Consider the following 56255-nt stretch of genomic DNA (forward strand, 5'->3'; position numbering starts at 1 on the left):
CAGTTGTGGTCCGATTAGCCGGTTTCTGTCACGCCGGTTGCCGGATTTGTTGCGGGACTGTTTCCCGGGCTTCCTCCGGTACACCTTTGGCCGGCACAAACCGTTTTAAAAGACGTTCGGTCAGGCCGCCGAACGAGTAGTGGGTGATAGGGCCCTTGGCATAAACGCCCCTGCCCAGTATCTCATCTGCCGTCATGAGGGCGCTCTCGACGGCCGGACCGATGCCCTCGCCGAGGTCTATGGAAGCAAGGCCGGCCGAATCTCCGATCAGGAAGCAATTGTCATTCTTGATCGCACCATCATTGGCGTAGAGGAAATAGGGGTGCCCGGTTGCTTTGAGATTGTCGGCCGTCGCTTCATCCAGCCTTCCCTCGCGAATGAGATCTGCCAGGAACCACTTGAAGTGGTCGTGGATATTGGTGCCCGATTTGCGAAAATATTTGCTCTTTCCACCGATGCCGATATTCACATAGCCATTGCCCTTGGGAACGAACCAGGCATAGCCTATCAAGCCGCGGCGACCGAAATAGAGGTTGCAGTCATCCTTGCGGGCGGGATACTCGAACTCCTTTTCGAGCGTCGCGATTTGAAGTGATTTTCTGCGCTCGTCATGGAACAGGTTGCGGCGGACCGGGCACATCGTTCCACCGGCGCCAACCAGATTCCTGCAGCTGTACGCGTTGTCGATTATGTACCGATCACCCTCGCGCCGGATTGTCTTCACACTGTGTTTTTCAACGGGCGCTTCGGACCGCTCCAGCAGAAAGGCATCCAGTTCCGTTCTGCGGATGGAATAGTTCTTCCCCTTGGTTGGAAACCAGTTGAGTCCGAAGGGAACCTTCGGAAAGTGGGACCGAATATCCAGTTCAAGCAGGGGGTGGGGATAGTTTTGCGGGGTGAGTTGCAAGTCCGCTATCGCCTTTTCGGTGATCCAGCCGGCGCAGAGCTTCAAGCGCGGAAATGTCTCCTTGTCCAGGACCAGAACATCCTGACCGTTCTTTACAAGCTGCCAGGCGCAGGTGCTGCCCGAGGGGCCGCCGCCGACAATGATCGTCTCTACGTGACGCATATTTCGATCTTGTCCATCTTTCCAGGTTCCGTGCCGGCCTTCCGGCCGGACAGTCGGCATTGGTTCGAGTATCCCTTTGTCAAGGCGATCTCTATCACAGCACCAAATTGCGGCCAAGGTCGGACCGCAGGTCCATGGCGGAGCGCTTCCCGGTAGCGTGGAAAGGGACCTGCGACAACAGGAAATTGTCGGCCGGCGGTTCTCACGGTCAACAACTCGATCTAAGTTACCACCGGCTTGGAAGGCTAACGAGGTGGCAGCCATGGACATGCGTGAAAAGCGCTCTGTAGAAAATCTGGTTCTGGCGATCGTGCGAACAGAGCTGGCGAACAGGCGCACCTTGCTGTCTTACCTGAATACCGCAATTGCCCTATTTGTCTCCGGTGCCGGTCTATTGAAACTCAGCGGCAGCAACTGGCTGGAGATGATCGGGATTGTACTGATGCCTGTTTCCGTGGTTGTTGCGGTGATTGGCGTGGTGGATTACCGCATCCTGCGCCGCAGTATCGAAGCGGAAAAGGCAAGAGCCGCCGCCGAAGAAGCCGACGTCTGACGACGCCTGCTCGCAGAACCATCGGCGGCGGCCAAAGGCGGTACGCGCCGTACCGCCTTATTCGTGCAGGGTACGGTTTTGACGGCAATGGCGGATGCCATCAGGGGTTTGTGGTGCTTTCGTAGCCTGCGCTGCCCCAGATATTGTTTCGGGGCGGGCAAGGTTCAAATTACATTTGCTTAATGAACGAATAAATTCAATTAAAACAACGGTATAGGACCGATCACATGATTGCGATTGGAAACATCCAAGGCTCGCTATTCACAGACATTTGGAATGCGTGATCGTGTCGCGGCGAATTGTCCCGATGCTCTGTGGAATTTTGGCCTTGCAAACTGGCGGCCGAGAAATGATTTGTACATATACAGCTGGTACTGGTGAAACCGTATTTTATGAATTTCGAGAGGACGTCAAATGAGTGATAACAGCGGCCTGGCCTATGGTTTCGTGTCACGTTTCAATCACTGGATCATCGCTTTGGCGATAATCGGCATGCTCGCCTTCGGGATTTATATCGAGGATTTCGTTCCCGACGGACCTCAGCAGGGTGCTCTTCTCCAAACGCACAAGGCTATCGGGGTCCTCGTTCTTGCCTACGGGCTTTGGCGGGTCGGCTGGCGTCTCATAAAAGGCTTTCTGGCACCTGCCGCGCCCATGCCCTACTGGCAGGATGTTATTTCCAAGGTGACTCACTGGGTGCTGATTGCAGGCATATTGGTCATGCCGATTTCGGGCATGATGACCTCGCTCTTCGGGGGGCACGATATTAACGTCTTCGGCCTCTTCACTATTCCGGGACAGACCAAAATAGAGTGGCTGTCAGAGTTCGCGGAAGAGGTGCACGGCGCCGCTGCGAACATCATGATCGCCTTCATCGTGCTGCACGTCCTCGGTGCGCTGAAGCATCACGTGATCGACCGCGACGCGACGCTGGTGCGAATGACCTCGGGCAAGTCCGCCCGTTAGCACCGGTTGAAGGAGATTACCGCCCCGGTGTTGCCGGGGCGGCTGTAATTGCCTTGATACGTTCCTATTCGGCGCCGGTGCGGACGACGAGTTTGCCGAAATTCTTGCCTTCCAGCAGTCCCATGAAGGCTTCGGGGGCGTTTTCCAGCCCCTCGACCACATCCTCGCGGTATTTGATCTTGCCTTCGCCAAGCCACGTCGTCATGTCGGCGACAAAATCGCGGTAGCGGCTTTCGTAGTGATCGAAAATGATGAAGCCCTGCATCTTGATGCGTTTGACGAGCAGCATCCCAACGAGGGCCGGACTGCGGTCCGGGCCGTCAGGCAGGCTGGTCGCATTGTAGCTAGCGATGCGGCCACAGACCGGGATGCGGGCATGCACGTTTAGCAGTGGAAGCACAGCGTCGAAAACCTCGCCACCGACATTTTCGAAATAGACATCGATGCCGTCGGGGCAGGCCGCGGCGAGGTTGTCCTTCAGTCCCGGCTCCTTGCGGTCGATACAAGCGTCAAAGCCAAGTTCCTCCACCGCGTAGCGGCATTTGTCCGCGCCGCCCGCGACACCGACAACCCGGCAGCCCTTCAGCTTGGCGATCTGCCCGACGGCTGAGCCCACAGCGCCGGTGGCGGCCGAAACGACCACGGTTTCGCCGGCCTTCGGTTCGCCAATATCAAGCAGGCCGACATAGGCGGTAAACCCCGGCATGCCCATAACGCCGAGCGCAAGCGAAGGCTGGGGCATGTCCCTATCGAGCTTTGCCAGGCCGGTCCCGTCGGAGACGGCATAGTCCTGCCAGCCACTGGTGCTGAGCACCAGGTCGCCAACCTCGAATTTCGGATTGTTGGAAGCTTCCACGCGGGCAACGGTTCCGCCGATCATCACCTCGTCGAGATTGACCGGTGGGGCGTAGGACGGCGCGTCGCTCATGCGGCCGCGCATATAAGGATCAAGCGACAGGTAAAGCGTATGGAGCAGCAATTCGCCTTCCGATGGTTGCGGAATGTCGCTCTCTTCCAGTCTGAAGTTTTCAGCGACCGGCGAACCGGTTGGGCGAGAGGCGAGGACAATGCGGCGGTTCTTCTGGGTCATGGGCGTTCCTTTCATTGATGCCATGATGACAAATATCTGTGTCGGTATGGTGGCTCCTGATTGAAGGTAACCAGTAGACCGGTCGTCTAGAGCCGAGTTAAGTGAGTCGAATGGTATGAAATAGTCGTTGTGAACTTTTCCTGTGTACGCCCGTCAGTCGAGGTTCAATAACTGCCTGGTGACGATATGGGCATTTTTGAAGGCGTGTGAATCGTGACGCAGCTTGGTCATGAGCGTTGCGCCCAACCACAAATCGTAGAGACCGAGTGCGGCCTGGACCGGTTTCAGATCGTCAGGCAGGGAGCCGTCCCGCATGCCTTCCATGAGGCATTGTGCCAGCCGGGCAACGATCCGTTCTGTGCCTTCCCGCAACACCGCGCGCATGGGTTCGGACAGATCGGAAACCTCCGCCCCGAGTTTGACCACAAGGCACCGGGCACCAAACTCACAGGCCGATTGCGAGTCGGTCCACAGGCTCCAGAAGTGCATCAGCCGGTCGGCCGCAGTCCTTCCGTCGGGCTTGAGAATATCGTCTAAGCGCTTGAGATAATTATCAAAATAGTCTTCGAGCAGCGCTTCGCCGAAGTTCTCTTTTGATTTGAAATAATGGTAGAACGAACCCTTGGGGACACCTGCGACGGACAGCAGTTCAGAAAGTCCCACGGCAGAAAATCCCTTGCCGAGGATGACCTCACGGCTGGTGCCCAGTATGTGCTGACGGGTGTCTGTTTGCGCTGCCATGTTCCATTAATAGCAACTATTAGACCGGTCGTCTAGTGATGGATCGACTGCTGTTCTTAGTATGCGAACAGCATGTCGACCGTAGAGCGGGATTGGAGACCATATCGGTTGTCGCTGTATGATCAGGCGACCAGACCGCCCGTCTCGACAAGAAACCGGACGACATCATCAACGCCCTCAGCGCGGCGCATGTCGGTAAAAAGGCTTTGTTTGCCAGGTCGCATGGCGGCGGCATCGCGTTCCATTACGGAAAGGTCAGCTCCGACATATGGAGCAAGGTCCGCCTTGTTGATGATGAGAAGGTCCGAACGGGTGATTGCGGGGCCGCCCTTGCGCGGGATTTCCTCGCCCTGGCAGACGGAAATGACATAAAGCGTCACATCGGCGAGCTGAGGAGAGAAGGTCGCCGCCAGATTGTCGCCGCCCGATTCAATAAAAATCACGTCAAGATCGCGATGGCGCCTGCAGAGTTCGTCAATGGCGGCAAGATTGATCGATGCGTCCTCGCGTATTGCAGTGTGCGGACAGCCGCCCGTCTCAACACCGACGATGCGGTCCGAGGAAAGCGCCTGCATGCGAACAAGCGCTTCGGCGTCTTCACGCGTGTAAATGTCGTTGGTGACGACACCGACCGACCATTGATCGCGCATTGCCTTGCAGAGTTTTTCCGTCAGCGTCGTCTTGCCGGAGCCGACGGGGCCGCCAATGCCGACACGCAACGGTCCGTTGGATGGAGCAGTCATGAGCGAAAGAGCCTTGAATATTGGGTTTCGTGGTTCATGGAAACGATGTCGGCGAGGATCGTGGCGCTTCCAAGATCGTCCAGCGATTTTCCAGCGGCCCTTTTTGCCGTCAGTTCAATTGCCGGTTCGAGCGCGGCCTGCACCTCGACACCGTCCTTCTGGCCGAGCTGCATCAACCGGAGCCCGGCCTGAATAAGATTGGAGCAAAAGGCATGCAGGAAGGCCGACAGCGCGGCTTCAAGACCGATATCGTGGGCACCGGCAATTGCCCCGACAGCAACAGGCAACGGACAGGATTGGCCGAGCCGGTCGTGAACGGGGTGAGGCCAGGCCGCTGCAGCCTCTAAAAATGCGGTGCCCTGGTTCATGGTTTCGAGTTGCCGTTCGGCAGATGACGCAAGCGCCTCGCCCAGCGCAGCCACCTCAGCCAGATCACCATCGTCTCTTGCCCTGCGCCAGCTCTCGCCAAAAAGAACCGCGTCATTCCAGGCCGATCCGATAGACAGGAGATCCCTCAGCCAGCCCTCGAGGTCCGTCGCATTCGAAACCAACCCGTCGTGAACGGCGCGTTCCAGGCCGCTGCTGTAGGAAAATGCGCCGACCGGGAAGCTCGGCGACATCCAACTCATCAGCCTGATAAGCGCCCGGTTGGTGAGTGCGTCAGTCATGGTGATGATGCCCGTGATGGTCCCCGTAGGCGCCGCCCTCCGGATCGAACGAGGCTTCGATCTCCTCGACATTTGCACCGAGGTTTTCAAGCATGGTTCGCATCGTATGGTCACGGCGGATCAGGATATGGTCTTCACCAAGCTGCGAGGGGCAGTGCCGGTTGCCGAGGTGCCAGGCGAGCCGCAGAAGGTGCAGCGACCCCGTTGGGCGAACCAGATAGAGCTTCTCGGGGGCCGCCCGCACTTCGATGATCCGCCCGTCGCTTAATTCGAGCCCGTCACCGTGATGCAGCAGCCGTGCCTCAGGCAGATCGAGCAGGAACGAAATGCCGTTGTCGGACGTCATGGACATGCGGCGGCGGTGCCGCGCCGTCTCGTCGAGCGTGATCGAGTCGGTGGCGCCGCCGGGCCTGATGGCGATAACGGATGTGGCGATCAGCCGGGTCAAAACAGAAAATACCTTTGAGCCAGGGGAAGCACTTCTGCCGGTTCGCAGGTCAAAAGCTCGCCATCGGCATAGACTTCGTAGGTTTCGGGGTCGACATCGATCTTCGGTGTTACCGTATTGTGGATCATCGATTTCTTGCCGATCGCGTTACGGGTGTTTTCCACGGCAACAAATGTCTTTTCGACCTGCAACCGTTCGGCAAGGTCAGTGCCCGTTGCGGCCTTTGAAACAAAGGTGACGGAGCTGTTCGTCAATGCCTTGCCATAGGCACCGAACATGGGGCGGTAATGCACCGGTTGCGGCGTTGAGATGGAGGCATTGGGATCGCCCATCGGGGCTGCGGCAATAGAGCCGCCAAGAATCACCATCTCCGGCTTGGCACCAAAAAAGGCCGGGTTCCACATGACAAGGTCCGCCCGTTTACCGGCTTCCACGGAACCGACATGCTTTGAAAAGCCGTGGGTGATCGCCGGGTTGATGGTGTATTTGGCAATGTAGCGCTTGACGCGGAAATTATCATTGTCGCCGGTTTCCTCCGGGAGCCGTCCGCGCTGGCGTTTCATGTTGTCCGCGACCTGCCAGGTCCTGATGACCACCTCGCCAACCCGGCCCATGGCCTGGCTGTCGGAGGCAACGACGGAGAAGGCGCCCATATCGTGCAGCACATCCTCCGCGGCAATGGTTTCCGAACGGATGCGGCTTTCGGCAAAGGCGACATCCTCGGGAATGTTGCTGTCGAGGTGGTGACAGACCATCAGCATGTCGAGATGCTCGGCCGTGGTGTTCTTCGTGTAGGGCAGGGTCGGGTTGGTGGATGAGGGGATGACGTTGTCCAGCCCGCACAGCTTGATGATATCGGGTGCATGGCCGCCGCCGGCTCCTTCGGTGTGAAATGCATGCACGGTGCGTCCGGCAATGGCCGCGATGGTGTTTTCGACGAAACCGCTCTCATTGAGCGTATCGGTGTGTATCATCGTCTGAACGTCGAAGGCGTCGGCGACGGACAGGCAATTGTAGATGGCGGCCGGGGTCGTGCCCCAGTCCTCGTGCAACTTGAGCGCGCAGGCGCCGCCTTCGATCATTTCCTCCAAAGCCCTCGGCCGAGCCGCATTGCCCTTGCCGGCAAAAGCAAGGTTCATCGGGAACGCGTCAGCGGCCTGGATCATGCGTCCGATATGCCAAGGACCCGGCGTGCAGGTGGTTGCCAGCGTTCCGTGTGCCGGCCCGGTGCCGCCACCGAGCATGGTAGTGATGCCGGACATCAGCGCTTCCTCGATCTGCTGCGGGCAGATGAAGTGGATGTGCGCGTCGATGCCGCCGGCGGTGATGATCTTGCCTTCTGCGGCGATGGCCTCTGTTCCGGGGCCGATGACGATGTCGACGCCGGCCTGGGTGTCCGGATTGCCCGCCTTGCCGATGCGCTGGATCAATCCGTCGCGAATGCCGATATCGGCCTTGTAGATGCCGGTATGGTCGACAATCAGCGCGTTGGTGATGACCGTATCCGCGGTGCCCTGTCCGTAGGTGGCCTGCGACTGGCCCATGCCGTCGCGGATGACCTTGCCGCCGCCGAACTTGACCTCGTCGCCATAGACAGTCAGATCGCGTTCGACCTCGATGAACAGTTCAGTATCGGCCAGACGCACCCTGTCACCCGTCGTCGGACCGTACATATCCGCATAGGCGGCTCTGGAAATCTTTGTTGGCATGGCGTTCTAGAGTTCCCCCATTACCTTCTTGTGAAAGCCGAATACCCGCCGCGAACCGCTGAAGGCGACCAGCGTGACTTCCCGTTCCTGGCCGGGCTCGAAGCGAACGGCCGTTCCCGCGGCTATGTCGAGGCGCATGCCGCGTGCTTTGTCGCGGTCGAAATCGAGCGCGTTGTTGGTTTCGAAAAAGTGGTAGTGGCTTCCGACCTGGATGGGGCGATCGCCGGTATTGGCGACCTTTATCTTTACGGTCTCGCCGCCTTCATTGAGAATGATGTCGCCTTTGGCGCACAGAATTTCTCCCGGGATCATCTTTGCCTCCTATCGGATCGGCTGGTGAACGGTGACGAGCTTAACGCCGTCCGGAAATGTTGCCTCGACCTGGACATCGTGAATAATGTCGGCAATCCCATCCATTACCTGGTCGCGGGTCAATACGTGGGCGCCGGCCTCCATGAGATCGGCGACGCTGCGTCCGTCTCTTGCGCCCTCAACGATGAAATCGGAGATCAGCGCGATGGATTCGGGGTGGTTGAGCCTGACGCCGCGCGCCAGCCGCTTGCGCGCGACCTCGGCTGCCATGGCAATCAGCAGCTTGTCCTTTTCCCTGGGGGTGAGATTCATGAAACCTCCTCAGATCGTCCACAGTTTCGGCAGTCCCTGACGGGAGCCGGTCAGTCTTTTGTTACACCAGTCAATGACCGGTACAAGTTGCCTGCGCAGGGCAAAGCCGCTTTCTGCGACCATGCGCACGACAAGCCGGTTGCCCGCGGGCGAGCGCACAGCACTGGCACCCGCATCCGGCCCGAGCATTTTTCTCACGGACCCGACCATGTCCGGCGCGTCGCGATGGACGAGCAGCACCGTTGCAAGGGCAATGCTGCCGCCCGTCGTCGCCTTGCGGTTCAAAATCGACTGGATATCGCCTTCCAGTCTCGTGTCCTCGGCGTGCAGAAGACGACCGCCGCGATAAATGCGCCAGCGATCGCGGAAATTTGCTCGATGGACAGTCTCGCCCATCGCTTGGCGGCCGAGAATGAGCGGCTCGGCCAGGAGCAGGCCCGCATCGGGAGCGAGGTTCACCGTCAATTGCCTTGAAAGGGAGGATTCGTCAAAGAGGATGGTTTCCTGCGGCAACCACGAAAGGGCCGCCCCGGAATGTATATTGATATCCGTGCGGACACGCGCTGTGCCTGACAGGGCGCGGTAGACCTTCTCGCAAGCCTGCGTCGTAACGACGGCGTTCGCTCCGGCGCCAACGTCGATCGACCAGTGTATCTCATCGCCGCCGGTCATGCCGCCGGATGTGTTGATCAACACGGCATCGAGTGCCGGGCCGTTATGGGTGCGCGGCAGACGTATCTTGGCAGCGCCTTCCTGAAACAGCCGCCCAAGGCGGGTTTGGCCATCCAGATGTGCGAGCGATATACGCCCGGTGCCCCTGACGCGCTGCAACCGCTTTTGCGGTATCGATTTCTTGTCCGCTACTCCACCCATCAGGTCACACTATACCATCAGATGCTGGCGGACATCCGGATTATCGAGGTCGTCGGCCGGTCCGTGGTGAACGATCTGACCCCGGTCCATGATGTAGACCTTGTCGGCCAGCTCGCGGCAGAAGTCGAGATATTGCTCGACAAGCAGAATGGTCAGCCCGGCGGTGTCGCGCAGATAGGACAGTGCCCGACCGATGTCCTTGATGATCGATGGTTGAATGCCCTCCGTGGGTTCATCAAGAATCAGGAGTTTTGGCCGCGTTACAAGCGCGCGGCCGATGGCAAGCTGCTGCTGTTGACCGCCGGAAAGGTCGCCGCCGCGCCGCTGCAACATGGTTTCGAGAACCGGGAACAGCTCGAAGACTTCAGCCGGAATGCCACGCGTTCTGCGGTTCAGGCAGGCAAAACCCGTCTGCAGATTTTCCTCGACGGTCAGCAGCGGAAAGATTTCGCGACCTTGTGGAACCGTGGCAATGCCTCTTGCCGCCCGTGCATAGGGCGCCTGGTTTTTCAGGACCTCGCCCTCGAAACGGACCGTGCCGGTTGTGACGGAATGCTGACCTGTGACGGCGCGCAGCAGCGATGTCTTGCCAACGCCATTGCGGCCCAGCACGCAGGTAATGGCGCCCGGCTCGGCCTTGAGCGACACGCCGCGCAATGCTTCGGCCGCACCATAGTGGAGGTGCACATCGTTTACAGCGAGAGTGGTCATGGTGTTGCTCCTATCGGCCAAGATAGTTCTCGATGACTTTCTGATCGGCGCTGACATGGTCGAGCGACCCTTCTGCCAAGACCGAGCCCTCCGCCAGTACCGTTACCTTGACGTCGAGATCGCGGACAAATCCCATATCGTGTTCGACGACCACGACGGACCGCGACCGGGCAATTTCCCTGAGCAGTCTTGCTGTCTCATCCGTTTCGGCGTCGGTCATGCCGGCGACCGGTTCGTCAACAAGCAGCAGCTTGGGATTTTGAGCAAGCAGCATGCCGATTTCGAGCCATTGTTTCTGGCCATGTGAAAGATTGGCCGCAAGCTCGTGGCGGCGGCCCGTCAGGCGGATGGTTTCGAGGATATCGTCGATCTCGTCGCGGTCATTTTGCGACGCATCGTAGAACAGTGTCGAAAAGACACCCCTGCGCCGGTCGAGCGCCAACTCCAGATTGTCTTCGACCGTGTGGCTTTCGAAAACCGTCGGTTTCTGGAATTTGCGGCCGATGCCGAGTGCGGCGATATCCGTTTCATCATGTTGCGTAAGATCGATTTCGCCGTCGAAAATCACATCGCCGCTATCAGGGCGCGTCTTGCCGGTGACGATGTCCATCATGGTTGTCTTGCCGGCGCCGTTGGGGCCGATGATTGCGCGCATCTCGCCGGGTTTCAGAATTAGCGACAGATTGTTGATGGCCCTGAAGCCGTCAAATGCCACGCTGACGCCATCGAGATAAAGAAGACTTCCCTTTGCCGCCTTTGTCATTCCGCCGCCTCCGGCACTGTTCCCGCCGGAACGGCATTTGCCTTTTGTCTGACCCAGGTCCGAATGCCGGCAAGGCTGCCGACAATGCCCTTGGGCAGGAACAGCGTGACGGCGACAAAGAGCGCACCGAGCGCGAATAGCCAGAACTCGGGAAATGCTGCAGTGAAGACGGATTTTCCCGCATTGACCAGCACCGCGCCGATGATCGGGCCGATAAGCGTGCCGCGTCCGCCGACGGCGGTCCAGATGACCACTTCGATGGAATTTGCGGGAGCAAATTCACCCGGATTGATGATGCCGACCTGCGGCACGTAGAGCGCGCCGGCAATGCCGGCCATCATGGCGGAGACGACAAAGACAAAGAGTTTGACGTTTTCCACCCGGTAGCCGATGAACCGTGAACGGCTTTCCGCATCGCGCACTGCAATCAGCACCTTGCCGAATTTCGACTGGACGATGCCCGAGCACATCAGAAAGGCTGCTGCGAGCGCCAGTGCCGAGGCGGAAAACAGGGCGGCGCGCGTCTTATCCGACTGTATATCGTAGCCGAGGATGTCCTTGAAATCGGTCAGGCCGTTATTGCCGCCGAAACCCATTTCGTTGCGGAAGAAGGCAAGCAGCAGTGCATAGGTCATCGCCTGGGTGATGATGGAGAGATAAACGCCGGTGACGCGGCTTCGGAAGGCGAACCAGCCGAATACAAAGGCCAGCGCCCCCGGTACGAGCACGATCATCAGGGCGGCGAACCAGAACTGGTCGAAGCCGTGCCAGAACCAGGGCAGTTCCTTCCAGTTCAGAAAAACCATGAAATCCGGCAGCACCGGGTCGCCATAGACACCGCGCGAGCCGATCTGGCGCATGAGATACATGCCCATCGCGTAGCCGCCGAGCGCAAAAAAAGCGCCATGGCCGAGCGACAGGATTCCGCAATAACCCCAGACAAGATCGAGCGCCAGGGCCAGAAGGGCGTAGTTGAGGTATTTGCCCATCAGACTGATCGCATAATTAGGCACATGAAGCGGATGGTTTGCTGGCAGCGCCAGATTGGCGGCCGGCACGAGCAGGGCGAGACTGACAAGGGCGGCGATGACCCAGACCGCGCGCCTGTCCAGCGCCTTGAAGATAAATGACGTGATCATGCTTCCACGGCCCGTCCCTTGAGTGCGAACAGCCCACGGGGCCGCTTCTGAATAAAGAGAATGATGAAGACGAGGATCAGGATCTTGGCGAGAACCGCACCGGCATAGGGTTCCATGAACTTGTTGGCGATGCCCAGCGTCATGGCACCGACGAGCGTTCCCCAGAGATTGCCAACACCGCCGAAGACAACGACCATGAAGCTGTCGATAATGTAGCTCTGGCCGAGATTGGGCGACACATTGGCGATCTGCGACAGGGCGACGCCGGCAATACCGGCAATGCCTGATCCCAATGCGAAGGTCAGCGCGTCGACCCAGGGGGTTTTGATGCCCATTGAGGAAGCCATCTTGCGGTTTTGCGTTACGGCCCGCATCTGCAGCCCGAAACCGGTCCGTTTCAGCACAAGAAAAAGGGCGGCGAAGACGACCATGGCAAAGACCACGATCCACAACCTGTTGGCTGTGAGCGTCAGCCCGCCAAGTTCATAAGCCCCGGACATCCAGGACGGATTGCCGACCTCCCTGTTGGTCGGACCGAAGATCGTGCGGATGGCCTGCTGTAATACGAGCGAGACGCCCCACGTCGCCAGCAATGTCTCGAGCGGCCGTCCGTAAAGGAATCGAATGATACCGCGTTCCATAACAAATCCGCAGGTCCCGGCGACAAGAAAGGCGAGCGGCAGGGCCAGAAGCAGAGAATAGTCAAACAGTCCGGGAAAGGATCCGCGGATCACCTCCTGAACGACGAAGGTCGTATAAGCCCCGAGCATGACCATTTCGCCGTGGGCCATGTTGATGACACCCATGACACCGAAGGTAACGGCAAGTCCGATGGCCGCGAGCAGCAGCACTGAGCCGAGTGAAATTCCGTACCAGGCCGTCTGGGCGGCGTTCCAAAGCGCAACGGTGTTTTCAATGTTGGCGATCTGGTTTGCGGCGGCTGCGCCGGCAGTGCCTCCCCTTGCGGCGAGTTCCTTGAGCAGCGGCATTGCAGCGCGTCCACCAGTATTGCCGACAAATTCGACAGCTTTGATTTTTTCCGCCTCCGGCGCATCCGTGTGCAAAATCACGGAGGCCCGTGCAAGCCGCATCGCGTTCTTCACATCAATATCGGTTTCATTTGCAAGGGCGGCATCGAGTGCGGCCAGCGCCGCGGCATCACCGGTCTTGAAGATTGTTCGGGCCGCGGCCATGCGAACCTCACGGTCCGGGCTTTCCAGTGTCAACGCGCCGACAATGCCTGCGATCTGGCGGCGCAGCCTGTTGTTGACCTTGATTTTCCGCACCGTCTTTTTTGCCGCACTGCCGGCGGTCTCACCGGAGAGCGGGTGGGTGAGGATAAAGTCGGATCCGGTCTTTTGCGCCAGGAAAACTTTCCTGTCGGATTTGCGGTAGTAGAGCGTTCCGTCCCTGAGCGCCTGAAGTACCGGCACGGCTCTGACATCACCCGTTGTGGCGATGGCTTCGATCTGGCGGGCGCGCTGCTTCAGCTTGCCGGTGGCGAGTGCATCAACGAGATTTTGAAGATTTTCATCCGCACGCGTACCGACAATCAGCATCGGTACGATCAGCAGAGCTAGCAGGATTTGGTTCAGATATTTCATCACACAACGGTCACATCAGAGGGACGCGGCGGGCAGTAACCGCCCGCCGCTATATTGTTCGGTCAGCTGCCCTTGCCGCCGCAGGTGGAGGTTTCGATATTGAAGTTTCCGCAGGAGAGCGGCTTCCTCCAGTCGGAGATCAGCTTGGCTGAATCGGGCAGGAAATCGGACCAGGCATCACCCGCGACCAGGCCATCGGTCTGATCGACAATGTCGAACTGTCCGTCTTCCTGGATTTCGCCGATCAGGACGGGCTTGGTGATGTGATGGTTCGGCATCATGGTGGAATAACCGCCGGAAAGATTGGGCACGGACACACCGATGATCTCGTCAATAACCGTGTCGACGTCGGTGGTGCCGGCCTTTTCAACAGCCTTCACCCACATGTTGAAGCCGATATAGTGGGCTTCCATCGGATCGTTGGTGACCCGGTTCTCGTCGCCGGTGAACGCCTGCCAGGTTTCGATGAATTCATCGTTTTCATCCGATTCCACCGACTGGAAATAGTTCCAGGCTGCCAGATGTCCGACGAGGGGCGCCGTGTCGAGACCTGCCAGTTCCTCTTCGCCCACGGAAAACGCGACGACCGGAATGTCGGTTGCCGAAACGCCCTGGTTGCCAAGCTCCTTGTAGAAGGGAACGTTTGCGTCGCCGTTGATTGTCGAGACAACAGCGGTCTTCTTGCCTTCGGAGCCGAAGGACTTGATGTCGGCGACGATCGTCTGCCAGTCGGAATGTCCGAAGGGCGTGTAGTTGATCATGATGTCTGCGTCGGCAACGCCCTTGGCTTTCAGGTAGGCTTCAAGGATTTTGTTTGTCGTGCGCGGATAGACATAGTCAGTTCCGGCCAGTACCCAGCGCTCGACGCCTTCGTTTTCAAGCAGGTAATCGACGGCGGGAATGGCCTGCTGGTTGGGGGCAGCGCCCGTGTAGAAGACATTGCGCTGGCTTTCCTCGCCCTCATACTGGACAGGATAGAATAAAATGCCGTTGAGCTCGGCAAAGACCGGCAGGACCGATTTGCGGCTGACCGATGTCCAGTTTCCGAACACCGCGGCAACATCGTGCACGTCCAGCAATTCGCGGGCCTTTTCGGCAAAAAGCGGCCAGTCGGACGCCGGGTCGACCACCACCGCCTCCAACTGCTTGCCGAGCAGCCCGCCCTTCTTGTTCTGCTCCTCGATAAGCATGAGCATGGCGTCTTTCAGGGTTGTTTCCGAAATGGCCATTGTTCCGGACAGCGAATGCAGGATACCGACCTTGATCGTCTCTTCGGCAAAGGCTGCGGACGATATGGTCAGGCCAGCGATGAGAGCTGCAAGGCCAGTGGACCGGATCCGGTTTATCAGCGTTGTCATGTTTTTCTCCGTAGAAGTATTTGCACCGGCATACTCCCCGCAGGAATCGTGCCAGACTCGGTCCGGTTCGAATTTGTATTTTGTATGCAGTTGATTTCATTGGGTAAAACCACGCAACTACTCGATAGCAGCTCTATCAGGCTGGCTTCCACCAATTGATATTATTTTGTGCAACAACGAATGTTGCTTAAAAAACAGGCAATCGAGTTTGGTCAAAATTTGTGCAGTGTAAATTGCCGTGACGGAACCGGTTGCCTGATATAGGAAGGGGAGCCGGTACTGCCGGAAGAGGTATTTGCACCACAAATCCTCGGCCCTGCGCCATTGGCGCAGGGTTTGCAGCTGCGCCGCTTCAGGCGTCCTCATCGTTTCAAGAGAAGAAATTCCGCTGTCGAATCTGCCGCAGCCATCGGGTTTTGCAATCGATTACAAATCGACTATAACGGGCTTTAGACCAGGAAGCGGACATGAGTGAACGAACGAAGATCAAGGATATTGCACGTGTCGCCGGCGTCTCGACGGCGACGGTATCGCGGGCGCTAAGCGATTCCGCGCTGGTGACTGATACAACGCGCGACAAGGTCCGTGAGGCGGCAAGCAAGCTCAACTACCGGCTTAATGTGCGGGCGCGCAATCTGCGCATCCAGAAATCGATGGCGGTGCTGCTGGTCGTGCGCAATATGAGCAATCCGTTCTACCTGGAGATATTCAAGGGCGTCGAGGAGGTGGCGAGGGCCGCCGGATATGTCCTGCTCATGGGCAACACGGAGGATGACGACGAGCGCGACAATGAATATTTCGACATGCTGCGAGACGGTCAGGCCGACGGTATGATCCTGATGACCGGCAAGCTTCCCGAGGAACACGAAGTATTGCGGACCGCATCCGGCATGGCGCCGATCGTCGTGGCGCTTGAGGCGGTTGAAAACTGCAGGCTTGCCCATGTCCAGATCGACAATTGCGCAGCCGCAAAGCAGGCCGTGCATCACCTTGCTTCGCTGGGGCACAAGCGCATTGCGCACATATGCGGGCCGTTGCCCGAGATCCTCAGCCGGTTGCGGCTCGACGGATACCGCAAGGCGATGGCCGAGGTCGGGCTTGAAATCCCGGACAATTACGAGCCAGTCGGCGATTATTCAATCCGCAGCGGGCAGGAATGCTGCCGGCAGCTGTTTGACAGCGACAATCCGCCGACGGCGCTTTTTGTCGCCAATGACGAGATGGCCTTTGGCGCAATCGGGGAATTGCGGCGGCGGGGCCTGCGCGTGCCGCAGGATGTATCGGTTGTCGGTTTCGACGATCTATTCATAAGCGAAAGCTACAGCCCGCCGCTCACTACAATCAGCCAGCCGCGCGTCGAAATCGGCCAGACGGCAATGACAATGCTGCTCGACATCATCGGAGCGCGGCTGACTGAGCCGAAGACCATCGAAATGCCGACAAAGCTGATATTGCGCGATTCCACCGGTCCGGCTGTGTCGTGATCAGACTTTCCTTGACCTGCAGGTTCGTTTGACGCAAGACACCAGCAAGATCCTGCGCCCTGGCGGCTGACTGGCAATTGGCCGGCGGCGCATAGTGTATCTATCGATTACGCGTTTTCCTGGAGGCCCTCCCAAATGAGCATTTCCGAAAAACTTCTGTCCCGTCTGAACGATCCGACCCTTCTGCGGGCTGCCGGTCTGGTCGGCGGCGAGTGGATCACCGAAGCTGACAGCGGCAAGCATTTCGACGTCGACAATCCGGCGACCGGCGAAGTTATTGCAACGCTGCCCGACATGGGCGCTGAAAACACGCGGCAGGCCATCGATGCGGCTTTTGAGGCGCAAAAGAAATGGGCGGCGATTACAGCCAAGGAACGCGGCGCTATCATGCGCCGGCTGTTCGAACTGCAGATTGAAAATGCCGATGACCTGGCAACCATCCTGACCATGGAGATGGGAAAGCCGTTTGCAGAGGCGCGCGGTGAGATCGTCTATGGCGCTTCGTTCATCGAATGGTTCGCCGAGGAGGCAAAGCGGGTCTATGGCGACACGATCCCCGGCCACCAGGGCGACAAGCGCCTTGTTGTCATCAAGCAGCCGATCGGCGTCGTCGGTGCCATCACGCCTTGGAATTTCCCCAATGCCATGATCACCCGCAAGGTCGCGCCCGGCATAGCGGTCGGCTGCACCACGGTTGTCAAACCGGCCGAGCAGACACCGCTGTCTGCCATTGCAATTGGCGTTCTGGCAGAGCGGGCAGGCATGCCGGCCGGTGTCTTCAACCTGATCATCGGCCAGGACGGACCGGCCATCGGGCGTGAACTGACCGACAATGACAAGGTCCGTAAGCTGACCTTCACCGGTTCGACCGAAGTCGGGCGTATCCTGATGCGGCAGTGCTCGGACCAGATCAAGAAGGTCGGCCTCGAGCTTGGCGGCAACGCGCCGTTTATCGTGTTCGACGATGCCGATATCGATGCGGCGGTCGAAGGCGCGATGATCTCCAAATTCCGCAATGCCGGCCAGACCTGCGTTTGCGCCAACCGGATCTTCGTGCAGGCCGGTGTCTATGATGAATTCGCCGAAAAGCTCGCCGTCAAGGTTCGCGAACTGAAGGTCGGCGACGGCTTCGAGGATGGCGTTACGACCGGCCCGATGATCGACAAGCAGGGCTTTGCCAAGGTCGAGGAACATGTCTCCGACGCCGTTGCTCACGGCGCCACGGTGCTCACCGGTGGCAAGGCCGACGAGCAGGGCGGCACGTTTTACGAGCCGACAGTGCTCACCGGCATGTCAAAGGAAATGAAGGTGGCGCGCGAAGAGACCTTCGGACCGGTCGCACCGCTCTTCCGTTTCGAGACGGTCGAAGAGGTCATTGCGCTCGCAAACGATACGGAGTTCGGCCTTGCGTCCTATTTCTATGCCCGCGACCTCTCGCGCGTGTGGAGTGTTGCCGAAGCCCTGGAATATGGCATGGTTGGCATCAATACCGGGCTGATCTCGACGGAAGTTGCGCCGTTCGGGGGCGTCAAGCAGTCGGGTCTTGGCCGTGAGGGTTCCAAATACGGGATCGAGGATTTCGTCGAAATCAAATATCTTTGCTTCGGCGGCATCGGCGCCTGAGCGGATCAATCAGTCAAAAGAAACGGGGCCATTCGGCCCCGTTTTTTGTTTTGTCAGGAAGCGACCGCCACGATCTTGCGTGCCAGATCGTCAAGCCCGTCGCCGGGCAGGCCGGCGATGTTGATGCGGCTGTCGCCGATAATATAGATGCCGTGTTCGGCGCGCAGCGTTTCGATCTGTTCCGGTGACAGGCCAAGGCGCGAGAACATACCCTTCTGCCGGGCGATGAAATCGAAACGGTCGCTGTTTGAGGCCTTGCGCAGCGCATCGGCAAAATCCTGACGCAGCTGCATCATGCGCCTGCGCATCTCTTCAAGTTCGTTTTTCCAGTCGTCGATCAGTTCCGGATCCTGCATAACCATTTTCACAATGGCCGCACCGTGATCCGGCGGCATGGAATAGACACTGCGGGCAACCGAAAGAAGCTGGGAGAACGCCGTGTCAGCCTCGGCAGCAGTGGCGCCGATGATCATCGCGGCGCCGACCCTCTCACGGTAGACGGCGAAGTTTTTCGAGCAGCTTGCGGCAACGACGAATTCCGGGGCGATTTTTGCAAGCAGCCGAAGGCCTTCTGCATCCTTGTCGAGCCCGTCGCCAAAACCGAGATAGGCGAAATCGATAAAGGGAAGAAGACCCTTTTCAACGCACAGTTCCGCAACTGCCTTCCACTGATCGATGGTCAGGTCGGCGCCGGTCGGATTGTGGCAGCAGCCGTGCAGCAGAACGACGTCACCCTTCTCGGCGGCTCCGAGTGCTTCGATCATCTCGTCGAACAGAACCTCGCCGGTGGCGGCGTCATAATAGGGGTGGGATTTCGTCTTCAGGCCGGCGCCCGTCAGCAGCGGCGTGTGGTTCGGCCAGGTCGGATCGGACAGCCACACCGTCGCGCCGGGCCTGGCGCGGTTGATCAACATTCCCAAAATGCTGAGTGCGCCGGAGCCCCCCGGTGCCTGGCACACGCGCAGCCGGTCTTTCGGAACGGTATTTCCAAACACGAGATCGCCCATGGCAGCGCAGAATTCCTTGTCGCCCTGTGGGCCGACATAGGTTTTGGTTGTCTGTTTGTCGTGAAGGCGCGCTTCGGCAGCGCGGATGGCGCGCATGACCGTCGTGTCGCCGTTTTCGTCCTTGTAGACGCCGACGCCGAGATCCACCTTGTCCGTGCGGCTGTCCTCGCGAAACTGGGCCATCAGCGCAAGGATCTTATCTGCCGGAGCAGGCTTCATTGTTTCAAACATGGTGGTATTTCCTCACTGTGCCGGTCTGGAGGTCAGTTCCGCCAGACCGGCGTCCATTTCCGATTTTGCCTTTGCTACCGCTTCTTCCTTCACAGGTCCATAGCCGCGTATCTGCATCGGTATTTCAAACAGTGCTCGCCACCGCGACGCATTTTCCGCAGTCACCTTTTCAAGGTTGTTTTTCACCATCGATTCGAGCCAGACGATGAGCTCCCGTTCAGTGCGACGGTCGTGACTGTACCCGAACGGATCGAACACAGTGCCGCGAAGGCCCTTGAAGCGCGCCAGGACACGATAGGCCGGCAGCATCCAGGAACCGAACTGTCGCTTGCGCGGGCGTCCGCGCGCATCCTTGCCGAGCGGCAGGAAGGGCGGAGCCAGGTAATACTTAATGGAAAAATCGCCCTCGAACTGATCGTTCAGTTTTTGCAGGAAAGCGGGATCGGCATGGAGACGCGCCACTTCGTATTCGTCCTTATACGCCATCAGCTTGAACAATGAACGGGCAACGGCTTCGGTCACGCCGCTTGCGCCCGTGTTGTCCTCGCGTTGTTTTACCGTATCAATGAGCCGTCTGTAACGGGCCGCATAAGCGCTGTTTTGATAGTCCGTCAGGAATTCCTCGCGTCTTGCAATGATTGTTTCCAGCGTTTCCTCAGTGGTTTCCGGCTCGCGCGCCACATGGGGCAGCAGGTCAGGGCGGGCCCTTGCCAGCCGGCCCCAGGAAAAGGCCTGGAAATTGGCGTCAACCGCGACGCCGTTCAGCTCTATCGCCCGGGTGAGGGCTTCAAGCGAAACGGGCACAAGGCCGCTCTGCCAGGCAAAGCCGAGAAGGATGATGTTGGCAAAAACACTGTCCCCCAAAAGCTGCTCCGACAGGCGGTTGGCGTTGAGGGTGGAGACATTATCAGTGCCGACAGTGTTGGCGATTTCACCGACACGCTTGTCAACGGCAAGGCTTGCATCACGATGACGTACGATATCGCCGGTGGGCGATTCCGCAAGATTGAGCACGGCCTTCATGTGGGACTTGTAGGCGCTCGAAGCCTTGGGCGAGGACGATACGACGATATCGCCACCGATCAGAGCATCGGCGGAATTGTTGTCGATGCGCACCTGGTTGATCTTCGAAGGCGTATCGGCCAGCCGGATATAGCTGAGAACCGGTCCGAATTTCTGGGCAAAGCCGGTGAAGTCCAGCACCGATGCCCCTTTGTTTTCCAGATGTGCGGCCATGGTGATCAGTGCGCCGACCGTGACGACGCCGGTGCCGCCAACGCCGGTGACGAGAAGATTATAGGGCCGGTCGAGTGCGTGCATTTCCGGCAGCGGTAGGTCCGCCGCCAGTTTTTCAGCATCTGCGCCTGCACCATCGCTTTTACGCCGTTCGGCTCCTTCGACGGTGACAAAGCTCGGACAGAAGCCGTCAAGGCATGAGAAATCCTTGTTGCAGGAGGAAAGATTGACCCGGCGCTTTCGGCCGAATTCCGTCTCCACCGGTTCGATGCTCAGACAGTTCGATTCCACCGAGCAGTCGCCGCAGCCTTCGCAAACAAGTTCGTTGATGACGGCAAAACGCTTCGGATCTTCCATCTGGCCGCGTTTTCTACGGCGTCTCTTTTCAGTGGCACAGGCCTGCTCGTAAATCAGGATCGAAACGCCCGGTATATTGCGCATTTCGCGTTGCAGGGGGTCGAGTTCGCGGCGATGGTGGATGGTTGTGCGCGGCGGGAAATCGGCAAGGACGAACTTTGTCGGATCATCGGAGACGAGGGCGATGCGCTCGACGCCCTCTGCCCGCACTTCCTGGGCAATGGCCTGGACGCTGATCGGCCCGTCTACGGGCTGGCCGCCGGTCATGGCGACGGCGTCGTTGAAGAGGATTTTGTAGGTGATGTTGGCGCCGGCGGCGATCGACTGGCGGATCGCCATCGAACCTGAGTGGTAATAGGTTCCCTCACCGAGGTTCTGAAAGATGTGGCCGTTTCCGGTGAATTTTGACGAAGCGGCCCAGTTAACGCCTTCGCCGCCCATCTGGATCAGAGACGTGGTCTCGCGGTCCATCCAGCTTGCCATGAAATGGCAGCCGATGCCGGCCAGCGCCTTGGAGCCTTCAGGAACCTTGGTCGAAGAATTGTGCGGGCAACCGGAGCAGAAATAGGGTGTTCGCGTTGCGCCTGCGACTGCAATGGGCGCGATATGGTTTTCCGTGAGGTGCCTGGCACGCTTCGTGAACCGGTCGGTCTCAAAGACCAGATCCAGCCGCTTGGCGACCAGCGGCGCGAGCTGCAGCGGTGACAGTTCGCCCGTCCACGGGATCAGCCGGTCGCCGTTTTCATCCCGCTTGCCGGCCATGTGGTCGGGCTTGGCGCCGGGATAATCGTAGAAATATTCCTTGAACTGGCTTTCGATGATGCCGCGCTTTTCCTCGATGACGAGCACTTCGCGCTTGCCCCGTACGAATGTCAGGGCGTCGTAGCGGTCAAGCGGCCAAACCATGCCGACCTTGTAGATATCGATACCGATATCGCGGCAGGCCGCCTCGTCGAGACCCAACACGCGTAGCGCTTCCATCAGGTCGAGATGACCCTTGCCGGTGGTGACGATGCCAAAAGTGGCGCTCGGATTGTTGTAGATGCGCCGGTCGATCGGGTTGGCTTTGGCAAAGGCGAAGACAGCCTGTTTTTTCGCCTCCATGCGCTCCTCGATCTGCGGGCCGGGCAGATCCGGCCAGCGATAGTGAAGGCCCGTCGCAGGGATCTCGAAATCGGGAGTCTTGAAGACGCGATCCGGGTGGATTTCGACGGATGCGGCGGATTCCACGGTTTCGGAGATAGCCTTGAAGCCGACCCACATGCCAGAATAGCGGCTGAGCGCATATCCATATTCGCCGAACTGGAGATATTCGCCGACATTGGCCGGGTTCAGCGTCGGCATGAACCAGGCCATGAAGGCAACGTCGGACTGGTGCGGCATGGAGGAGGAGACGCAGCCATGATCGTCGCCGGCGACGATAAGGGCACCGCCATGCGGGGAGGAGCCATAGGCATTGCCGTGTTTGAGCGCATCGCCGGCGCGGTCGACGCCGGGACCCTTGCCGTACCAGAGGCCGAAGACGCCATCCACCTTCCGGTTCGGATCGGTTTCAACCTGCTGGGAGCCCAGAACGGCGGTTGCCGCGAGATCCTCGTTGACGGCGGGCATGAATTCGATATTGCGTTCTTTGAGCAGCGCGGCCGAACGCCACATTTCAAGATCGACGCCGCCGAGCGGAGAGCCACGATAGCCGGAAACGAAACCGGCTGTGTTGAGGCCGGCATGCCGGTCGCGGAGCGCCTGGTCGAGGGCAATTCTGGTGATTGCCTGTGTGCCGGTCATATAAACGCGGCCGGACCGGCGCTGGTAGCGGTCGTCGAGACCGTATTGCGCAAGCGGCATTGGAGCGTGAACGTTCATGATGCGCATCCCCGTTAATTCTTGTTTGGGCTATTTTACTCCATTTTTCCCGGTCATATTCTCCAGTTTATTTGAAAAATAGAGCAATTTGGGATAATTTCACCAATATCTTGGTGATTCTGGAAATGTTTGGAGAATACGATGCGTCTTGACCGGCATGATCGCGAATTGCTGCGGGAACTGCAGAAAGACTGCCAGATCACCAATCAGGCGCTTGCGGACAAGGTGGGTCTTTCCGCATCTGTGTGCTGGCGGCGCGTCAATGCACTGGAAAAATCGGGGGTCATCCGCCGCTATTCGGCGATCGTTGACGGGCCTTCGGCGGGGCTCGGTTTCCAGGCGATCGTCTATGTGTCTCTGGTGCGGCACGAGACCAGCCGCCTGCAGGATTTCATTGCCGCCGTAACCCAGCGCGAGGAAGTGCTTGAGTGCCTGGCGACCACGGGCGATGCCGATTATCATCTGCGGGTGATCTGCGAGGATCAGGCCGCCTACAACCAGTTGCTGGAGGAATTTTTATTCCAGCTGCCGGGCATCGCCCATGTCAAAACCAGCCTGGTTCTTAAAGAGATCAAGTCCCAGGCCTATATTCCGGTATGACGTGCGTCAGGCGACAGCCTCTTCTTCCAGCACCTTGCCGAAATTCTTGAAAAACTGACCGGCCAGTTTCTTGGATGTGGAATTGATCAGGCGGCTGCCGAGCTGGGCGAGCTTGCCGCCGATATCGGCCTTGACCGCATATTCCAGGATCGTGTCATTGCCGTCCTCGATCAGCCTGACGGTCGCACCGCCCTTGGCAAATCCGGCAACGCCGCCCTTGCCTTCGCCATTGATGGTGTAGCTTTCCGGCGGAACGAGGTCGGAAAGTTCCACCGTTCCGGCAAACTTTGCCTTGACCGGTCCGATCCTGAGAACCACTTTTGCGTTCATTTCCGTATCGGAAACCTTTTCAAGTTCCTCGCATCCGGGAATGCACTGCTTGAGGATTTCGGGATCGTTCAAGGCGTCATAGACGGTCTGGCGTGGGGCATTGATACGCTGCGAATCGTTCATTTCCATAGGGCGTTTCCTGTTTACTTGTGTTTCAACCACAGCAGGGTGCGGTGGGAAAGGCAGACTTGAGCGCGCGGCCGTAATCGGCTGCGGTGTCGATGTCACGCACGAAGGCCGAGTTGTTGACGGCGACGGCGCGGACCCTTTCCGGGTGGTTGCCGATCAGCTTGCGGCAACCGGTGTTGAGGCCGCCGCTCGTGGCGGCCGCTATCTGGCTTTGCGGCAGGATGACGGGGTTGCCGCGCTGATCCAGATATTCCGGGACGATGATAAAATCTGCTCCGCTGCTGAAAAACATACGGCTCAGATCGCAATAGTCGCTGGTCTGCAGGTAGGGCATGTCGGCAAGCGCAATCATGACACCCTTTGCCGGCACTTCCCTCTCCTTGAGGGCATGAAGCCCATGGACGACGGAAGACATCTGCCCTGATGCAAAATGCGGATTGAAGCTGACCGACAAATCAAGGCCATCGAGTGCTGCCTCGACTTCGCGTGCATCATGACCGGTCACCACCACGACCTGCCGGAAGCCGGCGTTCATCAGCATCGTAGCCGTGTGCCGGACGAGCGGCTCGCCGCCAAACGGCAGCAAGAGCTTGTTTTCATCGCCCATGCGGCGGGAAAGGCCCGCAGCAAGCAGGACTGCGTCGATGTTCCGGGTCGCGGCGGTCATGGTCCTGCCGCCTTTCTGGTTTCATCGCCGGCTGCGGTCTGATCATCCAGTTGTCCGGCGCGCCGCAGTTCAACAATCTGGCCCATGATCGACAGGGCGATTTCTTCCGGCTCGACCGCCTTGATGTCGAGGCCCGCGGGCGCATGGACGTCATCAAGGCGCTGCGTATGTTCGGGGTCGGTAGAAATCTCCTCAGCCAGAACCTGAAATTTTCGCCGGCTTGCGACCATGCCGATATAGCCTGCATCGGATCCGAGCGCCGCCCGCAGTGCTTCGCGATCCCGCCGTCCCTGTGTCGAAAGGATCAGAGCATCGCCGGGCCCGGCCTCGGCAGCGGCTTCGGAAAAATCATCAAAGCAGACGTCGGCTGCCTGCATCTCGCCGGATTCGTCGCCGGGAGCGCCGGCGATCGTGCGGTAGCCGATGGCCCCGGCAAGTGTAACGAGCGTCCGTGCGATCGGAGAAGACCCGAGAATGATCAGCCGACGGGTGGCTTTCATCGGCTCAAGAAAAACCTCGACCGTGCCGCCGCTGGGACAGGACGATTTGTGCAGGGTCGTGCCATCGGTATCGACCGGCGCAACCACCTCGTCCTTCGGCTTGATGCGGATCAGGACCGGCTCTTGAGTCTCCAGTGCCTTCAGCGCCTGTTTTTTAACAGCGCCGGTCACACAGCCACCGCCGAGAAAGCCATGCAATTCACCATCTTCCGTCACCACCGCCTTTGCACCCGGCTTTGCCGAGGTCGCATCCTTCGTGCGGACGATAGTGGCGACACAGAAGCTTTTGCCGCTCCCGCGAAGCGTTTCGATCAGATCCAGCGTGGTTTCGGACAGTTTCATGTTGCCGTCCCCTAAATCTGCGCCAGTTGCGGTTCGATGGCTGCAAGGCTTTCGAGGGTATTGGCAGCGGCGAAGTGGTCGATATGTGGGCGTGCCGCCTGCATAGCAGCCGTAACGGGTGCATAGTTCTGCCAGCCCAGCAGCGGGTTGAGCCAGACGAGCCGCCTGATGTGTTTTTTCAGCCGCGCAAGTTCCGTGGCGAGTGTTTCAGGTGTGCCCGTGTCATAGCCGTCGCTAAGAATGATTGCGACGGTGCGCGAATTGGCGAGCCGCCTTGCATAGGAACGGTTAAAGACAGCAAGGCTCTCGCCGAGTTTCGTGCCGCCGCCGAAACCCTCCGCCATCAGCGCCAGGCGGGTCATGGCGCGGGCGGAGTTGCGGTCGCGAACAGCATCGGTGACGCGGATCAGGCGGGTGTGGAAGACAAAGGCGTCGGAGTGCATCCAAGAGCAAACGAGACCCTTGACGAATTGCAGGAAGAAGCGGCTGTAATGCTTCATGGAGCCGGACACGTCGAGGAAGACGATGATGTGCACCGGCCTGTCCGGCGTCGTGCGCTTGAACAGCTCGATAGGCTCACCGCCACGCGGCAGAGCCCGGCGGATCGTTCGGCGCAGATCGACGCGCTTGCCATTGTGTGCGGCCTTGTATCGGCGTGACAGGCGGTAACGCATGGCACGAGCAAGGCGCAGGGCCAGCTCCTCGGCGGCTCTGATCTCATCCGGGTCGACGATGTGTTTCAGGTCGGTCTTCTGATTGACCGTGTGGGTCGCCGCGATCAGCCGTCCGGAAGCTTCGCCTGATTTCTCACCGGCAGTCTCGCTTTCGATCTGGGGTGTGTCGCGTCCGGCTCCGGTATGTTCCTGTGTCAGATGATCGCGCCACATCGGAGCATGGCGATCCGGATTTTTGACATGCGGCGAAGTCGTGCGGCGGATATCGGTGCGTATGCGTCCGGATGCCAGCCAGTAGGCTTCGAACAGCTCTTCAAAGCGCAGCCATTCCTCCTTGCAGCCCGACAGCAGGATCTTCAGTTCGAGCCGCACCTTTTCAAGCGGCGGTAACGGGCTGGCGGACAGGAACGCGGCAATGCGTCCGCTTTCCTCGGTACCGACGGTAAAACCGTTCGCCCGCAGATGGTCGATGAAGCCGACGATCCTGTCAGTCAACGTTGCGCTTGCGGTCATGGTCCGGCCGGTCGACATCAGGCAGCCTTTCCTGCCAATCGCGAGACGAGTTCCTTCGGCACGGATTTCAGGTCGGATTCCGTCTTTAACAGGCAGATCATGGTTGCCGTGACCTTGTCGAGGTCCTCATCCAGCGCCTTGAGGCCTAGACCACTGAGGGCTGCTGCCCAGTCCAGTGTTTCAGCAATACCCGGTTTTTTCTCAAGGTCTTCCTTTCGAAGTCCCTGCACAAATCCGATGATTGTACTGGCAAGTTGATCCTCGACGTCGGGCAGTCTTGCCCGAAGGATTGCCAGCTCGCGCGCATGGTCGGGAAAATCGACGTAGGAATAAAGGCACCGGCGGCGCAGCGCGTCGGACAACTCGCGCGTGCCGTTGGAGGTCAGGATGACATAGGGCCGGCTTTTTGCCGAAATCGTCTCAAGTTCCGGAATCGTGATCTGGAAGTCCGACAATATTTCAAGCAGATAGGCCTCGAATTCCTCGTCGGCGCGGTCGATTTCGTCGATCAGAAGCACCGGGCTCTCATCCTGACTGATGGCCTCCAGAAGCGGCCGTCTCAAGAGGAAGTCTTCCGAAAAAATCTGCTTTTCGATGGCTTCGGCGGAGAGATTGTCGTGCTCGCGCGCACGGATTGCCAGAAGCTGTTTCTGGTAGTTCCATTCGTAAATGGTCGCTGTGGCGTCGAGGCCCTCATAGCACTGCAACCGGATCAGCCTGGTGTCGAGCGCGCTTGCCAGTGCCTTGGCGGTCTCGGTCTTGCCGACGCCGGCCTCGCCTTCGAGAAGCAGCGGGCGCTGCAGGGTGAGAGTCAGCTGCAGGGCGGTCGCCAGGGCGTCGTCAGCGACATAGCCGACGGCGGCCAGTTTTGACCCGATATCGGTTTTAATAGTCATAAACAGCTCGCGCGAATAATTGATAAATGTCGCCGCACCGCCGCAAATCAATATCCGGCGGTGCGGCTGCCACTCAGCCGGTCAGGCCGAGTTCTCGCGCCGTCTGCCAAACGCGCCAATGATCATGGGGCATTTGCGTGTGCGTCAGACCCTTGTGGGCAAAGGCGTCGTTGACTGCATTGGACAGGGCCGGAACGCCACCGACATTGGGGCTTTCGCCGACGCCCTTCGCACCGATCGGGTGATGCGGGCTCGGTGTTGTCGTGTGGTCGGTCTGCCAGTTCGGCGTCTCCACCGCGGTCGGCAGGAAGAAGTCCATCAGGCTGCCGCCCTTGACGTTGCCGATTTCGTCATAGGAAAGGTCCTGTCCCATGGCTATGGCAAGCGCTTCGGTCAGTCCGCCATGAACCTGCCCTTCGATGATCATCGGGTTGATGCGGGTGCCGCAATCATCCAGCGCGTAGAAGCTGCGCACATCGGTAACGCCCGTGTCGACATCGACATCGACCACGCAGATATAGGCGCCGAACGGGTAGGTCATATTGGGCGGGTCGTAGTAGGACACTGCCTCAAGGCCGGGTTCCAGTCCGGGAATCGCCTGATTGTAGGAGGCAAAGGCGATTTCCTTCATCGTCTTGTGAGCCTCGGGGTTTCCCTTCACCTGGAAACGGTCGATATCCCATTCGAGATCGCCCTCGTGGACCTCGAGCAGATAGGCGGCAATCATCTGCGCCTTGGCGCGGATCTTGCGGCCGGCCATGGCTGTCGCGGCTCCCGCCACCGGCGTCGAGCGCGAGCCGTAGGTGCCGAGACCGTAGGGCGCAGTGTCGGTGTCGCCTTCTTCCAGCGTGATGTCCTCGGCCGGAATACCGATCTCGCTTGCGAGGATCTGGGCAAAGGTGGTGGCGTGCCCCTGTCCCTGGCTGATCGTGCCCAGCCGGGCGATGGCCGATCCTGTCGGATGGATACGGATCTCGCAGCTGTCGAACATGCCAAGACCGAGAATATCGCAGTTCTTGACAGGGCCGGCGCCGACAATCTCGGTGAAATGGGCAACGCCGATCCCCATCAGCTTGCGGGTCTCACCGCGGTCGAAGGCGGCGCGGTTGTGGGCCTGTTCGTCCCTCAGGGTCTTGTAGCTGACGCTTTCCATCGCCTTTTCCATGGCGGTGTGGTAGTCGCCGCTGTCATATTCCCAGCCGAGCGCCGACTGATAGGGGAACTGCTCCTTCTTGATGAAGTTCTTCATCCGCAGTTCCGCCGGATCCATGTCGAGCTTGCGTGCCAGCACATCGATCATGCGTTCGATGAGATAGGCGGCTTCCGTTACACGGAAGGAGCAGCGATAGGCAACGCCTCCGGGTGCCTTGTTGGTGTAGACGCCGTCAACACCGACATAAGCGACCGGAATATCGTAGGAGCCGGTGCAGATGTGAAAGAAGCCGGCGGGGAACTTGGTCGGATCGGCACAGGCATCGAACGCGCCGTGGTCGGCGAGCACGTGGCAGTGCAGTCCGGTGATCTTGCCGTCTTTTGTGGCCGCAAGCTTGCCGGTCATGTGGTAGTCGCGGGCAAAGGCGGTCGCCGTCAGGTTCTCGATACGGTCCTCGACCCATTTGACCGGCACGCCGGTGACGATGGATGCGACGGCCGAACAGATATAGCCGGGATAAACGCCGACCTTGTTGCCGAAACCGCCGCCGATATCGGGCGAGATCACGCGGATATTGTGCTCCGGTATGTTGGTGATCAGCGAGGCAACCGTACGCACCGCGTGCGGTGCCTGAAAGGTGCCCCAAAGCGTCAGCTTGCCGTTGATCTTGTCCATTGAGGCAACGCAGCCGCAGGTCTCGAGCGGGCAGGGGTGAACGCGCTGATAGGTGATCAGCTCTTCGACCGTCACTTCCGCATCGGCCAACGCCTTGTTGGCGCCATCCTCATCGCCTTCTTCCCAAAGGAAGATGTGATTGTGGTGCTTGCGCGGGCCGTGAGCGCCTTCCATCTTGTCCTTGATATCCTCGCGCAGCAGCGGCGCATCGGCATCGAGGGCCTTGAAGGCGTCGACCAAAACCGGAAGTTCCTCATAGTCGACTTCGACAAGCTCGGCGGCGTCGGCCGCAGCATAACGGTCCTCGGCAACGATGAAGGCGACTTCCTGGTTCTGGAACAGCACCTTTTCATCGGCAAGCACCGCCTGAACGTCGCCGGCAAGGGTCGGCATATAGTGAAGGTTCAACGGTTTCAGGTCTTCCGCTGTCAGAACGGCGACGACGCCGGGAACCGCCAGCGCGGCCTCCTTGTTGATGGATTTGATGCGTGCGTGGCCGTAAGGCGAGCGTACAAAATCACCGAAGAGCATGCCGGGCAGCTTGATGTCATCGACATAGTTGCCCTTGCCTTGCGTAAAGCGGGCATCCTCGACACGCTTGCGCGATGAGCCGAGGCCCTGGAGTTTTTCGACGCGTTCTTTATCGGTGGGTGGGGTCTGGACGTTCATTCTGCAGCCTCCTTGACCGAGAGTTCCTCAGCGGCGGCCTGAATGGCCTTGACGATGTTCTGGTATCCGGTGCAACGGCAAAGATTGCCACTGATGCCGTAGCGGATTTCCTCTTCGGTCGGGTTCGGGTTTTCCTGAAGGAGCCGCCAGGCGCGGGTGATCATGCCCGGGGTGCAGAAGCCGCATTGCAACCCGTGATGCTGGCGGAATGCCTCCTGCACGGCGTGCAGGGTCCCGTCCGCGTGCGCTATGCCTTCGATCGTGGTGATATCGGCGCCTTCGGCCTGGCCGACAAAAACCGTACAGGATTTGACGGACTGTCCGTTGATGTCGACTGTGCAGGCACCGCAATGGCTGGTATCGCAACCGATATGCGGACCGGTGAGGTCCAGCTCTTCGCGCAGGAAATGAATGAGCAGGGTGCGTGGTTCGGCCAGGGCCTCCACCGCCTTGCCGTTAACGGTCATCTTAACGTGTGTCTTTGACATGGAATTCTCCGAATTGACTGTGCGCGCCGATCAGGCGGCGCGGGCATGGGCGGTTTCGATGGCCCGTTTGACCATGATGCCGGCAACATGTGTTCGGTATTCAGAGGGGCCGCGCCCGTCCGATGCGGGGTCGGTTATGGCGCGGGCGGCATCGACGGCCGCATTGACGGCACCGGGGCCGAGATCCGAGCCGATCAGTGCGTTGGAGGCGGCTTCGGCCCAAAGGGGCGTGTCGGCGACGTTGGTCAGCGCGATGGAGGCGCTGGTGCAGCTTCCGCCTGTTACGGACAGGATGACACCGGCCGCTGCCGTTGCGTAGTCGCCGATCTTGCGTTTCTGCTTCTGATAGCTGTAGCCATGCCCTGCCGCCGGTACCGGAATTTGAACCGACGTCAGGATTTCGCCCTCGTCGCGGGCAGTGAAATAGGCCGCCTCATAAAATTCGCGGGCCTTGACCTGCCGAACGCCGCCGTTGCCACGAAGTACATATTCGGCGTCGAGAAGCTGCATGATGGCGGGCATATCGTTGCCCGGATCGCCATTGGCGACATTGCCTCCGAGGGTGCCGACATTGCGGATCTGCGGGTCGGCTATCTGCAGCGATGTCTCGCGCAGGATGGGGCAGGCGGATGCCAGCTCTTCCGACGCAACCAACTGGGTTTGCGTCACTGCCGCGCCGATCTCAATCGTATCGCCGCCGACGGTAATGCCGGACAATTCAGTAATATCCTGAATGTCGATGAGGTGCTCAGGCGTTGCCATGCGCAGCTTCATCATGGGTATGAGGCTGTGTCCGCCAGCCAGAATAAATGCATCGCCGGCATGATCGGCGAGCAGTCCAACCGCCTCGTCAATCGTACGCGGCCGGTGATAGTCAAATGAACCGGGTATCATGAAGTTCCTCCCAAAACTGATGGAGGAATTTGAGCGTCATGGCCGGATAATGGGAATTGCCGCTGCACCAATGAGCGGCATTTTGCACCAACGGTCTATATTTTGCACGAATGGCAGGTTTGCCGTACCGGGCCTAAACGCCAAGCAGGTTTCGCAGATCCTTGGCGCGTGCGCGGCTGACCGGAACTTCGAGCTCCGTGGCCTTGCCGACATAGCAAAAGAGCTGGTCGCCGACCTTTTTCAACCCTTTAATATGCGCCGGATTGACGAGATAACGCCGGTGGGTCTTCAAAAACCGGTTGGCGGGCTGGCTTTTTTCCACCTTTGAGAGCGACCACGGGCAGAACAACGCATCCTCATCGGTGCGGATCTTCGTGTAGTGTCCATCGCTTTCAATCGTCAAAATACGATCGGCATTCATGAACCGGACCGTGCCTTCCTTTTCATAGGGAATGCTGTTCTTGACCGGCTGGGCCATGTTGCCGGCGCGGCTGAGTGCAAGGCTGGGGGCCTTGATCTTCTGTTTGTTCGTTGCGGGCGCATCGGTCGCCGGTGCTGCTTCGGGCGCTGGGTGCGGTTCTTCGGCAGTTTCTTCCATCGGCACGGCCAGGAGCAGAAACAGACCGCAGATGACAAAGGCGCTCAAACTGACCGATATTGCCAGAACCTGCGGATCGAGGGCCGGAATGGGTTCGGCGACAAAATCGGCGGCCTGGGCGAAGGTCGTGTTGATCATGGCGGCGTAATGCATCGCCGAAATCGACAGGCCGAGGACGACAGCTCCAATGACGGTGCGCAGCAGCGAACGGTTGGAATAGGCAAGCCACATGGCGAGTGTCGAGGCGGCAATCGAGATCACGACGGAAAGCACGATGCCCCAAGGCTTGTAAGTCACAATGCAGTTCGCCGAGATGGCCGCCATGCCGGTGTAGTGCATTGAGGCAATGCCGATGCCGGTCAGACTTCCCGATATCAGGATACGCAAATTGGTGCGTTCGCCGAAATGCAGCAGCAGCAGCCCGCAGCCGGTTATCAATATGGCGATGAGCGCGGAACTCAGGGTCAGCAGCGGATCGTAGGAAACAACAAACGGCAGCCTGACCGCAAGCATGCCGATGAAATGCATCGACCAGATGCCGCCGCCAAGCGCAACAGATGCCTGGGCGATTCGCACCTTCCTGCGCGAAATAGGCAGGTTCCTCAGCCCGTTTGTCAGGCGCAGGCAGGTAAACGCCGCCATAATTGCCACGAGCACCGATGCGGCGATCAGAAAGGGAGAGTAGTACACCTCCACCATACCTTGACTTCGTTCCTCCCGGTTGCGCTTCCGTTCCGGCCGGTCGCTGGTCTCATCTGTCTGGCTGTTTTCCCTTTGGTGACTGATGGCGTTTCAGGCGCTGCGTTCTCCGGTTGCGCAGATTGGCCTTATTTGCTGCATCGAGGGGGAATGTCACAGACCGACCCTGTTTAGAGCTGCTCTACTTTCGAGATTACCAACAAGCGCGCGTCAAGAGCAATAGAGCGGGGTGATGGTTTCGAATCAGGTTCGCCGTCTTTGAAGCCGGTGCACCTGCTTTCATAGTTTTGCATTTTTCCCACAGATATAAACATTGCCGTGATGTAGTTCATTTGAGTGCGCGCCATTATTCAGAAATCCGTAATTCGGAATAAGACTCCATAATATCAAAATATTAGAGAGCTTCTTGCTGCCCGGAAGCAACAGTTCAAAGCTGAAGAACAGATATGAATTGCTGATTTCGAATATGTAGATACATCATTTCTATTTGTGGATTTCGACTGCATGTCCTGATAGAACTAAAACATTAGTACGGTGGGGGCGTATGACACACGGGCAGCTACAGAAGACCAATCCACTAATGGCTCCGGGGCGGCGGCTACCCAAGCAGAGCCGTTCGAGGAAAACAGTAGAACTGATACTGGATACAACGCTTGGCATACTGGAACAGGAAGGCTTTTCCGGCGTGACCATGCAGAAAATTGCCGATCAGGCCGGAATCAATGTGGCGGCGGTCTATGGCTATTTTCCAAACAAGCATCACGTCATAGCGGAACTGAACGAACGCATGTTCGCGGCGCGCCATGAATTGCGGGCTCGTCACTATGAAGAATTGCTTCGGCGCGATGGAGACTGGGCCGATAATTTTGCTGATTCTCTACGCGAACTGGCAACATGGCGAAGCAGCCAGCAGAGCCTGGCCGTGCTTCGCAACGCCATGCGCGCCTCACCGTCCCTTTGGCGTTTGAGCCGGGAGAATTTCAACAAATCGGCGGATCAACTCACCCGGTATCTGGAAAAAGCCGACCCCAATTACGCGGGCGATCAAACGGCGCGTGCACGGGTGATTTCCGATTCGATCGTCTCGGTGCTCGACGTGATGCAATTGAGCGGCGATGAGGTGCCGCCATCCATGCTGGATGAGCTGATCGAGATGGTACGCTGCTACCTCAAATCATCATGAGCAAAACCGGCAAGGCTGCGACAAGGCGCGGCAATTCGGCTAATCCAGATTGTGCTCAGCGGGAGCACTTTAAGAACCGGCCGGCAGTGTTCCCTCGAGCTTGCAGATAATACCGAGCATGACCTCGTCGGCGCCGCCGCCGATGGAGGCAAGCCGTCCGTCGCGATAGGCCCGGCTGACCGGATTGTCGGCGGTAAAGCCCATGCCGCCCCAATATTGCAGGCAGGAATCGGCCACTTCCCTGTTGAGCCTGCCGCATTTGAGCTTCGCCATGGATGCGAGTTTTGTCGCGTCCTTGCCGTTTACATAATCCTCGATGGCCCGCCAGGTCAGCGACCGCAACGCCTCCACCTCGGTGCGCAGTTCCGACAGCCGGAAGTGGACAGCCTGATTGTCCAGGATCGACTTGCCGAATGCCTTGCGCTCGCGCGTATATTCGATTGTCAGGTCGATCAGCCGATCCAGCGTTACGAGGGTCGAGGCGGCGCACCAGAGCCGCTCCTCCTGGAACTGCAGCATCTGCATGGTAAAGCCCATACCCTCCTGGCCGACGAGATTGCGGCGCGGAACGCGGACATTGTCGAAAAAGAGCTGGGCCGTGTCGGATGAGTGCATGCCGATCTTGTGGATCTTCTGACGTTCGACACCTTTTGAATCGAGCGGCACGATGATCAGCGACTTGTTCTTGTGCACCGCGCCTTCGCCGGTATTGGCAAGCAGGCAGCACCAGTCAGCCTGCAAGCCGTTTGTGATCCACATCTTGGAGCCGTTGATGACGTAGTCATCGCCGTCGACCGTTGCGGTCGTCTTGATCGCCGCAACGTCCGATCCGCCGCCAGCCTCGGAAACGCCGATGCAGCCTACCAGCTCGCCAGCGATGGATGGCGCCAACCACTCCTTCTTCAGCTCATCGGAGCCAAAACGGTTGAGTGCCGGTGTGCACATGTCGGTCTGGACACCAATTGCCATCGGCACGCCGCCGCAACCGACCTCACCCAACGCTTCGGCCATGACCATGGAATAGGAAAAATCGAGACCGAGGCCGCCGCACTCGGGATCATATTTGACACCGAGCAAGCCGAGCTCTCCAAGCTTTGCGAACACCTCATGCGCGGGAAACTGTTCAGCCTTTTCCCATTCATCGACATGCGGATTTATTTCCGCTTCGATGAATTTCGAGACTGTGTTGCGCAGTTGCTCGTGTTCTTCGGTGAGCTGCATCTTATCCTCCTCGCGGTCCTTAACGTGCCGGCTTTGTGCCTGAATCCGGTGATCGGGCGTGGCCGGCCACTTGCTGCGGCGATCATTTCATTGATTAACGTATACGTCAATTCATTCATCTATGCGAAAACCATTTGCAGCCTGGAGAGTGGATGCGTATATGATGGGTGCAACCACACCAAAGCCAAGGAGTATGGATATGAGTGTTGCTGAAATTGCGGCGTCTATGAAGGACCGTGTTGCTGCCGGTTCATTCGACAAGGTCGTCAAGTTCGATTGCGGCGATGACGGCGTGCTGGTTATCGACAACCAGACTGTCAGCACCGAAGATCAGGAAGCAGACTGCACCATCGGTGTCAGCCTGGAAGACCTGCAGTCGATCATCGCCGGAGAACTCGATCCGACCGGCGCATTCATGCAGGGCAAGCTCAAGGTCGAAGGTGACATGAGTGTTGCCATGAAACTCGGGCAGGTGCTTTAGCCAGTGAGCCAAATTCGTGATGAGGACGGGGCGGGCGCCGCGCAATCAATGGCCTCCGGCAAGACACCTGCTGACGGGCGCGAGCTTTTCGGCATTGCCGATCTTGCCGAGGAGTTTGGCATTACGACCCGCACCATCCGATTTTACGAAAACAAGGATCTCATTCACCCGGCTCGGGTGAATGGGGCCCGTGTATACACAAGGCGCGACCGGGCCCGGCTCGCGCTTATCTTACGCGCCAAGACAATCGGATCGACTTTGGCGCAAATCCGGCATTTCCTCGATCTTTATGGTGAGCATGGCGAAGGCCGCATCGAGCAGCTCGAATATGTCGTCAACGAGACCACCAAGGCCATTGCCGATCTTGAAAAGAAAAAGGCGCTGATCAGCGATACGCTGGAAGAGCTGAAAGTGATCCGCAGAAGCTGCCTCAATCGGCTGAAGGACAGCTGAGCCGAAAGGCCGCAACCTCCACATATTCCTCTTTGGCGTGCCATTCGTTATGACGAAGCCGAATTGAGGTGTCCGTTTCAGTGGCCGAATTTGTTATCGCATTTGTGGTTTTCATAGCATCGCATGTCGTGCCTGCCCGCACGGGGCTGCGTGATTACCTGATCGGCCGGCTCGGAAGGCGGATCTATCTGCTGTTGTACTCGGCTGTTTCAATCCTGCTGCTCTTGTGGCTGATCTGGGCAGCGGCGAAGGCGCCCCATATCGGACTTTGGCCGACGACCGGTCCCACCGTCGTCATCGTCATGGTGATCATGGCCGTTGCGGCGGTGCTTCTGGCATGTGGCGCGAGCCGCGCCAATCCCTTTTCCATTTCGTTCGTCGGGGGACCTGCCGATCTTGAACGGCCGGGCATTTTGGCGCTGACCCGCCATCCTGTCCTGTGGGCATTGTTCCTGTGGGCGCTGGGACATGCCATAACAAACGGCGACCTTGTTGGCGTCGTGATGTTCGGTGCGTTCGCGCTTTTTTGTCTGATCAGCAGGCCGGTCTTGGAACGGCGCGCCCGTCAGCAGATGTCGCCGGCTGAATTCGACAGGCAGGTTGCGGTCAATTGTGGTCCGGTCATGCTGCGGCTGCGCCGAGCCCTGTCAGTCCGATTTATCCTGGAGCTGGGAACCGGCCTCGTGCTCTACGCCCTGATGCTTCACTTTCACGGCGTGCTCATCGGCGTCGATCCGATGGCCTATTTCTAGCGACAGCGGTTCCTACCGGGTGCCCGTCGCGGTTGGCAGGTCGAGACCCAGCCGGCTGCCGATGTTGAAGCGGGCAGCAGACAGATCGGCGATCGTGTGGTGCGAGAGCACTTCAAGGAACGCATTCAACGCTTCACGCCAGGCGGAATTCAGCGCACAACTGTCAACAAGCGGGCATTCGGCGGAGTCGTTTTCAAAGCACTCGGCCATGGCAAAACTGTCTTCAGTCACACGGATGACGTCGAAAAGGCTGATCTTTTCAGCCGGCCGTCCCAGCTTTATGCCACCATTTCGGCCGCGAACGGTCTGAACGATGCCGGCCTTTACCAGGGGCTTCAGAATCTTGAAAAGAAACAGTTCAGAAACACCATAGGCCTTTGCGATTTCAGGGACGCGGCTGAGCTCATGGGGATCGGCTGCACAATACATCAGCATGCGCACGGCATAGTTTGTTTGTTTTGTTACGCGCATTGTCTATTCATCCTGATTGCTAAGGTTGGGTGAAAGACCCAAAATTAGAATCATTCTATAAAATTCGATTTTTTTCGTCAAGTTTTCTGAATTGAAATGCCACAACTTCCGGACAGAAAATCGCGTCGGTGCTTCCCGTTTTACGCTAAATAATCAGCTACTTATTAGAACGGTTATAAACTGGAGCAAAAAAATTGAAAATAATTCTCATCTTTATTGCATTGCGCCGGTAAAATGGAGTAATGGCGTCATGTTAAGCCAATTTTGTATGTATCAAGGGAACCATCATGCACGCCAAATCATTCTACGCAGCCGGGTTGAGTGCCCTGATCGCGGCCACGGTCGGAACGACGGCGATTGCGGCGGAGGTCAATATTTATTCCTACCGCCAACCGGACCTCATTGCTCCGCTTCTGGACGCGTTTACCGAGGAAACCGGCATCAAGACGAATGTTCTCTTCCTTAAGAAGGGTCTGGTCGAACGGTTGAAGGCTGAAGGCGAGAACTCGCCGGCTGACGTGATCATGACGACCGATATCGGCCGCCTGAGCGGTGCCAAATCCGAAGGCGTTACCCAGCCAGTCGAAAATGAAGCAATCAATGGTGCTATTCCCGGCAGCTATCGCGATCCGGAAGGTCATTGGTTCGGTCTGACGACCCGTGGCCGCGTCATTTACGCCTCCAAGGACCGCGTCGACCAGGACACGATCACCTATGAAGAGCTTGCCGATCCGAAATGGAAGGGCAAGATCTGTATCCGCAGCGGGCAGCATGCTTACAACGTTGCTCTGATCGCGTCGATGATTTCCCATCTCGGAGAAGAAAAGGCCGAGACCTGGCTAGCCAGCGTCAAGGACAACCTTGCCCGCAAGCCGGGCGGCAATGACCGTGCACAGGCAAAGGGCGTCTTCGCCGGCGAGTGCGATCTCGGCATCGGCAATACCTATTATGTCGGCCTGATGATGACCAATGAGAAGGAGCCCGAGCAGAAGGAGTGGGCAAATTCGATCAAGGTACTGTTCCCGAACACGGGCGACCGCGGCACCCATGTCAACATTTCCGGCATGGCGCTTGCCAAAAACGCACCCAACCGTGACGACGCCATCAAGCTGATGGAATTCCTGGCAAGCCCCAAGGGCCAGGAGATTTACGCCGAGCAGGTCTTTGAATATCCGGTCGACCCGAACGCAAAGGCGTCGGACATCGTGAATTCGTTTGGAAAGATCAAGCCGGATACGCTCGGGCTTGATGAAATTGCCAAAAACCGCGCCGCGGCTTCCGAGCTGGTCGACAAGGTCGGCTTCAACAACTGATCACTACAGCATGTCCTTGCGGAAACTGGGCGGCTTCAAGCCGCCCTTTTCTGTGCCGGGCCGACGGGTCAGCGTCCGATGTGCGCCTTGCCGCGACTCTGCGCCAGCTCCACCTGTTTTTGCCGCTCGCGGTAACGTTCGCGGTCCTCAGCACTGCGTTCTTCGATGCAATAGGGGCATGAAACGCCGTCTTCATAGGCCGGGTCGTTGGCCTCTTCCGGCGTTAGTGGATGGCGGCAGGCGCGGCAAAGAACATGCTCGCCTTCCTTCAGCCCGTGGGTGACGGAAACACGCTCGTCGAAGACGAAGCAGGCGCCGTCCCATAGGCTCTCGTTTTCGGGAACTTCCTCGAGATATTTCAGGATGCCGCCCTTCAGGTGGAACACGTCCTCGAACCCTTCAGCCTTCATGAATGCGGTTGCCTTTTCGCAGCGTATGCCGCCGGTGCAGTACATGGCGATTTTCGGCTTGTTGTGGAGGCCGGTATTGTTCCTGACCCAGTCCGGAAATTCGCGGAATGTCTTGGTGTGCGGGTCGACCGCGCCGCGGAAAATGCCGATGGCGGTCTCATAGTCGTTGCGCGTGTCTATGACGATCGTGTCCGGATCGGATATGAGGTCGTTCCAGTCCCTGGGCTCAACATAGGTGCCGACACTGGTCAGCGGGTCGATGCCTTCGACGCCCATGGTCACGATTTCCCGTTTCAACCGCACCTTCATGCGATGAAACGGCATTTCTGCCGCTCTGCTTTCCTTGTGCTCCAGGCTTGCCAGTTCCGGTATAGCGCGCAGGAAAGAAAGCACGGCGGCGATATCGTTGTCGCGGCCGGCTATGGTGCCGTTAATGCCTTCTTCGGCCAAAAGCAGCGTTCCCTTGACGCCGTGTTCTTCGCAGAATGCCTGGATCTGGCCTTGCAGGGTCTCAAAGCCCGGCAAGGGCGTGAAATGATACAGCGCCGCGACCAGGAAACCGGTCCGTTCGGTATTATGGATTTCGTCTTTTATAGTCATGGTTCTGGCCATAGCGTTTCTTTAATAGCTGCGCAATCGTTGTTGATGCCGCAGCCTCAAGCGCTATATCGGGCACCATATCACATACTTGCAACGGTGATTTATAGTCGGTGCTGTGGACATAGCAGCCGGTGCGGGTTAATCGGTTGAAATCTATTCCGAGAAAATGGTGTGATATGGGCAAGAAGACCGAAAGACTGGTGTCGATCCTGCAACTGCAACCGGTTGTTCCGGTGCTGGTGGTGGACCGGGTGGCAACAGCCATTCCACTTGCAAGGGCGCTTGTCGAGGGCGGTTTGAAGGCGATCGAGATAACGCTGCGAACCGATGCGGCGCTCGATGCGATCAAAGCGGTGGCCGACGAAGTGGACGGTGCCGAGGTGGGCGCCGGTACCATCCTGAATGCACGGCAGTATGAAGCGGCGGTCTTTGCCGGATCGAAGTTCATTGTCAGCCCGGGAACCACGCAGGAACTGCTTGATGCCGCATCGCGCTCCGACGTGCCTATGCTGCCGGGTGCGGCCACGCCCAGTGAAGTCATGGCGCTGCGCGAGGAAGGCTATGCCGTCATGAAGTTCTTCCCGGCGGAGCAGGCCGGCGGCGCCGCCTATCTGAAATCGCTGTCCTCACCGCTTGCCGGGATCAGTTTCTGCCCTACGGGCGGTATCACACCGGAAAAGGCGAAGGACTATCTGTCGCTGCCAAACGTGATCTGCGTCGGTGGATCATGGGTTGCGCCGAAAAAGCTCGTCGAGGCCGGCGACTGGGCCGCAATCACCGCCCTTGCGGCTGACGCAGCGAAGCTCGCCGTGTCGGACTGACAGCGGCCGGCGTTTTCGCAGGGTTCCGGCAAGAAACAGGTTTGAAACCGCGTTGACGCGTTCTTATCTGGAGCTGGATGGATCCCAGTTTTCGGAAAGGCCGTTCTGATGTTTGACCCCAAAGCTCTTCTCGATCAGTTTCTAGGTTCGAAGGTTCCCGGCACTGACGATACGGTACGCGGCAAGGCCGGTGAGGCCGTTCAGCTGGCAAAGGACAATCCCCTTGCGACCGGTGCAATAGCTGCCGTTCTGCTCGGTACCGGAACGGGACGTTCGATCGCCGGTTCGGCTTTGAAACTCGGCGGCCTGGCTGTTGTTGCCGGTCTCGGCTACCAGGCCTACAAGAACTACAAGGCGGGCAACGCGCCGCAGCAAAGCGCGCCGCCTCAACTGGAAGCCGATATTGTGCCGGAAGCAGAGCGTTCCGGATTCGATACGGATGTCGAAAAGATCGACGATGAATTTGCACTTGCTCTCATGCGCGCCATGATTGCCGCTGCCCGTAGCGACGGACACGTGGATGACGAGGAGCGCGCGCGCATTGCCGACCGGCTTGCCGTTTCAGGTTTGGCCTCCGATGCGCAAGCCTTCATCAATGAAGAGCTTGCAAAATCGTCGCCGCTCGAAGAAATCATCGCGGCCGCGCAAACGGAAGAGCAGAAGGTGGAGCTCTATACCGCGTCGCGGCTTGCCATCGATCCCGATACGCGGGCCGAGCGGGGATATCTGGATATGCTGGCCGGGCGGCTTGGCCTTGCCGAGGGTCTCGTCGATCATATCGAGGCAACGGTCGCAAATGCGGTCGCTTGAACGCTAAGTCCATTTGCCGCTTTGCAATTTCGCTTGCAACTGATTTAAGGTCGCCCTGATTGTAACAGGATACCGGGCCGAGATGATTAGGCGAGTTGCAGCTATTGCGTTTGCACTGCTCGTAGCGCTGTCGGGGGCGAAGGCTGCCGACAGGACGCTGGTTTTTGCGGCGGCCAGCATGAAGGATGCCGTGGAATCGGTTGCCGAAGCCTACCGCAATGAAACCGGTCAGCCTGTAACGGTTTCCTATGCCAGTTCCGGCACGCTTGCCCGACAGATCGAAGCCGGCGCACCGGCGGATATCTATCTTGCCGCCAATCCGGACTGGATGAATTATCTCGAAGAGCGCGGACTTATCGAGCCCGACAGCCGCAGGAACATTGCCGCAAATGTGCTTGTTGTCGTTACCGGCGAAGGCGGCAGTCCTGCAACACCGAAGGCGCTTTTGAGCGCCGGCCGTTTTGCCATGGGCGATCCTGTGCATGTACCGGCAGGGCTTTACGCCAAAAAGGCGCTTATGGACCTTGGCCTTTGGGACCAGCTTCGCACACAGGCCGCCTATGGCGAGAACGTCCGGGTAGCGCTGGCGATGGCAGCGCGCGGCGATGTTGACTATGCCATTGTCTATGCATCCGATGCGGCAATGCGCGATGATCTGAAAATCGCCTATGAGTTTGCGCCGGACGTGGAAAATCCCATCGTCTATCCGGTTGCGTTGACCAACTCGGCCGGCGGGCAGGCCAGTGCCTTTTACGATTTTCTTCTCGGCAAAGCCTCGGACGGTGCGTTGGAACCGTTTGGGTTTTTGCTGCCTCCCGCCCCTGGACCGGACAGCTAACCGATGACGGGAAGCGAAGCAGCCGGCATAGTCCTTTTGTCTTTGAAAATCTCGGCCACCGCGATGCTGTTTGCCGTGCCGGTTGCCTTCATCGTCGCCTGGGTGCTGGCACGGCGGGAATTTTTCGGAAAAAGCCTGCTGCAGGCGCTGGTGACGCTGCCGCTTGTCATGCCGCCGGTTGTGACCGGCTATCTGCTGCTTGTCGTTTTCGGCCGCAGCGGGAGCCTCGGAAAGGCTTTTCATGCCATCGGCATCAACTTTGCCTTTCAATGGACCGGTGCCGCACTTGCAGCCGCCGTCATGGCCTTTCCGCTGCTCGTGCGGCCGATGCGGCTGTCGATCGAAGCGCTGGACCGCGGGCTCGAGGACGCCGCCGCGACACTGGGCGCAGGTGCGGTCACCCGGTTTTTTACCATCACGCTGCCGCTCGTCCTGCCGGGGGTTATCGCCGGTGCCGTTCTTGGTTTCGCCAAGGCGCTTGGCGAGTTCGGCGCGACGATCACCTTCGTTTCCAACATTCCGGGTGAAACCCAGACACTGTCGCTCGCCATCTACTCGCTGCTGCAAAGCCCATCGGGCGATCAGGCGGTCATCATGCTGATTACCATATCGGCGTGCCTCGCCATCGGATCGGTTCTTTTGTCGGAGTGGGTTGGCAGGCAAATCGCGCAAAGGGGGCGGGCATGAGTCTGGAAGTCCTGGTCCGGTCACGCCTTGGAACCTTCGAAATCGACGCCGCTTTTGAAGCAGGAACGGGCGTTACCGCCCTGTTCGGAAATTCCGGCTCAGGCAAGACGAGCGTTCTGAAGATGATCGCCGGGCTTGTGCGGCCGCAGACCGGTCGCATCAGGGTGGACGGAGCCGCCCTCTACGACAGCGACGGGGGTGTTGACGTTCCGCCGCATGCGCGCCGCATCGGCATGGTCTTTCAGGATGCGCGGCTGTTTCCGCACATGTCCGTCAGCCGCAACCTGACCTACGGCCGCTGGGCAGGCAAACGCAAGGGCAGTGCCGACTTCAAACGCATAACCGAGCTGCTTGGCATCGGATCATTGCTGGGCCGTTATCCCGGAACGCTATCGGGTGGTGAAAAACAGCGGGTTGCCATTGGCCGTGCGCTGCTGGCCGATCCGGCGCTCCTGCTTATGGACGAGCCTTTGGCCTCGCTTGATCAGGAGCGCAAGCGCGAAATCCTGCCCTATCTTGAAGAGGTGCGGGACGAGACCGGCCTTCCCATTGTCTATGTCAGCCATGAGGTCGACGAGGTGGCGCGTCTTGCCGATACGCTGGTGCTCCTGTCGGATGGCAAGGTTCTGGGTTCGGGTGATGCGGTCGACGTGTTTTCCAAACTCGAATTCGGCCCGGCGCTTGGGCGGCACGAGGCAAGTGCGCTGCTAAGCGGAACGGTGCGCGGTTTTGCTGCTGACTACGGCCTGTGCGAGGTTTCGCTTGACGGCGAGCATACGCTCTATGTGGTCAATGACCGGGTCAAGACCGGTGACCGGCTGCGCATGCGCATAAAGGCACGCGATGTGGCGCTTTCCCTGAAGGCACCGGAAGGGGTGAGCATTCGCAATATACTGCCTGGTGTCGTTGTTTCATTTGCCCTCGATGACAGCCCGTTTGTTGAAATCGTTCTGGACGTTGCCGGACAGATGCTGCGCGCCCGTATCACCCGGCAGGCCTTTGACGAACTTGGTATCAGCGCCGGCCTGCCGGTCTTTGCGATGATCAAGTCCGTTGCCATCGGTCAGCGCATGCTTTCGGGCAGAGCCTGAGGGGTTGCATGTTTGGCTTTTTCGCCCGTTTGTGAATAGGCTTTGTAAATGGTCAGTGGAGCAACCATTCGCAGAAACTTCCGCCGCACCCGCGTAACGACGGCGTGCGCGGTGTGCCTGTTTGCCCTGGCGGCGATTTTCATCAGCGCCGAATGGTGGCGTCAGCGGGCAGAACAGCAGCTTGAAAACAAGGCTGCGGAAACCCTTGCCGTGCAGGCTGAGGCGCTATCGGGTATTCTCGACAAATACCGTCTTCTGCCGCCGCTGCTTTCGCGCGAGAAATCGGTGGTTGCGCTGTTTGACGATATGGGTGCCGATACCAGCGATGCGGCCCGCCAGAAGGCGATCGAGATTGCCGGCATGTCCGGCGCCAAGGAAGTGGCGTTCCTCTATCCGGACGGACGGGTCCTTGCGACTGCAGGCGGGCTTTTTTCCGAAAATGCGGAAGAACACAGGAAGCTGCTTGAGGCAGTAAGGCAGGGGCGGCTCGGCCGGCAGGCCATTTCGCTCGATTCGGAGCAGCGCGCCTATGCTTTTGCTTTCGGTGTCAGAAAAGACAGCAAACTGATCGGAGCCATTGCCGTTTATGTCGATTTCGATCCGGTGGAGGCAACCTGGTCGCTGTCAACCAATCCGATTTTCGTGACCGATCAGACCGGAACGGTGTTTTTGACAAACAGGCCGCTGTGGCGGCTGAGACCCCTTTCAGATCTGATGGCCGATGCTGCGGCTCCCGACCACTATCTTGTCGGCGGCAATGTTCTTCACAGCGACCTTACCCGCCATTTGCCGCTTCTCGACTGGCAACTGCACGTGCTTTCCGATGAGCGCCCGCTGGTAACGGCAGCGTGGATCGGCGGCATCATCGCAGGCCTTGTGAGCCTGCTCTTTGGTGCGGTTGCGTTTATCGTAGTGCAGCGGCGCGAGGCGCAGCTCCTGCGCATGCGCCGTGACCGTGCGTCGGCGTTGCGCCTTGAACGTCTTGTGCGTGAGCGCACGAAGGCGCTTAGCGAAACCAACATTTCCCTGTCGCGTGAAATAGATGAACGGCGGCTGACCGAGGAACAATTGCGCAAGACTCAGGCCGAACTTGTGCAGGCCACCAAGCTGGCGGCCCTTGGCCAGATGTCGGCGGCGCTCAGCCATGAATTCAACCAGCCGCTTGCCGCCATCCGGACCTACTCGGACAATGCGCACCGTTTCCTCGAGCGTGGCAAGACAGACAATGTCTCCGACAATCTCACCCGAATCAGCGGCCTGGTCGACCGGATGGCAAGGCTGTCGCGAAGCCTGTTATCATTTTCGAGGAAGCCCGGGACAGCGATCAAGCCGGTTCCACTGGCTCCGGTGCTGGACGAAGCCCTGATGCTGGTGCGACCGCGTGCCAAAAAGGCGGGCGTGGCGCTGGAAACGGAAATTCATGGCGGACCCTATTATGTGCTCGGCGGGCAGATCAGGCTGTCGCAGGTATTCGTCAACCTGATCAATAATGCAGTCGATGCTCTTGCCGGTCAGGAAAACGGCAAGGTTCTCATAACCGTCGGGGCGCAAGGCGACGGTGTCATAGTGCGGGTCGAAGACAATGGTCCGGGCATTCCGGAAGACCAGCGCGGATCGGTATTCGAGCCGTTTTTCACGACAAAGGATGTCGGTGCGGGGATCGGCATCGGCCTTTCCATCGCCAGCAGTATCGTCCGCGATTTCGGTGGCACGATAGAACTTGAGGAAGCCGCCGGCGGCGGCGCATGTTTTTCGGTGTGCCTGAGGGCTGCCGATGCATCTGACATAGCAGCGGAGTAGACGGTTTGGACGGCGCCAATCCCATAATTCACCTGGTCGACGACGATGACGATCTGCGCCACGCCCTTGCGCAGGGTCTTGAACTGGAGGGGCTGACGGTTGTCGTGCACGACCGTGCGGATGGCATTCTCGATAATCTCGGGCGTGAGGATTACGGCGTCATCGTCACCGATATCCGCATGCCAGGAGATGACGGAATGACGCTTTTGAAAAAGGCGCTTTCCATTGATGCGACCTATCCCGTCATTCTGATTACGGGCCATGGCGACGTGCAGCTGGCTGTCGAGGCGATGCGCGGCGGCGCCTATGATTTCATTGAAAAACCGTTTCCCGTTTCGCGGCTCTCGACTGTCATAGAGCGGGCGCTGGAAAAGCGGCGGCTGGTGCTTGAAAACCGGACACTGCGCAGCGAACTCGATCAGCGCCACGATCTGACGCAACGTCTTGTCGGGCGTTCGGCGGGGATCATCCGTTTGCGTGGCCAGATCAGCGCCGTTGCCGAAACCGATGCCGATGTGCTTGTCGTCGGTGAAACCGGCGCGGGCAAGGAGGTTGTCGCCCGTGCCCTCCATGATTACGGACCGCGGGCAAAGGGCAACTTCGTCGCCATCAATTGCGCCGCGCTGCCGGCGGATATTTTTGAATCGGAACTGTTCGGCCATGAACCCGGTGCTTTTACCGGTGCGCAGAAACAACGCATCGGCAAGCTGGAGCACGCCCATGGCGGCACGATCTTTCTCGACGAGATCGAATCGATGCCGCTCGATCTGCAGGCAAAGCTGTTGCGGGCGATCGAACAGCGCAGTATCGAACGGCTCGGTTCCAACAAGACCATTCCGCTCGATGTGCGGTTTGTGGCGGCAACCAAGTTCGACCTTGAGAAGGAGGGCGTCAAGGGCACGTTCCGTTCGGACCTTTATTACCGGCTCAATGTCATCACGCTGACCATTCCGCCATTGCGGGAACGAAAGGACGACATACCGCTCCTGTTTTTCCATCTGGCGCGGGATGCACGGGCGCGCTATCGCCGCGAAATTCCGGAAATAGATCACAATCTCGAGGCTCAGCTCATCGCCCATGACTGGCCGGGCAATGTGCGCGAGTTGCGCAACTACGCAGAACGGTTCGTGCTCGGCATGTGGAACGGTTTCGATGGTTCGTCAGAGAGGGAAGAGCATGGTTCAGCGTTGTCCGACCGTGTGGCGGCCTTTGAGAAGGCGACTATCGAGGCGGAGCTGTCACGCCATGGCGGGGCGCTGAAGCCGGTTTACGAAGCGCTCGGCATTTCCCGCAAGGGGCTTTATGACAAGATCAAGCGACTCGGCATCTCGGTTGATACGACCCAGTGAATTTCGCGCCTAATGTGTAGACGGTTACCCGCTTGTCCGTCGGGTATGTGTAGTTGCCTACACATGATGAAAAGGGTGCCCGCCGTCCGGAATTTGCGAAGGGTGTCTTAACCTTTTGTAAACGCGCGATTTTATCCAACTTACTGCAATTCGGCAAAAACTGGCACGCAACTTGCGATGTAACGGGAGACGGAAAGCCGTCAACCGGGAGGAATTTTCGTTTTCATCTGAGGACAGCGCTTCCGGCTGCCGATTTCCGCTAGCCGGCCGGGTTCCATCCGGCCTTGGGAGAACCAGAGCGTGCGCAAAGCACGCCTCAGGAGGTTAATTATGAAAATGCTATTGGGCGCCGTTTCGGCAATCGCACTCACCCTGTCCGCCGGGCAGGCACTGGCCGATTGTGATGACGGCGAAATCGTCATCAAGTTCAGCCATGTCACCGCGGATTCAGGCCATCCGAAGGGCGATGCCGCAACGGCCATTGCCGCCCGCATCAATGAAGAGATGAACGGCAAGGCCTGCATGGAAGTCTATCCGAGTTCGACGCTGTTCGACGACGACAAGGTCATGGAAGCGCTGCTCCTGGGCGATGTGCAGGTGGCGGCTCCATCGCTTTCCAAATTCGAAGCCTATACGAAGAAGTACCGGCTTTTCGATCTGCCATTCCTGTTTTCATCGGTTGACGCGGTTAACAAGTTCACGCAAGGGCCGGTCGGCCAGGAATTGCTCGGCGCGATCGAGGACAAGGGCTATACGGGGCTTGGTTATATCTATAACGGCCTGAAGCACTTTTCCGCGAACAAGCCGCTTCTGGTTCCGACCGATGCGCATGGGCTGAAGTTCCGCACGCAGACCTCCGATGTTGCCGTCGCCATGATCGAGGCAATGGATGCCTCGGCCCAGAAGCTTGCCTTCAAGGAAGTCTATGGCGCCTTGCAGACCGGCGTTGTCGACGGGCAGGAAAACACCTGGTCGAACATCTACAAGCAGAAGTTTTTTGAGGTTCAGGACGGCATCACCGAAACGAACCACCAGTTCCTGACCTATCTTGCGATCACGTCAACGGAATGGCTGGACAGCCTTCCGCAGGACGTTCGTGAGCAGTTCGTGACGATCTTCGCAGAAGAGGTCAACAAGGCGAACGCCAATGCTACGGCCATTAACGAGAAGGCCAAGGAAGGCATCATTGCCGCCGGCGGCGTGATCCGCCAGCTGACGCCCGAACAGCGCCAGATCTGGGTCGATACGATGAAACCCGTCTGGGAACAGTTCGAGGATGATATCGGCAAGTCGGTTATTGCCGCCGCGGTCGATTCCAACAGCTGACCTTGTTGCAAAACCCATGGGTGCCCGTCCCGTCGAGGGCGGGCACTCGCATAACGTCAGGATGCATTTCGCTTTGATACGCTCCTGAGGGGGAGGATTACATGCCAGCCTATCTGCCCTATGTCGGCATGGTGCTGATTGTCGTCGTGTTCTATTTCATCGAACGTGTCCGACCAAAAACGGTGCTGCGGTTTGAAGAAAACGTGCTTGCGGTGCTGCTCGCGCTGATAACTGTCGTTTCATTTATCCAGGTCATTGCGCGCTATGGATTCAATACCGGCTGGGGCGGAGCGCTTGAATTTACCCGCATCCTATTTGCCTGGATGATCCTCTTCGGCATGAGCTACGGCATCAAGATCGGCTCGCATCTGGGTGTCGATGCTTTTATCAAGATGCTGCCCGCCAGACTGTTCAGGGCCGTGGCGCTCTTCGGTGCACTTTGCGCTGTCATCTACGCAGTGATGCTGATTTCCTCCACCTGGCTGACGCTGTTCGGCGTCGAAACCAGGGGCGGCGGGGCGGTCGACTACTGGAGCAAGATGTACAAGATCGGCATCGGGCTCGACGATCTGCGCTATCCGGTGTGGATGCAGGATACGTTCGGTCTGCAGGAACGCGTGCAGCGCTGGATCGCCTATCTCATCCTTCCCATCGGCCTTGCACTATTCACCTTTCGCAGCCTTCAGGCCATGGGGCAAATCTGGCGCGGCGAGCGCGAAATGATCATTGCCAGCCATGAGGCCGAAGAGCTGGTCGCTGAAAACAAAGACATTCTCAAGGACTGACATTATGGACGCGATTATTCTTTTTGTCCTGGTTCTGGGACTGCTCTTTGCCGGTGTGCCGGTGGCGGTTTCGCTCGGGCTTTCATCGATTATTGTCATCGCCTTTTTCTCCAACGACTCCATGTCGTCGGTGGCGCTGCAGCTCTTCACCGCCTCGCAGAATTACACGCTGCTGGCCATTCCGTTTTTCATCCTGGCCTCGGCCTTCATGTCGACCGGCGGCGTAGCCCGGCGCATCATCCGCTTCGCCATTGCCGCGGTTGGACATTTTCGCGGCGGGCTGGCCATGGCCAGCGTTCTTGCCTGCATGTTGTTTGCTGCATTGTCGGGCTCGTCGCCCGCAACCGTCGTTGCGATCGGCACCATTGCAATCGCCGGCATGCGGCAGGTCGGTTACAGCAAGGAATTTGCTTCCGGCGTCATCGCAAACGCTGGAACGCTGGGCATTCTGATCCCGCCCTCCATCGTCATGGTGGTCTATTCTGCGGCCACCGACGTTTCAGTCGGGCGCATGTTCCTGGCCGGTGTCGTACCGGGCATCGTTGCCGGTCTGATGCTGATGATCGCGATTTACGTCATGGCGCGGATAAAGGGCCTTCCGGCCGAACCGTGGAAAGGGTTCCTAGAGATCCTTGAAGGCGGCAAGGAAGCCGGGTGGGGCCTGTTTTTGATCATCATCATCCTCGGCGGTATCTATGGCGGGGTCTTCACGCCGACAGAGGCGGCGGCCGTCGCGGCGGTCTACGCGTTCTTCATTGCGCTCTTCATCTATCGCGATATGGGGCCGATGAAGGATGTGCCGTGGGTGTCTGCCGAAGACAGCGACAGAGCCCGGGTCGGCTTCAACGGATCCGTTTACGGCGTCGCCTTCTTCTTCGTCTGGATGATCCTGTCATTCTTCGCGACCGCTGAAGCGGGATCTGTGACGGTCGCCGGAAGGGCGCAGCTTGGCGTTGTCCTTTCCCTCCTCATTGTTGTTGCCTATGTGCTTTGGCGCGGCAATGAAGGCATTGGCAAGGTGCCCGCCCACCTTCTCGCGGGCCTGCCGATCTGGGGCCGCAACCTGTCGCTGATGGGGCGCAATCTCTTTGCCGTCTTCTTCAACGACGATACCCGAAAGGTGATGGTCGACGCATCGAAGACGACGATCATGCTGATGTTCATCATTGTTAATGCGCTGCTCTTTGCCCATGTACTGACGGGCGAGCGCATTCCGCAGGCGATCACCGAGCTGATGATTGATGCCGGCTTTACCTGGTTCACCTTCCTGATAGCCGTCAATATCCTACTTCTGCTCGGTGGCCAGTTCATGGAGCCGTCGGGGCTGTTGCTGATCGTCGCGCCGGTTGTGTTTCCGATCGCCATCGAGCTTGGCGTCGATCCGGTGCATCTCGGCATCATCATGGTGGTCAATATGGAAATCGGCATGATCACCCCGCCGATCGGGCTCAACCTCTTCGTCACCTCGGGCATTACCGGCATGAGCCTCATGCGGGTGGTCAAGGCGGCACTGCCGTTTGTGGCCGTGCTCTTTGCCTTCCTGATCCTGGTGACTTACGTGCCGGATCTGTCGACGATGCTGCCCTATGCGCTGATGGGGCCGGAAATCGTCACGCGATAATTGCTGTCGGCGGCGATCTAGTTGCCGCCGGCGTTTTGCTCTAGGAATTCCGCCATCCGCTCGATGGCGGTTTCAATCCTGTCTTCAGAGGCGGCACAGGAAAGCCGCACATAGCCTTCGCCGAAATCGCCGAAATCAGGACCGCCGACAAGTGCCACACCGGCCTCCTCCAACAGGCGGGAGGCAAGGTTCTTGGCCTTGAACCCGGTCGCCGAAATATTCGGAAACGCATAGAACGCGCCCTTCGGCGTTGCGCAGCTGACATTGGGGACGGCGTTGAGCCTTTCTGTTACAAGCTTTCGGCGATTGTCGAAGGCGGCAATCATGGTCTCCACATCGTCCTGCGGGCCGTCGATGGCGGCAATGCCTGCATACTGGCTCGGGGTGTTGACGCAGGACCAGCAATTGACGGCGAGCTTGCGGACCTTGTCATAGAGATTGGCGCTTTTCGGTCCGTTGGGCCAGATCGACCAGCCCATGCGCCAGCCGGTCATCGCCCAGGTCTTCGACCAGCCATTGAGCACAATCAGCCGGTCGCGGATCTGCGGAAAGGTCAAAAGCGAAGTGTGCTCTTCGCCGTCATAGGTCATGACGTCGTAAATCTCGTCCGACATGATCGCGACCTGCGGGTGTCGCTCAAGTCCTTCGACCAGCTGTTCGATCTCGCTGCGCGGTGTCACCCCGCCCGTTGGATTGGCGGGCGAATTGACGATCAGGAGCCGCGTCGCGGGGGTGATCTTGGAAAGTGTCTCCTCGGCCGAAAAGGCAAAGCCGTTTTCCTCGCGGATCGGCACAGGCACAGCCTTTGCGCCGGTGTAGTCGATCATCGAACGGTAGATCGGAAAACCGGGATCGGGATATAGGATTTCGGTGCCGGGTTCGCCGAACATGGTGATGGCCGCAAACATGGTCGGCTTGCCGCCCGGCATGATCATCACATTTTCCGGTGAAACTTCGATGCCGGTTGTCGTCAGTGTACGGCGCACCACGGCCTCACGTGTTTCCAGCAGGCCCGTTGCCGGCGTATAGCCGTGATGGCCGTCACGCAGCGCCTTGATCGCGGCTTCGACGATGTGTTGCGGGGTTTTGAAGTCGGGCTGCCCGATACCGAGATTGACGATGTCGCGGCCTTCGGCCTGCAAAGCGGCAGCGCGCGCCAGCACAGCAAACGCATTTTCCTCGCCGATACGATCAAAAGACGCGACAGTCCGCATGAAATCACCCTTTGCGTGCACGAAAATCCAAACCGGGTCCTTCATGGCGCATCGGGGCTGTTAATTCAATCGGATGTGTGTGATGAGAAAGCCCCGCGAAATTCAAACAAGGGACCGCAGATGTCCGGCAGCAGCGCAAAATCCTCGGCAATCGCGGCCGCTATTATCCTGGTGGCTGTGGCTGTCATATTCCTGGCGATGCCGAGGATCGTTCTGGCTCTCGGTGAGGTTTCACCGTGGCTCGGCTATGGAGTTGCAGCCCTTTTTGTATTCGGGTTTTTTGCCCTTTTCTGGTTGCGGGCGCGCTATCAGCGCGGGCAAGACAAATCACCGGACGATGGCTGAGCAAGCATCGGCCAAAACAGCAAACAGCAATCGTTGATCTTACCCGGGCTGATGCGCCGCGAATTTCGCAACTGTCAGCCGGGACAGGATCAGTGCGCCAATGCCGCAAAGCGCAATCGCCGCGATCATCGGTGTTGCGGTGCCGTCAAAGAAGGGACTTGCTGCGGCTATCATAGCCCCGCCGGCGACCATTTGAAGCGTGCCGCCGAGCGATGAGGCAAGGCCCGCAATATCGCCGTGATTGTCGAGTGCCATGACCATCGTTGTCGGTATGACAAGTCCAAGGCATGCGTTGGCGGCAAAGAGGAACCCGACAATTACAAACAATGTTCCGTGGCCGGCAAGGGTCAGCGCAAACAGGATCAGCGTTAGCAGGCAGAAGCCGGCAACGGCAATTGAAACCATTTTTGCCATTCCGATCCGTGCGCCGAGGCTTGCGGCGGCTTGGGATGCTGAAAAGAATCCGATGGCGTTGAAGGCGAATGCCAGGCTGAAGCCGGTGGGCGACAGACCGAACTGGCCGGTGTAGACAAAGGACGCGCTGGCGATGAAGACGAAGAAGCTCGCCATGCCGAAGCCGCCGATAAAAGTCAGTCCCATGAATTCGGCATCGGTGAGCAGAACCCGCGAGCCGCGCAGGAAATTACCCACATTGAAGGTCACGCGGTTTTCCGGCTTGAGCGTTTCGGGAAGCAAAAAACCTGTCAGGAGCAGGCTGCACACCGCCGCTACGCATAACAGTGCGAAAATCGACCGCCAGCCGGCCAGCAGGATCATGCCGCTGCCGGCAAGGGGCGCGAGCATCGGTGAGATACTGATCACCAGCATGATCAGCGCCATCAGGCGCGTGGCCTCAACGCCGGTGTGCATATCACGGATGATGGCACGCGGGATGACCATCACCACGGCGGCACCAAGCCCCTGGACAAAGCGTGCCAAAGTCAGGATTTCGATCGAGGGGGCGATAACACAGCCGATGGAGCCGAAGACAAATATCGTCAGGCCGAAATAAAGCGGCGGCTTGCGGCCGACCTGATCGGCGATCGGTCCGTAGACGAGCTGGGACGCGCCGAACGCGATAAAAAACACCGTCAGCGTCATCTGCACGGAGCCAACCGTCGAGCCGAGACTGTCGGCGATCGCCGGCAGGGCAGGCAGGTACATGTCGATCGACAGGGGACCGACACAGGCAAGAAGGCCAAGAACGACGGCCGAGCGAAACATTCCGGCTGACATGGCAATCACTTTCAGAATTTCGTTGCGGCAACAGGGGCCGGGAAACAGAACCTGCCTGTTTAGCGCGATTCGATCCGGACCGCCATGGCAAGCAGCCTTGTCCCAGCGGGTGAAATGCTAGACCTGCAGCGCTGCCACCAGCAAAATGACCCCAAGCAGCAGAACCAGGCTGGCGCCGGCAATCTCGATGGCGTTACCGATGCGGGTGGCGGCCGACTGGCTGCTGGCAAAACGAACCGCCGTGTTTTTTGCCATGACTGCGAGCGTCGCCAGGATGGAAACGGTGATTGCCGTGCCTATCGACATTGCCGTCACGGATAAAAAGCCGCCGAGGAAGAGCCCGTTCAGCAGCGCGAAAGTCAGAACGATCAACGCCCCGGAGCAGGGCCGAAGGCCAATGGCAATGACGGCCGACCAGGCTTCGCGCAAATTCAGCTTTTCGGCACTGATCTGCGATGGATCGGGCGCGTGCGAATGACCGCAGGTCGTGCAAACGCCATCCGGGCCGGTTTCGTGATGATGGTGGTGATGCGTGTGATCATGGTCGTGGGCATGAGCATGGGCATGTGCGTGGATTTGTACCGTTTGGCGGGCAGGGCGAAGTTTCCTGTAAAGCAGCCAGGCGCCGAAACCGGCAATCAATGCGTAACTTGCGATTTCCAGCGAATGGGTCGTTTCAGTCATGGATATGCCGGTGCCGCGCAGCGCGAAATAGGTCACGCCGACAATGACGATGGCGACTGCCCCTTGCATGAATGCGGCCATGAAGGAAATGACGACACCGCGGCGCAGGGTTTGTTCGTTGGCGATGACATAGGACGAGATGATCGCCTTGCCGTGGCCGGGACCAGCGGCGTGAAAGACCCCATAGGCAAAGGACAGGCCGATCAGCACCCAGAGCTTTTGCGGATCCTCGCGCATGGCTTTCAGCGCACCGGAAAGCGCCCGGTAAAAGGCCTGCTGCTGTGTGTTGATCCATGAAAAGAACGAACCGAACGTGCCGCCGGCAGAAATGCCCGGTTCGGCCGAGCCGATGCCCAGCGACGATTGGGCGAACGCGGGAGCCAGCAAGGCGGAAAGCGTGCAGGCGCATAGCACGAGGATGGCAAACCGGCACAAGATCGTTATGCGCATTTCAGCTCAAGCCGTGTTGCGAAAAACTTGGAAAAATCATTGCTCTCGGGATTTTCGAAAAAGGCTTCCGTCAGGCTCTGCTGGTTCTGAGCTAGCACTTCGTCCGGGTCCGGACGTACAACCGCATTCTCGCAGCTACCGGTTTGGCCTTCAACCACAAGGTCGGAATCGTTGAGAAAATCGATCGCGGTATACATGGTCGGATCATAGACGCCGAAGCTCATTGTCCCGTCGAGCGGCATTGCGCTGTCTGGCCGGACCGTAAAAAACATCAGGAGCTGCCCGTCCTTGAAATCAACATGGATGACATCCGGGCCAATTACACCGACGTCTTTGCCGTTGCTGACAATGGATGTGTAGTAATCAAACTCGGCAAGCGATTCACGCACCACCTTGCCGACTTCGGCCAGTTCTTCCGGCTCGAGTTTCAAATTGGCGCTGGTGTCGAACTCGACAAGAACAGTGGAGGAAAACAACTCGTCGAAGCGCCAGACATGGCGCAATTCGTCAACCGTTCCCTTGTCCCCGACAACGACTTCCATGCGCGCTTCCGCAAAGACATGCGGGTGGGCGAAGGCCGGCACGCTGCCGGCAGCCAGTATAAGCGGGGCTAGTGCAAGTTTCACGAGGTTCTGCTGGCCGAACATTGCTGGTGTTTTTCCTTTTGCAATTGCCATTGCCTCAAAAATCGGGCCGGAATTGGACTGCGCAGCAATTCTTTTTCCGAACCCTCACACGCTCACTGTAATGCATTTCGGGCACCGGTGGAATCCGTCGTCCCCAGAGATCCTGGCCTGCCCGGCTAGCGGTCGCAATAGCCGTGATACTGTTTGAACCAGGCGGCCAGATAATCGACGAAGGCGCGGACCTTTGCCGGCAGGTAGCGCCTGTGTGGGTAGACCGCATAAATTGCCGCCTCATCCGGCCAGCGGTCTTCGAACAGAGTGACGATCTCACCTTTCTTGAGCATGGGCCAGACAACAAAATCGGGCACCATGGAGACCCCGAGCCCGGCCTTTGTCGCCTTGATGGCGGCCAGCGGGCTGTTGACCTCGATCGGTCCCTTTACGGTGATGGTTTCGATCCCGCCATTCTTGTTCTTGAAATGCCAGTTGTTGAGCGTGCGGGCATTGGTATCGGCAATGCAGGGTACGTTCGCCAGGTCTGCCGGCTCTTTCAGGTTCGGATAACGTTTGAGAAAGTCCGGGCTGGCACAGACGAAGGCCTGAAAGGGTGCAAGCTTACGCGCGATCAGGCCTGAATCGGCGAGCTGCGTTATGCGGATGGCAACATCAAACCCTTCCTCGACCAGATCGACAAAGCGGTCGTCGGACGTGATCTCCAGCTTTATTTCCGGATTTTCCATGGCGAAGTCGACCATTGACTGGCCGATATCGGCATCGGTGAAGGTTCGAGGCGCCGAAACGCGAACGGTGCCCTTCAGGTCGCGGCTCGTTTCGCGCACCAGATCGGCGAGATTGTCGATTTCCTTCAGGATGTCCGAGGCGGTGCGATAGTAGGTGTGGCCGGCCTCGGTCAGCGAGAACTGCCGTGTCGTGCGGTTGAGCAGCAAGGCGCCCAGATCGTCCTCCAGTTCACGGACATATTTGGATAAAAGCGCCTTGGA

General features: G+C 58.6%; 55 protein-coding genes (1 of these 55 only partly in view). 21 read left to right on the forward strand and 34 right to left on the reverse strand.

What is annotated here, in order from left to right:
- Window positions 1–28 precede the first annotated feature (28 nt).
- Window positions 29–1069: an NAD(P)/FAD-dependent oxidoreductase gene (locus ABVT35_RS17160; RefSeq protein ID WP_368467926.1), complete on the reverse strand. Its 1041-nt coding sequence runs from the start codon at window positions 1067–1069 to the stop codon at window positions 29–31.
- 262 nt (window positions 1070–1331) lie between these two features.
- Here ABVT35_RS17160 and ABVT35_RS17165 point away from each other — a divergent pair, with 262 nt between their 5' ends.
- Window positions 1332–1622, forward strand: a complete 291-nt coding sequence (locus tag ABVT35_RS17165) for a DUF202 domain-containing protein (protein WP_368467927.1) — start codon at window positions 1332–1334, stop codon at window positions 1620–1622.
- 414 nt (window positions 1623–2036) lie between these two features.
- The gene (locus ABVT35_RS17170; RefSeq protein ID WP_368467929.1) at window positions 2037–2588 is read left to right on the forward strand and encodes a cytochrome b; all 552 of its coding nucleotides are present in this window, start codon (window positions 2037–2039) and stop codon (window positions 2586–2588) included.
- A 64-nt stretch (window positions 2589–2652) separates the two neighbouring features.
- On the opposite strand, the gene ABVT35_RS17175 is transcribed toward ABVT35_RS17170, so the two are convergent.
- From ABVT35_RS17175 to urtA, 14 genes are all read right to left on the reverse strand, one after another.
- On the reverse strand, window positions 2653–3678 hold the full coding sequence (locus ABVT35_RS17175; protein ID WP_368467931.1) for an NADP-dependent oxidoreductase: 1026 nt from the start codon (window positions 3676–3678) through the stop codon (window positions 2653–2655).
- 153 nt (window positions 3679–3831) lie between these two features.
- A complete protein-coding gene (locus tag ABVT35_RS17180) occupies window positions 3832–4419 on the reverse strand; it encodes a TetR/AcrR family transcriptional regulator (RefSeq protein ID WP_368467932.1) in 588 nt (195 codons plus the stop codon).
- 122 nt (window positions 4420–4541) lie between these two features.
- Window positions 4542–5162, reverse strand: a complete 621-nt coding sequence (ureG, locus tag ABVT35_RS17185; RefSeq protein WP_368467933.1) for an urease accessory protein UreG — start codon at window positions 5160–5162, stop codon at window positions 4542–4544.
- Window positions 5159–5830, reverse strand: a complete 672-nt coding sequence (locus ABVT35_RS17190) for an urease accessory protein UreF (protein WP_368467935.1) — start codon at window positions 5828–5830, stop codon at window positions 5159–5161. The genes ureG and ABVT35_RS17190 overlap by 4 nt, the downstream gene beginning before the upstream one ends.
- Entirely contained in the window at window positions 5823–6278 is a 456-nt protein-coding gene (locus tag ABVT35_RS17195; protein WP_368467936.1) for an urease accessory protein UreE, read from the reverse strand. Before ABVT35_RS17195 ends, ABVT35_RS17190 begins: the two co-directional genes overlap by 8 nt.
- Window positions 6275–7987 carry an urease subunit alpha gene (gene ureC / locus ABVT35_RS17200; RefSeq protein ID WP_368467938.1) on the reverse strand — a complete coding sequence of 571 codons (1713 nt, stop codon included), beginning with the start codon at window positions 7985–7987 and terminating at the stop codon, window positions 6275–6277. The genes ABVT35_RS17195 and ureC overlap by 4 nt, the downstream gene beginning before the upstream one ends.
- 6 nt (window positions 7988–7993) lie before the next feature.
- Window positions 7994–8299, reverse strand: coding sequence for an urease subunit beta (locus ABVT35_RS17205; protein ID WP_368467939.1), 306 nt, complete (start codon window positions 8297–8299; stop codon window positions 7994–7996).
- Window positions 8300–8308: 9 nt separating this feature from the next.
- Window positions 8309–8611, reverse strand: a complete 303-nt coding sequence (locus ABVT35_RS17210; RefSeq protein ID WP_368467940.1) for an urease subunit gamma — start codon at window positions 8609–8611, stop codon at window positions 8309–8311.
- Window positions 8612–8620: 9 nt separating this feature from the next.
- Window positions 8621–9484 (reverse strand): urease accessory protein UreD, encoded by an 864-nt coding sequence (locus tag ABVT35_RS17215; protein WP_368467942.1) that lies wholly within the window; start codon window positions 9482–9484, stop codon window positions 8621–8623.
- 9 nt (window positions 9485–9493) lie between these two features.
- Complete coding sequence (gene urtE / locus ABVT35_RS17220; protein ID WP_368467943.1) at window positions 9494–10195, reverse strand: urea ABC transporter ATP-binding subunit UrtE; 702 nt, start codon at window positions 10193–10195, stop codon at window positions 9494–9496.
- 10 nt (window positions 10196–10205) lie between these two features.
- Window positions 10206–10958, reverse strand: coding sequence for an urea ABC transporter ATP-binding protein UrtD (urtD, locus tag ABVT35_RS17225; RefSeq protein ID WP_368467945.1), 753 nt, complete (start codon window positions 10956–10958; stop codon window positions 10206–10208).
- Complete coding sequence (gene urtC, locus ABVT35_RS17230; RefSeq protein ID WP_368467947.1) at window positions 10955–12097, reverse strand: urea ABC transporter permease subunit UrtC; 1143 nt, start codon at window positions 12095–12097, stop codon at window positions 10955–10957. Before urtC ends, urtD begins: the two co-directional genes overlap by 4 nt.
- Entirely contained in the window at window positions 12094–13701 is a 1608-nt protein-coding gene (gene urtB, locus ABVT35_RS17235; protein ID WP_368467949.1) for an urea ABC transporter permease subunit UrtB, read from the reverse strand. The genes urtC and urtB overlap by 4 nt, the downstream gene beginning before the upstream one ends.
- A gap of 62 nt (window positions 13702–13763) precedes the next feature.
- Entirely contained in the window at window positions 13764–15059 is a 1296-nt protein-coding gene (gene urtA / locus ABVT35_RS17240; RefSeq protein ID WP_368467951.1) for an urea ABC transporter substrate-binding protein, read from the reverse strand.
- A 467-nt stretch (window positions 15060–15526) separates the two neighbouring features.
- Here urtA and ABVT35_RS17245 point away from each other — a divergent pair, with 467 nt between their 5' ends.
- Window positions 15527–16543 carry a LacI family DNA-binding transcriptional regulator gene (locus ABVT35_RS17245; protein WP_368467953.1) on the forward strand — a complete coding sequence of 339 codons (1017 nt, stop codon included), beginning with the start codon at window positions 15527–15529 and terminating at the stop codon, window positions 16541–16543.
- Window positions 16544–16678: 135 nt separating this feature from the next.
- Entirely contained in the window at window positions 16679–18166 is a 1488-nt protein-coding gene (locus ABVT35_RS17250; RefSeq protein WP_368467955.1) for an NAD-dependent succinate-semialdehyde dehydrogenase, read from the forward strand.
- 53 nt (window positions 18167–18219) lie between these two features.
- On the opposite strand, the gene ABVT35_RS17255 is transcribed toward ABVT35_RS17250, so the two are convergent.
- Together ABVT35_RS17255 and ABVT35_RS17260 are read right to left on the reverse strand one after the other, a co-directional pair.
- On the reverse strand, window positions 18220–19404 hold the full coding sequence (locus ABVT35_RS17255) for an aromatic amino acid transaminase (protein WP_368467956.1): 1185 nt from the start codon (window positions 19402–19404) through the stop codon (window positions 18220–18222).
- 12 nt (window positions 19405–19416) lie between these two features.
- Entirely contained in the window at window positions 19417–22860 is a 3444-nt protein-coding gene (locus tag ABVT35_RS17260) for an indolepyruvate ferredoxin oxidoreductase family protein (protein ID WP_368467957.1), read from the reverse strand.
- A gap of 141 nt (window positions 22861–23001) precedes the next feature.
- Between ABVT35_RS17260 and ABVT35_RS17265 the strand changes: the two genes are divergently transcribed.
- Entirely contained in the window at window positions 23002–23460 is a 459-nt protein-coding gene (locus tag ABVT35_RS17265) for an Lrp/AsnC family transcriptional regulator (protein ID WP_368467959.1), read from the forward strand.
- A gap of 6 nt (window positions 23461–23466) precedes the next feature.
- Here the strand turns inward: ABVT35_RS17265 and ABVT35_RS17270 are convergent, their stop codons facing one another.
- The 9 genes from ABVT35_RS17270 to ABVT35_RS17310 all read right to left on the reverse strand — a co-directional run bounded on the left by ABVT35_RS17270 (window position 23467) and on the right by ABVT35_RS17310 (window position 32687).
- Window positions 23467–23919, reverse strand: coding sequence for a CoxG family protein (locus ABVT35_RS17270; protein WP_368467960.1), 453 nt, complete (start codon window positions 23917–23919; stop codon window positions 23467–23469).
- 25 nt (window positions 23920–23944) lie between these two features.
- Complete coding sequence (locus ABVT35_RS17275) at window positions 23945–24586, reverse strand: NTP transferase domain-containing protein (protein ID WP_368467962.1); 642 nt, start codon at window positions 24584–24586, stop codon at window positions 23945–23947.
- Complete coding sequence (locus ABVT35_RS17280) at window positions 24583–25428, reverse strand: XdhC family protein (protein WP_368467964.1); 846 nt, start codon at window positions 25426–25428, stop codon at window positions 24583–24585. The genes ABVT35_RS17275 and ABVT35_RS17280 overlap by 4 nt, the downstream gene beginning before the upstream one ends.
- Before the next feature lie 11 nt (window positions 25429–25439).
- Window positions 25440–26633: a VWA domain-containing protein gene (locus tag ABVT35_RS17285; RefSeq protein WP_368467966.1), complete on the reverse strand. Its 1194-nt coding sequence runs from the start codon at window positions 26631–26633 to the stop codon at window positions 25440–25442.
- Entirely contained in the window at window positions 26633–27511 is an 879-nt protein-coding gene (locus ABVT35_RS17290; RefSeq protein WP_368467968.1) for an AAA family ATPase, read from the reverse strand. Before ABVT35_RS17290 ends, ABVT35_RS17285 begins: the two co-directional genes overlap by 1 nt.
- A 73-nt stretch (window positions 27512–27584) precedes the next feature.
- On the reverse strand, window positions 27585–30008 hold the full coding sequence (locus ABVT35_RS17295) for an aerobic carbon-monoxide dehydrogenase large subunit (RefSeq protein ID WP_368467970.1): 2424 nt from the start codon (window positions 30006–30008) through the stop codon (window positions 27585–27587).
- A complete protein-coding gene (locus ABVT35_RS17300; protein WP_368467971.1) occupies window positions 30005–30496 on the reverse strand; it encodes a (2Fe-2S)-binding protein in 492 nt (163 codons plus the stop codon). Before ABVT35_RS17300 ends, ABVT35_RS17295 begins: the two co-directional genes overlap by 4 nt.
- A 30-nt stretch (window positions 30497–30526) precedes the next feature.
- On the reverse strand, window positions 30527–31390 hold the full coding sequence (locus ABVT35_RS17305; protein ID WP_368467972.1) for a xanthine dehydrogenase family protein subunit M: 864 nt from the start codon (window positions 31388–31390) through the stop codon (window positions 30527–30529).
- Between the two features lie 133 nt (window positions 31391–31523).
- The gene (locus ABVT35_RS17310; RefSeq protein WP_368467973.1) at window positions 31524–32687 is read right to left on the reverse strand and encodes an MHYT domain-containing protein; all 1164 of its coding nucleotides are present in this window, start codon (window positions 32685–32687) and stop codon (window positions 31524–31526) included.
- A gap of 544 nt (window positions 32688–33231) precedes the next feature.
- Between ABVT35_RS17310 and ABVT35_RS17315 the strand changes: the two genes are divergently transcribed.
- Window positions 33232–33870 (forward strand): TetR/AcrR family transcriptional regulator, encoded by a 639-nt coding sequence (locus ABVT35_RS17315; RefSeq protein WP_368467975.1) that lies wholly within the window; start codon window positions 33232–33234, stop codon window positions 33868–33870.
- Window positions 33871–33939: 69 nt separating this feature from the next.
- On the opposite strand, the gene ABVT35_RS17320 is transcribed toward ABVT35_RS17315, so the two are convergent.
- Window positions 33940–35091, reverse strand: coding sequence for an acyl-CoA dehydrogenase family protein (locus tag ABVT35_RS17320; RefSeq protein WP_368467976.1), 1152 nt, complete (start codon window positions 35089–35091; stop codon window positions 33940–33942).
- Window positions 35092–35290: 199 nt separating this feature from the next.
- On the opposite strand from ABVT35_RS17320, the gene ABVT35_RS17325 reads away from it, so the two are divergent.
- The 3 genes from ABVT35_RS17325 (at window position 35291) to ABVT35_RS17335 (ending at window position 36777) form a co-directional block, all read left to right on the forward strand.
- Complete coding sequence (locus tag ABVT35_RS17325; protein ID WP_368467977.1) at window positions 35291–35572, forward strand: SCP2 sterol-binding domain-containing protein; 282 nt, start codon at window positions 35291–35293, stop codon at window positions 35570–35572.
- A gap of 3 nt (window positions 35573–35575) precedes the next feature.
- The gene (locus ABVT35_RS17330; protein WP_368467978.1) at window positions 35576–36025 is read left to right on the forward strand and encodes a MerR family DNA-binding transcriptional regulator; all 450 of its coding nucleotides are present in this window, start codon (window positions 35576–35578) and stop codon (window positions 36023–36025) included.
- Window positions 36026–36105: 80 nt separating this feature from the next.
- Window positions 36106–36777, forward strand: coding sequence for an NnrU family protein (locus ABVT35_RS17335; RefSeq protein WP_368467980.1), 672 nt, complete (start codon window positions 36106–36108; stop codon window positions 36775–36777).
- A gap of 12 nt (window positions 36778–36789) precedes the next feature.
- Here ABVT35_RS17335 and rirA read toward each other — a convergent pair whose 3' ends face one another.
- Window positions 36790–37248 (reverse strand): iron-responsive transcriptional regulator RirA, encoded by a 459-nt coding sequence (gene rirA, locus ABVT35_RS17340; protein ID WP_368467982.1) that lies wholly within the window; start codon window positions 37246–37248, stop codon window positions 36790–36792.
- 287 nt (window positions 37249–37535) lie between these two features.
- Between rirA and ABVT35_RS17345 the strand changes: the two genes are divergently transcribed.
- Window positions 37536–38561 carry a Fe(3+) ABC transporter substrate-binding protein gene (locus ABVT35_RS17345; protein WP_368467983.1) on the forward strand — a complete coding sequence of 342 codons (1026 nt, stop codon included), beginning with the start codon at window positions 37536–37538 and terminating at the stop codon, window positions 38559–38561.
- Between the two features lie 68 nt (window positions 38562–38629).
- On the opposite strand, the gene ABVT35_RS17350 is transcribed toward ABVT35_RS17345, so the two are convergent.
- Complete coding sequence (locus ABVT35_RS17350; protein ID WP_368467984.1) at window positions 38630–39571, reverse strand: rhodanese-related sulfurtransferase; 942 nt, start codon at window positions 39569–39571, stop codon at window positions 38630–38632.
- Between the two features lie 176 nt (window positions 39572–39747).
- Between ABVT35_RS17350 and ABVT35_RS17355 the strand changes: the two genes are divergently transcribed.
- From ABVT35_RS17355 to ABVT35_RS17400, 10 genes are all read left to right on the forward strand, one after another.
- Window positions 39748–40392, forward strand: a complete 645-nt coding sequence (locus tag ABVT35_RS17355; protein ID WP_368467985.1) for a 2-dehydro-3-deoxy-phosphogluconate aldolase — start codon at window positions 39748–39750, stop codon at window positions 40390–40392.
- Between the two features lie 108 nt (window positions 40393–40500).
- The gene (locus ABVT35_RS17360; RefSeq protein WP_368467986.1) at window positions 40501–41202 is read left to right on the forward strand and encodes a tellurite resistance TerB family protein; all 702 of its coding nucleotides are present in this window, start codon (window positions 40501–40503) and stop codon (window positions 41200–41202) included.
- Between the two features lie 82 nt (window positions 41203–41284).
- Window positions 41285–42040 (forward strand): molybdate ABC transporter substrate-binding protein, encoded by a 756-nt coding sequence (modA, locus tag ABVT35_RS17365; protein WP_368467987.1) that lies wholly within the window; start codon window positions 41285–41287, stop codon window positions 42038–42040.
- 3 nt (window positions 42041–42043) lie between these two features.
- Window positions 42044–42727: a molybdate ABC transporter permease subunit gene (gene modB / locus ABVT35_RS17370; RefSeq protein ID WP_368467988.1), complete on the forward strand. Its 684-nt coding sequence runs from the start codon at window positions 42044–42046 to the stop codon at window positions 42725–42727.
- Window positions 42724–43818 carry a molybdenum ABC transporter ATP-binding protein gene (gene modC / locus ABVT35_RS17375; RefSeq protein ID WP_368467990.1) on the forward strand — a complete coding sequence of 365 codons (1095 nt, stop codon included), beginning with the start codon at window positions 42724–42726 and terminating at the stop codon, window positions 43816–43818. Before modB ends, modC begins: the two co-directional genes overlap by 4 nt.
- Window positions 43819–43866: 48 nt before the next feature.
- Complete coding sequence (locus tag ABVT35_RS17380; protein WP_368467992.1) at window positions 43867–45618, forward strand: sensor histidine kinase; 1752 nt, start codon at window positions 43867–43869, stop codon at window positions 45616–45618.
- A 5-nt stretch (window positions 45619–45623) separates the two neighbouring features.
- The gene (locus tag ABVT35_RS17385; RefSeq protein ID WP_368467994.1) at window positions 45624–46967 is read left to right on the forward strand and encodes a sigma-54-dependent transcriptional regulator; all 1344 of its coding nucleotides are present in this window, start codon (window positions 45624–45626) and stop codon (window positions 46965–46967) included.
- Between the two features lie 330 nt (window positions 46968–47297).
- A complete protein-coding gene (locus ABVT35_RS17390; RefSeq protein WP_368467996.1) occupies window positions 47298–48293 on the forward strand; it encodes a DctP family TRAP transporter solute-binding subunit in 996 nt (331 codons plus the stop codon).
- Between the two features lie 101 nt (window positions 48294–48394).
- The gene (locus ABVT35_RS17395) at window positions 48395–49078 is read left to right on the forward strand and encodes a TRAP transporter small permease (protein WP_368467997.1); all 684 of its coding nucleotides are present in this window, start codon (window positions 48395–48397) and stop codon (window positions 49076–49078) included.
- A 4-nt stretch (window positions 49079–49082) separates the two neighbouring features.
- Entirely contained in the window at window positions 49083–50699 is a 1617-nt protein-coding gene (locus ABVT35_RS17400; protein ID WP_368467998.1) for a TRAP transporter large permease, read from the forward strand.
- Window positions 50700–50716: 17 nt separating this feature from the next.
- On the opposite strand, the gene ABVT35_RS17405 is transcribed toward ABVT35_RS17400, so the two are convergent.
- Window positions 50717–51958 (reverse strand): pyridoxal phosphate-dependent aminotransferase, encoded by a 1242-nt coding sequence (locus ABVT35_RS17405; protein ID WP_368467999.1) that lies wholly within the window; start codon window positions 51956–51958, stop codon window positions 50717–50719.
- 75 nt (window positions 51959–52033) lie between these two features.
- Between ABVT35_RS17405 and ABVT35_RS17410 the strand changes: the two genes are divergently transcribed.
- Complete coding sequence (locus tag ABVT35_RS17410) at window positions 52034–52258, forward strand: hypothetical protein (RefSeq protein ID WP_368468000.1); 225 nt, start codon at window positions 52034–52036, stop codon at window positions 52256–52258.
- Window positions 52259–52297: 39 nt separating this feature from the next.
- Here ABVT35_RS17410 and ABVT35_RS17415 read toward each other — a convergent pair whose 3' ends face one another.
- From ABVT35_RS17415 to ABVT35_RS17430, 4 genes are all read right to left on the reverse strand, one after another.
- On the reverse strand, window positions 52298–53494 hold the full coding sequence (locus ABVT35_RS17415) for a multidrug effflux MFS transporter (RefSeq protein ID WP_368468002.1): 1197 nt from the start codon (window positions 53492–53494) through the stop codon (window positions 52298–52300).
- A gap of 117 nt (window positions 53495–53611) precedes the next feature.
- A complete protein-coding gene (locus tag ABVT35_RS17420) occupies window positions 53612–54628 on the reverse strand; it encodes a nickel/cobalt transporter (protein WP_368468004.1) in 1017 nt (338 codons plus the stop codon).
- On the reverse strand, window positions 54619–55254 hold the full coding sequence (locus ABVT35_RS17425) for a DUF1007 family protein (protein WP_368468005.1): 636 nt from the start codon (window positions 55252–55254) through the stop codon (window positions 54619–54621). Before ABVT35_RS17425 ends, ABVT35_RS17420 begins: the two co-directional genes overlap by 10 nt.
- Before the next feature lie 176 nt (window positions 55255–55430).
- Window positions 55431–56255: the 3' portion of a LysR family transcriptional regulator gene (locus tag ABVT35_RS17430; protein WP_368468007.1), read on the reverse strand. 84 nt of this gene lie beyond the right edge of the window; 825 of the gene's 909 nt are visible here — the last part of the coding sequence; its start codon lies off the right edge, out of view; it ends in the stop codon at window positions 55431–55433.

This window comes from Hoeflea sp. TYP-13 (assembly GCF_040932035.1).
In the GTDB taxonomy this organism is placed as follows: domain Bacteria; phylum Pseudomonadota; class Alphaproteobacteria; order Rhizobiales; family Rhizobiaceae; genus Hoeflea_A.

What these genes read in the sequence shown, in the direction of transcription:
- ABVT35_RS17395 (WP_368467997.1), top strand. Translation starts at nt 48,395, where the DNA reads ATGCCAGCCTATCTGCCCTATGTCGGCATGGTGCTGATTGTCGTCGTG.
- ABVT35_RS17415 (WP_368468002.1), bottom strand. Translation starts at nt 53,494, where the DNA reads ATGTCAGCCGGAATGTTTCGCTCGGCCGTCGTTCTTGGCCTTCTTGCC.
- ABVT35_RS17310 (WP_368467973.1), bottom strand. Translation starts at nt 32,687, where the DNA reads ATGGTGGAGGTGTACTACTCTCCCTTTCTGATCGCCGCATCGGTGCTC.
- ureG (WP_368467933.1), bottom strand. Translation starts at nt 5,162, where the DNA reads ATGACTGCTCCATCCAACGGACCGTTGCGTGTCGGCATTGGCGGCCCC.
- ABVT35_RS17325 (WP_368467977.1), top strand. Translation starts at nt 35,291, where the DNA reads ATGAGTGTTGCTGAAATTGCGGCGTCTATGAAGGACCGTGTTGCTGCC.
- ABVT35_RS17355 (WP_368467985.1), top strand. Translation starts at nt 39,748, where the DNA reads ATGGGCAAGAAGACCGAAAGACTGGTGTCGATCCTGCAACTGCAACCG.
- ABVT35_RS17260 (WP_368467957.1), bottom strand. Translation starts at nt 22,860, where the DNA reads ATGAACGTTCACGCTCCAATGCCGCTTGCGCAATACGGTCTCGACGAC.
- rirA (WP_368467982.1), bottom strand. Translation starts at nt 37,248, where the DNA reads ATGCGCGTAACAAAACAAACAAACTATGCCGTGCGCATGCTGATGTAT.
- ABVT35_RS17170 (WP_368467929.1), top strand. Translation starts at nt 2,037, where the DNA reads ATGAGTGATAACAGCGGCCTGGCCTATGGTTTCGTGTCACGTTTCAAT.
- urtB (WP_368467949.1), bottom strand. Translation starts at nt 13,701, where the DNA reads ATGAAATATCTGAACCAAATCCTGCTAGCTCTGCTGATCGTACCGATG.
- ABVT35_RS17420 (WP_368468004.1), bottom strand. Translation starts at nt 54,628, where the DNA reads ATGCGCATAACGATCTTGTGCCGGTTTGCCATCCTCGTGCTATGCGCC.
- ABVT35_RS17320 (WP_368467976.1), bottom strand. Translation starts at nt 35,091, where the DNA reads ATGCAGCTCACCGAAGAACACGAGCAACTGCGCAACACAGTCTCGAAA.
- ABVT35_RS17410 (WP_368468000.1), top strand. Translation starts at nt 52,034, where the DNA reads ATGTCCGGCAGCAGCGCAAAATCCTCGGCAATCGCGGCCGCTATTATC.
- ABVT35_RS17275 (WP_368467962.1), bottom strand. Translation starts at nt 24,586, where the DNA reads ATGACCGCCGCGACCCGGAACATCGACGCAGTCCTGCTTGCTGCGGGC.
- modC (WP_368467990.1), top strand. Translation starts at nt 42,724, where the DNA reads ATGAGTCTGGAAGTCCTGGTCCGGTCACGCCTTGGAACCTTCGAAATC.
- urtC (WP_368467947.1), bottom strand. Translation starts at nt 12,097, where the DNA reads ATGATCACGTCATTTATCTTCAAGGCGCTGGACAGGCGCGCGGTCTGG.
- ABVT35_RS17405 (WP_368467999.1), bottom strand. Translation starts at nt 51,958, where the DNA reads ATGAAGGACCCGGTTTGGATTTTCGTGCACGCAAAGGGTGATTTCATG.
- ABVT35_RS17175 (WP_368467931.1), bottom strand. Translation starts at nt 3,678, where the DNA reads ATGACCCAGAAGAACCGCCGCATTGTCCTCGCCTCTCGCCCAACCGGT.
- ABVT35_RS17245 (WP_368467953.1), top strand. Translation starts at nt 15,527, where the DNA reads ATGAGTGAACGAACGAAGATCAAGGATATTGCACGTGTCGCCGGCGTC.
- ABVT35_RS17400 (WP_368467998.1), top strand. Translation starts at nt 49,083, where the DNA reads ATGGACGCGATTATTCTTTTTGTCCTGGTTCTGGGACTGCTCTTTGCC.
- ABVT35_RS17350 (WP_368467984.1), bottom strand. Translation starts at nt 39,571, where the DNA reads ATGACTATAAAAGACGAAATCCATAATACCGAACGGACCGGTTTCCTG.
- urtA (WP_368467951.1), bottom strand. Translation starts at nt 15,059, where the DNA reads ATGACAACGCTGATAAACCGGATCCGGTCCACTGGCCTTGCAGCTCTC.
- ABVT35_RS17270 (WP_368467960.1), bottom strand. Translation starts at nt 23,919, where the DNA reads ATGGAAATGAACGATTCGCAGCGTATCAATGCCCCACGCCAGACCGTC.
- ABVT35_RS17180 (WP_368467932.1), bottom strand. Translation starts at nt 4,419, where the DNA reads ATGGCAGCGCAAACAGACACCCGTCAGCACATACTGGGCACCAGCCGT.
- ureC (WP_368467938.1), bottom strand. Translation starts at nt 7,987, where the DNA reads ATGCCAACAAAGATTTCCAGAGCCGCCTATGCGGATATGTACGGTCCG.
- urtD (WP_368467945.1), bottom strand. Translation starts at nt 10,958, where the DNA reads ATGACAAAGGCGGCAAAGGGAAGTCTTCTTTATCTCGATGGCGTCAGC.
- ABVT35_RS17215 (WP_368467942.1), bottom strand. Translation starts at nt 9,484, where the DNA reads ATGGGTGGAGTAGCGGACAAGAAATCGATACCGCAAAAGCGGTTGCAG.
- ABVT35_RS17380 (WP_368467992.1), top strand. Translation starts at nt 43,867, where the DNA reads ATGGTCAGTGGAGCAACCATTCGCAGAAACTTCCGCCGCACCCGCGTA.
- modB (WP_368467988.1), top strand. Translation starts at nt 42,044, where the DNA reads ATGACGGGAAGCGAAGCAGCCGGCATAGTCCTTTTGTCTTTGAAAATC.
- urtE (WP_368467943.1), bottom strand. Translation starts at nt 10,195, where the DNA reads ATGACCACTCTCGCTGTAAACGATGTGCACCTCCACTATGGTGCGGCC.
- ABVT35_RS17250 (WP_368467955.1), top strand. Translation starts at nt 16,679, where the DNA reads ATGAGCATTTCCGAAAAACTTCTGTCCCGTCTGAACGATCCGACCCTT.
- ABVT35_RS17210 (WP_368467940.1), bottom strand. Translation starts at nt 8,611, where the DNA reads ATGAATCTCACCCCCAGGGAAAAGGACAAGCTGCTGATTGCCATGGCA.
- ABVT35_RS17315 (WP_368467975.1), top strand. Translation starts at nt 33,232, where the DNA reads ATGACACACGGGCAGCTACAGAAGACCAATCCACTAATGGCTCCGGGG.
- ABVT35_RS17265 (WP_368467959.1), top strand. Translation starts at nt 23,002, where the DNA reads ATGCGTCTTGACCGGCATGATCGCGAATTGCTGCGGGAACTGCAGAAA.
- ABVT35_RS17360 (WP_368467986.1), top strand. Translation starts at nt 40,501, where the DNA reads ATGTTTGACCCCAAAGCTCTTCTCGATCAGTTTCTAGGTTCGAAGGTT.
- ABVT35_RS17305 (WP_368467972.1), bottom strand. Translation starts at nt 31,390, where the DNA reads ATGATACCCGGTTCATTTGACTATCACCGGCCGCGTACGATTGACGAG.
- ABVT35_RS17160 (WP_368467926.1), bottom strand. Translation starts at nt 1,069, where the DNA reads ATGCGTCACGTAGAGACGATCATTGTCGGCGGCGGCCCCTCGGGCAGC.
- ABVT35_RS17300 (WP_368467971.1), bottom strand. Translation starts at nt 30,496, where the DNA reads ATGTCAAAGACACACGTTAAGATGACCGTTAACGGCAAGGCGGTGGAG.
- modA (WP_368467987.1), top strand. Translation starts at nt 41,285, where the DNA reads ATGATTAGGCGAGTTGCAGCTATTGCGTTTGCACTGCTCGTAGCGCTG.
- ABVT35_RS17345 (WP_368467983.1), top strand. Translation starts at nt 37,536, where the DNA reads ATGCACGCCAAATCATTCTACGCAGCCGGGTTGAGTGCCCTGATCGCG.
- ABVT35_RS17290 (WP_368467968.1), bottom strand. Translation starts at nt 27,511, where the DNA reads ATGACTATTAAAACCGATATCGGGTCAAAACTGGCCGCCGTCGGCTAT.
- ABVT35_RS17165 (WP_368467927.1), top strand. Translation starts at nt 1,332, where the DNA reads ATGGACATGCGTGAAAAGCGCTCTGTAGAAAATCTGGTTCTGGCGATC.
- ABVT35_RS17255 (WP_368467956.1), bottom strand. Translation starts at nt 19,404, where the DNA reads ATGTTTGAAACAATGAAGCCTGCTCCGGCAGATAAGATCCTTGCGCTG.
- ABVT35_RS17295 (WP_368467970.1), bottom strand. Translation starts at nt 30,008, where the DNA reads ATGAACGTCCAGACCCCACCCACCGATAAAGAACGCGTCGAAAAACTC.
- ABVT35_RS17390 (WP_368467996.1), top strand. Translation starts at nt 47,298, where the DNA reads ATGAAAATGCTATTGGGCGCCGTTTCGGCAATCGCACTCACCCTGTCC.
- ABVT35_RS17285 (WP_368467966.1), bottom strand. Translation starts at nt 26,633, where the DNA reads ATGTCGACCGGCCGGACCATGACCGCAAGCGCAACGTTGACTGACAGG.
- ABVT35_RS17205 (WP_368467939.1), bottom strand. Translation starts at nt 8,299, where the DNA reads ATGATCCCGGGAGAAATTCTGTGCGCCAAAGGCGACATCATTCTCAAT.
- ABVT35_RS17190 (WP_368467935.1), bottom strand. Translation starts at nt 5,830, where the DNA reads ATGACTGACGCACTCACCAACCGGGCGCTTATCAGGCTGATGAGTTGG.
- ABVT35_RS17280 (WP_368467964.1), bottom strand. Translation starts at nt 25,428, where the DNA reads ATGAAACTGTCCGAAACCACGCTGGATCTGATCGAAACGCTTCGCGGG.